General features: G+C 64.5%; 48 protein-coding genes, 3 pseudogenes and 1 riboswitch (1 of these 52 running past the window's edge). Of the genes and pseudogenes, 20 read left to right on the forward strand and 31 right to left on the reverse strand.

The window, feature by feature from the left end:
* The 4 genes from AB0313_RS16480 to AB0313_RS16495 form a co-directional block, all read right to left on the reverse strand.
* The coding region (locus AB0313_RS16480) for a serine dehydratase beta chain (RefSeq protein WP_366306917.1) at positions 1 to 128 on the reverse strand (128 nt) is incomplete at its 3' end.
* 352 nt (positions 129 to 480) lie between these two features.
* Entirely contained in the window at positions 481 to 1629 is a 1149-nt protein-coding gene (gene gcvT / locus AB0313_RS16485; protein ID WP_366306815.1) for a glycine cleavage system aminomethyltransferase GcvT, read from the reverse strand.
* Positions 1630 to 1641: 12 nt separating this feature from the next.
* Complete coding sequence (gene gcvP / locus AB0313_RS16490) at positions 1642 to 4491, reverse strand: aminomethyl-transferring glycine dehydrogenase (protein ID WP_366306817.1); 2850 nt, start codon at positions 4489 to 4491, stop codon at positions 1642 to 1644.
* A gap of 191 nt (positions 4492 to 4682) precedes the next feature.
* Positions 4683 to 4780: riboswitch (glycine riboswitch) on the reverse strand.
* 93 nt (positions 4781 to 4873) lie between these two features.
* A complete protein-coding gene (locus AB0313_RS16495; RefSeq protein ID WP_141943543.1) occupies positions 4874 to 5410 on the reverse strand; it encodes a TetR/AcrR family transcriptional regulator in 537 nt (178 codons plus the stop codon).
* A gap of 87 nt (positions 5411 to 5497) precedes the next feature.
* On the opposite strand from AB0313_RS16495, the gene AB0313_RS16500 reads away from it, so the two are divergent.
* Together AB0313_RS16500 and AB0313_RS16505 are read left to right on the forward strand one after the other, a co-directional pair.
* Positions 5498 to 7054 carry an MFS transporter gene (locus AB0313_RS16500; RefSeq protein ID WP_366306819.1) on the forward strand — a complete coding sequence of 519 codons (1557 nt, stop codon included), beginning with the start codon at positions 5498 to 5500 and terminating at the stop codon, positions 7052 to 7054.
* A gap of 162 nt (positions 7055 to 7216) precedes the next feature.
* On the forward strand, positions 7217 to 8773 hold the full coding sequence (locus AB0313_RS16505) for an APC family permease (RefSeq protein WP_307312591.1): 1557 nt from the start codon (positions 7217 to 7219) through the stop codon (positions 8771 to 8773).
* A gap of 55 nt (positions 8774 to 8828) precedes the next feature.
* Here AB0313_RS16505 and AB0313_RS16510 read toward each other — a convergent pair whose 3' ends face one another.
* The 10 genes from AB0313_RS16510 to AB0313_RS16555 form a co-directional block, all read right to left on the reverse strand.
* The gene (locus AB0313_RS16510) at positions 8829 to 9374 is read right to left on the reverse strand and encodes a hypothetical protein (protein WP_141943549.1); all 546 of its coding nucleotides are present in this window, start codon (positions 9372 to 9374) and stop codon (positions 8829 to 8831) included.
* 158 nt (positions 9375 to 9532) lie between these two features.
* Entirely contained in the window at positions 9533 to 9835 is a 303-nt protein-coding gene (locus AB0313_RS16515) for a DUF4193 domain-containing protein (protein ID WP_018762118.1), read from the reverse strand.
* A 92-nt stretch (positions 9836 to 9927) separates the two neighbouring features.
* Positions 9928 to 10131 (reverse strand): hypothetical protein, encoded by a 204-nt coding sequence (locus AB0313_RS16520; RefSeq protein WP_366306822.1) that lies wholly within the window; start codon positions 10129 to 10131, stop codon positions 9928 to 9930.
* Positions 10132 to 10210: 79 nt separating this feature from the next.
* Positions 10211 to 11221: a LacI family DNA-binding transcriptional regulator gene (locus AB0313_RS16525; RefSeq protein ID WP_307312595.1), complete on the reverse strand. Its 1011-nt coding sequence runs from the start codon at positions 11219 to 11221 to the stop codon at positions 10211 to 10213.
* A 4-nt stretch (positions 11222 to 11225) separates the two neighbouring features.
* On the reverse strand, positions 11226 to 12746 hold the full coding sequence (araA, locus tag AB0313_RS16530; protein ID WP_366306824.1) for an L-arabinose isomerase: 1521 nt from the start codon (positions 12744 to 12746) through the stop codon (positions 11226 to 11228).
* A gap of 19 nt (positions 12747 to 12765) precedes the next feature.
* Complete coding sequence (locus AB0313_RS16535; protein ID WP_141943555.1) at positions 12766 to 13494, reverse strand: L-ribulose-5-phosphate 4-epimerase; 729 nt, start codon at positions 13492 to 13494, stop codon at positions 12766 to 12768.
* The gene (gene araB, locus AB0313_RS16540) at positions 13491 to 15239 is read right to left on the reverse strand and encodes a ribulokinase (RefSeq protein WP_366306826.1); all 1749 of its coding nucleotides are present in this window, start codon (positions 15237 to 15239) and stop codon (positions 13491 to 13493) included. The genes AB0313_RS16535 and araB overlap by 4 nt, the downstream gene beginning before the upstream one ends.
* A gap of 156 nt (positions 15240 to 15395) precedes the next feature.
* Complete coding sequence (locus tag AB0313_RS16545; RefSeq protein WP_366306828.1) at positions 15396 to 16649, reverse strand: MFS transporter; 1254 nt, start codon at positions 16647 to 16649, stop codon at positions 15396 to 15398.
* A 33-nt stretch (positions 16650 to 16682) separates the two neighbouring features.
* Positions 16683 to 18851, reverse strand: a complete 2169-nt coding sequence (locus AB0313_RS16550) for an elongation factor G-like protein EF-G2 (protein ID WP_366306830.1) — start codon at positions 18849 to 18851, stop codon at positions 16683 to 16685.
* A gap of 84 nt (positions 18852 to 18935) precedes the next feature.
* Entirely contained in the window at positions 18936 to 19361 is a 426-nt protein-coding gene (locus tag AB0313_RS16555; protein ID WP_141943568.1) for a ChaB family protein, read from the reverse strand.
* A gap of 1083 nt (positions 19362 to 20444) precedes the next feature.
* On the opposite strand from AB0313_RS16555, the gene AB0313_RS16560 reads away from it, so the two are divergent.
* Positions 20445 to 20783 (forward strand): DUF1508 domain-containing protein, encoded by a 339-nt coding sequence (locus tag AB0313_RS16560; protein ID WP_366306832.1) that lies wholly within the window; start codon positions 20445 to 20447, stop codon positions 20781 to 20783.
* Between the two features lie 292 nt (positions 20784 to 21075).
* Positions 21076 to 21576, forward strand: coding sequence for an Hpt domain-containing protein (locus tag AB0313_RS16565; protein WP_366306834.1), 501 nt, complete (start codon positions 21076 to 21078; stop codon positions 21574 to 21576).
* Between the two features lie 503 nt (positions 21577 to 22079).
* Here AB0313_RS16565 and AB0313_RS16570 read toward each other — a convergent pair.
* Positions 22080 to 22494, reverse strand: a pseudogene (locus AB0313_RS16570) (substrate-binding domain-containing protein); the annotation flags it as partial.
* Between the two features lie 230 nt (positions 22495 to 22724).
* Entirely contained in the window at positions 22725 to 24455 is a 1731-nt protein-coding gene (locus tag AB0313_RS16575; RefSeq protein WP_366306836.1) for a BTAD domain-containing putative transcriptional regulator, read from the reverse strand.
* Between the two features lie 125 nt (positions 24456 to 24580).
* On the opposite strand from AB0313_RS16575, the gene AB0313_RS16580 reads away from it, so the two are divergent.
* On the forward strand, positions 24581 to 25240 hold the full coding sequence (locus AB0313_RS16580; RefSeq protein ID WP_366306838.1) for a hypothetical protein: 660 nt from the start codon (positions 24581 to 24583) through the stop codon (positions 25238 to 25240).
* 1 nt (position 25241) lies between these two features.
* Entirely contained in the window at positions 25242 to 25607 is a 366-nt protein-coding gene (locus AB0313_RS16585) for a DsrE family protein (RefSeq protein WP_366306840.1), read from the forward strand.
* A 350-nt stretch (positions 25608 to 25957) separates the two neighbouring features.
* Here AB0313_RS16585 and AB0313_RS16590 read toward each other — a convergent pair.
* Together AB0313_RS16590 and AB0313_RS16595 are read right to left on the reverse strand one after the other, a co-directional pair.
* Positions 25958 to 26147: pseudogene (locus tag AB0313_RS16590) on the reverse strand (recombinase family protein); the annotation flags it as partial.
* A 105-nt stretch (positions 26148 to 26252) separates the two neighbouring features.
* Entirely contained in the window at positions 26253 to 26384 is a 132-nt protein-coding gene (locus AB0313_RS16595) for a hypothetical protein (protein ID WP_366306842.1), read from the reverse strand.
* Between the two features lie 268 nt (positions 26385 to 26652).
* On the opposite strand from AB0313_RS16595, the gene AB0313_RS16600 reads away from it, so the two are divergent.
* From AB0313_RS16600 to AB0313_RS16610, 3 genes are all read left to right on the forward strand, one after another.
* The gene (locus AB0313_RS16600; protein WP_366306844.1) at positions 26653 to 27222 is read left to right on the forward strand and encodes a TetR/AcrR family transcriptional regulator; all 570 of its coding nucleotides are present in this window, start codon (positions 26653 to 26655) and stop codon (positions 27220 to 27222) included.
* A complete protein-coding gene (locus AB0313_RS16605) occupies positions 27219 to 28469 on the forward strand; it encodes a glycosyltransferase (RefSeq protein WP_366306846.1) in 1251 nt (416 codons plus the stop codon). The genes AB0313_RS16600 and AB0313_RS16605 overlap by 4 nt, the downstream gene beginning before the upstream one ends.
* A gap of 127 nt (positions 28470 to 28596) precedes the next feature.
* The gene (locus AB0313_RS16610; protein ID WP_366306848.1) at positions 28597 to 29229 is read left to right on the forward strand and encodes a YoaK family protein; all 633 of its coding nucleotides are present in this window, start codon (positions 28597 to 28599) and stop codon (positions 29227 to 29229) included.
* A gap of 2262 nt (positions 29230 to 31491) precedes the next feature.
* Here the strand turns inward: AB0313_RS16610 and AB0313_RS16615 are convergent.
* A complete protein-coding gene (locus tag AB0313_RS16615) occupies positions 31492 to 32562 on the reverse strand; it encodes an iron ABC transporter substrate-binding protein (protein WP_366306850.1) in 1071 nt (356 codons plus the stop codon).
* Positions 32563 to 33319: 757 nt separating this feature from the next.
* On the opposite strand from AB0313_RS16615, the gene AB0313_RS16620 reads away from it, so the two are divergent.
* Complete coding sequence (locus AB0313_RS16620; protein ID WP_366306852.1) at positions 33320 to 33919, forward strand: SGNH/GDSL hydrolase family protein; 600 nt, start codon at positions 33320 to 33322, stop codon at positions 33917 to 33919.
* A gap of 291 nt (positions 33920 to 34210) precedes the next feature.
* Here the strand turns inward: AB0313_RS16620 and AB0313_RS16625 are convergent, their stop codons facing one another.
* The 8 genes from AB0313_RS16625 to AB0313_RS16660 all read right to left on the reverse strand — a co-directional run bounded on the left by AB0313_RS16625 (position 34211) and on the right by AB0313_RS16660 (position 43892).
* Positions 34211 to 34549 (reverse strand): P-II family nitrogen regulator, encoded by a 339-nt coding sequence (locus AB0313_RS16625; RefSeq protein ID WP_366306854.1) that lies wholly within the window; start codon positions 34547 to 34549, stop codon positions 34211 to 34213.
* The gene (locus tag AB0313_RS16630) at positions 34546 to 35925 is read right to left on the reverse strand and encodes an ammonium transporter (RefSeq protein ID WP_366306856.1); all 1380 of its coding nucleotides are present in this window, start codon (positions 35923 to 35925) and stop codon (positions 34546 to 34548) included. The genes AB0313_RS16625 and AB0313_RS16630 overlap by 4 nt, the downstream gene beginning before the upstream one ends.
* 112 nt (positions 35926 to 36037) lie before the next feature.
* Positions 36038 to 36361: an ATP-binding protein gene (locus AB0313_RS16635; RefSeq protein WP_366306858.1), complete on the reverse strand. Its 324-nt coding sequence runs from the start codon at positions 36359 to 36361 to the stop codon at positions 36038 to 36040.
* A 499-nt stretch (positions 36362 to 36860) separates the two neighbouring features.
* Positions 36861 to 38375 carry a glycerol kinase GlpK gene (glpK, locus tag AB0313_RS16640; RefSeq protein ID WP_366306860.1) on the reverse strand — a complete coding sequence of 505 codons (1515 nt, stop codon included), beginning with the start codon at positions 38373 to 38375 and terminating at the stop codon, positions 36861 to 36863.
* A 42-nt stretch (positions 38376 to 38417) separates the two neighbouring features.
* Positions 38418 to 39167 carry an MIP/aquaporin family protein gene (locus AB0313_RS16645; RefSeq protein WP_366306862.1) on the reverse strand — a complete coding sequence of 250 codons (750 nt, stop codon included), beginning with the start codon at positions 39165 to 39167 and terminating at the stop codon, positions 38418 to 38420.
* Between the two features lie 91 nt (positions 39168 to 39258).
* On the reverse strand, positions 39259 to 41025 hold the full coding sequence (locus tag AB0313_RS16650) for a glycerol-3-phosphate dehydrogenase/oxidase (protein ID WP_366306864.1): 1767 nt from the start codon (positions 41023 to 41025) through the stop codon (positions 39259 to 39261).
* 703 nt (positions 41026 to 41728) lie between these two features.
* Positions 41729 to 42478, reverse strand: coding sequence for an MIP/aquaporin family protein (locus AB0313_RS16655; protein WP_366306866.1), 750 nt, complete (start codon positions 42476 to 42478; stop codon positions 41729 to 41731).
* A 262-nt stretch (positions 42479 to 42740) separates the two neighbouring features.
* Positions 42741 to 43892 carry a glycerol dehydrogenase gene (locus AB0313_RS16660; RefSeq protein WP_366306868.1) on the reverse strand — a complete coding sequence of 384 codons (1152 nt, stop codon included), beginning with the start codon at positions 43890 to 43892 and terminating at the stop codon, positions 42741 to 42743.
* A gap of 640 nt (positions 43893 to 44532) precedes the next feature.
* On the opposite strand from AB0313_RS16660, the gene AB0313_RS16665 reads away from it, so the two are divergent.
* The 3 genes and pseudogenes from AB0313_RS16665 to AB0313_RS16675 all read left to right on the forward strand — a co-directional run bounded on the left by AB0313_RS16665 (position 44533) and on the right by AB0313_RS16675 (position 46311).
* Entirely contained in the window at positions 44533 to 45312 is a 780-nt protein-coding gene (locus tag AB0313_RS16665; RefSeq protein ID WP_366306870.1) for an isocitrate lyase/phosphoenolpyruvate mutase family protein, read from the forward strand.
* A 247-nt stretch (positions 45313 to 45559) separates the two neighbouring features.
* A pseudogene (locus AB0313_RS16670) lies at positions 45560 to 45640 on the forward strand (hypothetical protein); the annotation flags it as partial.
* 92 nt (positions 45641 to 45732) lie between these two features.
* Positions 45733 to 46311: an SDR family NAD(P)-dependent oxidoreductase gene (locus AB0313_RS16675; RefSeq protein WP_366306872.1), complete on the forward strand. Its 579-nt coding sequence runs from the start codon at positions 45733 to 45735 to the stop codon at positions 46309 to 46311.
* 365 nt (positions 46312 to 46676) lie between these two features.
* On the opposite strand, the gene AB0313_RS16680 is transcribed toward AB0313_RS16675, so the two are convergent.
* Together AB0313_RS16680 and AB0313_RS16685 are read right to left on the reverse strand one after the other, a co-directional pair.
* On the reverse strand, positions 46677 to 47492 hold the full coding sequence (locus tag AB0313_RS16680; protein WP_366306874.1) for a nitrilase-related carbon-nitrogen hydrolase: 816 nt from the start codon (positions 47490 to 47492) through the stop codon (positions 46677 to 46679).
* 111 nt (positions 47493 to 47603) lie between these two features.
* Positions 47604 to 49085, reverse strand: coding sequence for a helix-turn-helix domain-containing protein (locus AB0313_RS16685; protein ID WP_366306876.1), 1482 nt, complete (start codon positions 49083 to 49085; stop codon positions 47604 to 47606).
* A gap of 162 nt (positions 49086 to 49247) precedes the next feature.
* Between AB0313_RS16685 and AB0313_RS16690 the strand changes: the two genes are divergently transcribed.
* From AB0313_RS16690 to AB0313_RS16710, 5 genes are read left to right on the forward strand one after another with little or no spacing between them, the layout of a single operon-like run.
* Positions 49248 to 50294, forward strand: coding sequence for an amidohydrolase family protein (locus tag AB0313_RS16690; RefSeq protein WP_366306878.1), 1047 nt, complete (start codon positions 49248 to 49250; stop codon positions 50292 to 50294).
* A complete protein-coding gene (locus AB0313_RS16695; RefSeq protein ID WP_366306880.1) occupies positions 50291 to 51145 on the forward strand; it encodes an iron-sulfur cluster assembly protein in 855 nt (284 codons plus the stop codon). The genes AB0313_RS16690 and AB0313_RS16695 overlap by 4 nt, the downstream gene beginning before the upstream one ends.
* A complete protein-coding gene (locus AB0313_RS16700; RefSeq protein ID WP_366306882.1) occupies positions 51142 to 52176 on the forward strand; it encodes an NAD(P)-dependent alcohol dehydrogenase in 1035 nt (344 codons plus the stop codon). Before AB0313_RS16695 ends, AB0313_RS16700 begins: the two co-directional genes overlap by 4 nt.
* A 31-nt stretch (positions 52177 to 52207) precedes the next feature.
* On the forward strand, positions 52208 to 52705 hold the full coding sequence (locus AB0313_RS16705) for a DUF1097 domain-containing protein (protein ID WP_366306884.1): 498 nt from the start codon (positions 52208 to 52210) through the stop codon (positions 52703 to 52705).
* Positions 52706 to 52753: 48 nt separating this feature from the next.
* Positions 52754 to 53071, forward strand: coding sequence for a putative quinol monooxygenase (locus AB0313_RS16710; protein ID WP_307312367.1), 318 nt, complete (start codon positions 52754 to 52756; stop codon positions 53069 to 53071).
* A gap of 116 nt (positions 53072 to 53187) precedes the next feature.
* Here AB0313_RS16710 and AB0313_RS16715 read toward each other — a convergent pair whose 3' ends face one another.
* Positions 53188 to 55053, reverse strand: coding sequence for a LuxR C-terminal-related transcriptional regulator (locus AB0313_RS16715; protein WP_366306886.1), 1866 nt, complete (start codon positions 55051 to 55053; stop codon positions 53188 to 53190).
* A 197-nt stretch (positions 55054 to 55250) separates the two neighbouring features.
* On the opposite strand from AB0313_RS16715, the gene AB0313_RS16720 reads away from it, so the two are divergent.
* A complete protein-coding gene (locus AB0313_RS16720; protein ID WP_366306888.1) occupies positions 55251 to 56279 on the forward strand; it encodes an ATP-dependent 6-phosphofructokinase in 1029 nt (342 codons plus the stop codon).
* 272 nt (positions 56280 to 56551) lie between these two features.
* Here AB0313_RS16720 and AB0313_RS16725 read toward each other — a convergent pair whose 3' ends face one another.
* Positions 56552 to 56971, reverse strand: coding sequence for a heme-binding protein (locus AB0313_RS16725; protein ID WP_307312375.1), 420 nt, complete (start codon positions 56969 to 56971; stop codon positions 56552 to 56554).
* A 166-nt stretch (positions 56972 to 57137) separates the two neighbouring features.
* Between AB0313_RS16725 and AB0313_RS16730 the strand changes: the two genes are divergently transcribed.
* Positions 57138 to 57671 carry the 5' portion of a class II fructose-bisphosphate aldolase gene (locus AB0313_RS16730; protein ID WP_307312378.1) on the forward strand. Its footprint extends 330 nt past the window's final position, so the window shows 534 of its 864 coding nt (coding positions 1-534); its start codon is at positions 57138 to 57140; its stop codon lies off the right edge, out of view.

Genomic DNA, 57671 nt, shown 5'->3' on the forward strand with positions numbered 1-57671 from the left:
ACCCCACCCAGGACGCCGAAACTCTTGAGCTCCTCCGCGAACACAGCAGCAGCCCGCATCGGCCCCACAGTATGAGAAGACGACGGACCAATACCAATCGAAAACAGATCAAAGACACCAACGGCCATAACAATTCCTTACTAAAACTCTGATTCGTTTCGTGTTGCCGGGGTGGGTGCGACTGGCCGAATTCCTCCGCGTGCTCGGTCGCGAAGACGCCCGCTAAGCGGACGTGATGCTCCCTTAGACGCACGTCTCCGGAATCCGCCCAGTCGCCAACGCACGTCACCAAAGCGACGCGGCAGGCAGGTAACGTCGTGCCCACGAGCGCCGGCGGAGCCGGACTTTTCGAAAGCGTGCTCCCCACCGTCTCCCTAACCTCGCAAGCTCGGCCAGGGAACCCTGACGGCGTGGGCCCAGGGCAGGCGGGAAAATGTCCGGTCCGCCGTCGCGAAGGTGACCACGGGGCGGAACAAGGGACTACTTGACCCGCTTGTAGAACGGGAGGTCGACGACTTCGAAGGGTTCTGCCTTGCCGCGGAGATCGATGTCCAGGGCCGTGCCGGGTGCCGAGTACTCGACGTCGACGTAGGCCATGGCGATCGGGTAGCCGAGGGTGGGCGATGGCTGGCCGGAGGTGACTTCACCGACCGTGGCGCCGTCCTTGAGCACGGGGTAGTGCGCACGGCCGGCGCGGCGGCCCCTGCCTTTGAGCCCCACGAGGCGGCGGCCGGACGTGCTGCCGGCCCCGGCTTCCTTCTTGGCCTCCAGGGCGGCTTTGCCAACAAAGTCGCCTTCCTTGGAAAGCGCGACGACGGGGCCCAGGCCGGCGGCGAAGGGGTCGCCCTGCAGCGACAATTCATTTCCATACAGCGGCATGCCCGCCTCGAGGCGAAGGGAGTCGCGGGAGGCGAGCCCGGCAGGAGTCAGTTCCCTTTCGTCGGCGACGGCCATGAGTGCCTGCCACAAGGCGGGCGCGTCGCCGTTGTCCACGAAGATCTCGAATCCGTCTTCGCCCGTGTAGCCGGTGCGCGCGACCAGCAGTTCGTTGCCCGCGCCCCCTGCCAGGACCGGAACCTCGACGGCTGCGTAATACTTCAACTCCGTCACCAGGGAGTGCTGCGCCGCAGGCACCAGGCGAAGCAAGAGTTCCTGGGCCTTGGGACCCTGGACCGCGATCAGCGAGGTCCAGGCAGAGGCATCCTCCACCACCGCGTCGAAGCCTGCAACCCGTTCCCGGAGGGCTGCGGCCACCACGTCGGCGTTGCCCGCGTTGGGTACCACAAGAAAGACGTCGGTTCCGTCTTCCGCGGCGGGGCGGCGGTAGGTGATGAGGTCGTCGATGATGCCGCCGTCCTCGTTGCAGATCAGCGAGTACTTGGCCTTGCCCACGGCCATGGCGGAAATCTTCCCCACCAGGGCGTAGTCGAGGAACGCGGCCGCGTCAGGCCCGGTCACCCAGACCTCGCCCATGTGGGAGAGGTCGAACAGCCCGGCAGCCTTGCGGACGGCGTGGTGTTCGGCCAGTTCGGAGCTGTACTTCAGCGGCATCTGCCAGCCGCCGAAGTCGGTGAAGGACGCGCCCAGCTTCTTGTGCTCGTCGTAAAGGGCAGTGTATTTCTCGGTCATGATGCCGGTCCTTTAGTTTTCAAACTCTTCGAGCGGCGGGCAGGAGCAGATCAGGTTCCGGTCGCCGGCCGCACCGTCGATCCGTCCCACCGGGGGGAAGTACTTGTCCTGTTTGTGGTGGGCGGGGAAGGCGGCCTGCTCGCGCGGGTAGGCGCGGTCCCAGTCGGAACTGACGACGGCGGCTGCCGTGTGGGGTGCGCGGCGCAGCGGTGAGTCTGCAACGGCAAAGTCGCCTTTGGCCACCTGGTCGATTTCCTTGCGGATAGTGATCATCGCTTCGATGAAGCGGTCGATCTCGGCCAGGTCCTCGGACTCGGTGGGTTCCACCATCAGGGTGCCGGCCACCGGGAACGCCAGAGTGGGGGCGTGGAAGCCGAAGTCGATCAGGCGCTTGGCCACATCCTCCGCGGTGACGCCGGTCCGTGCGGTCAGTTCGCGCAGGTCCAGGATGCACTCGTGCGCCACCAGCCCGCCTTCACCGGTGTAGAGAACGGGGAAGTACTCGTTCAGCCGGGCGGCCACGTAGTTGGCGGCCAGCAGCGCGGACTTGGTGGCCTCGGTCAGGCCTTCCCCGCCCATCAGCTTCACGTACGCCCAGGAGATGGGCAGGACGCCGGCCGAACCGAACCGCGACGCGGAAATCGGCACGTCGGTGGCGCCGGAGCCGGCGCTCCAGGCGGTGGCGTCGCCCGGCATGAACGGTGCCAGGTGCGCCTTGGCAGCGACCGGTCCGACGCCGGGCCCGCCGCCGCCGTGCGGGATGCAGAAGGTCTTGTGCAGGTTCAGGTGCGAGACGTCGCCGCCGAACTTGCCAGGCTGCGCCAGCCCAACCAGCGCATTCAGGTTGGCGCCGTCGATGTACACCTGGCCGCCGGCGGCGTGCACGGCGTCGCAGACCTCGCGGACGTCCCCGTCGTAGACGCCGTGGGTGGAGGGGTAGGTGATCATGATGCAGGACAGGACGTCCCTGTTTGCCTCGATCTTCGCTTCAAGATCGGCGTGGTCGATGGTGCCGTCGGAGGCGGTGGCCACGACGACGACCTTCATGCCTGCCAGCACGGCGGAGGCGGCGTTGGTGCCGTGGGCCGAGGCGGGGATCAGGCAGACGTTGCGCTGCTGGTCGCCGCGGGAGTGGTGGTAGCCGCGGATGGCCAGCAGCCCGGCGAGCTCACCCTGGGAGCCGGCGTTGGGCTGGATGGACACCTGGTCGTAGCCGGTGATGGTGGTCAGGTCCGCCTCGAGGTCGGCGATCAGTTCGCGCCAGCCTTCGGTCTGGGAGTCCGGGGCGAACGGGTGGATGGAGGCGAACTCCGGCCAGGAGATGGCTTCCATCTCGGCCGTGGCGTTCAGCTTCATGGTGCAGGAACCCAGCGGGATCATGGTCCGGTCCAGCGCCAGGTCACGGTCGGAAAGCTTCCGGATGTAGCGCAGCAGCTGGGTTTCGGACCGGTGCGTGTTGAACACCGGGTGCTGCAGGTAGTCAGAAGAACGCTCGACGGCGGCCTCCAGCGCAAAGCCTTCACCCTCACCTGCGGTGGCGCCAAAGATGCCGGCAACCTGGGCGACGATGGCCGCCGTCGTGGTTTCATCCAGGGAGATGCCCACGGTGTCAGCGTCAACGCTGCGCAGGTTGATCCCGCGCTCCTCCGCGTCGGCAACAATCGCGGCGGCGCGTCCCGGGACACGGACAGTGACGGTGTCGAAGAAGCTCTTGTGCACCACCTCGACGCCGGCAGCTTCCAGCGACGCGGCCAGGGTGCGGGCGTGCCGGTGGGCGGTTCCGGCGATGGCCTTCAGTCCGTCCGGGCCGTGGTACACGGCGTACATGGAGGCGACGATGGCCAGCAGCGCCTGGGCGGTACAGATGTTGGACGTGGCCTTCTCGCGGCGGATGTGCTGCTCACGGGTCTGCAAAGCCAGGCGGTAGGCGGGAACACCGGCGTCGTCCTTGGACACGCCCACCAGGCGGCCGGGCAGCGACCGCTCCAGGCCCTTGCGGACCGCCATGTAGGCGGCGTGCGGGCCGCCGAAGAACAACGGCACACCAAAACGCTGGGCTGAACCGACGGCGATGTCGGCGCCCTGCTCACCCGGAGGGGTGATGAGGGTCAGTGCCAGCAGGTCCGCGGCAACGGTCACCAGTGCACCGCGGTCCTTGGCAGCCGAAATAACGCCCGACTGGTCCCAGACCCGGCCGGAAGCGCCCGGCTGCTGCAGCACTATGCCGTTGATGTCACCCTCCGGCAGCCCTTGGGACAGGTCGGCGACCTCCACCTCGAAGCCCAGCGCCTCGGCGCGGCCCTGCACGATGGCGATGGTCTGCGGGAGCACGTCAACGTCCAGGACGGTCCGGCCGTCCTTGGCATCCTTGTCCTTGTTGGCCCGGCGCATCAGGAGTACGGCCTCGGCCACGGCGGTGGCCTCGTCCAGCAGCGACGCGTTGGCAATGGGAAGGCCCACCAGGTCCTGCACCATGGTCTGGAAGTTCAGCAGGGCTTCAAGCCGGCCCTGGGAGATCTCAGGCTGGTACGGGGTGTAGGCCGTGTACCAGGCCGGGGACTCCAGGATGTTGCGGCGGATCACCGGCGGGGTCACGGTGTCGTAGTAGCCCTGGCCGATCAGCTGCACGGCGGTCTTGTTCTTCGCGGCAAGCTTCCGGAGCTCCGTAAGGACCTCCACCTCGCTGAGGGCGTCCTGCAGGCGAAGGGCTGTCTCCTGGCGGATAACTTTGGGAACAGCGGTGTCCACGAGGGAGTCGACCGTGTCGTAGCCTACGGCTTTGAGCATGGTGTCGACGTCGGCCTGGCGGCGCGCGCCGATATGGCGGTCTACGAAGGTGGTGGAGGCTGGGGTAACCGACACGAAGGAACTCCATTTACTCAGGCGGCGCAGGGTACGCCACAGCTATTCGGGTTCCTCCCCGCTCTGTATTGGACCTGAGAGTTTCCGCGGGGCCTGCCTGGACAGGACCCGCTTGCACCGTCGGTGAGCACAACAGTCTTTTCGCTCCCCAAGAGGAGGCGGGAAAACTGCCTGCTGCTTTCCAGAGGCGCCTCGCCGCGGCGGTACAGGGGCCTGCGAGATTCCTGGGGAGGATTTGCTCCTACGGCGCCTGCCTGTACTTCCGGCAGAACTCTCCCGCCGCAGATCAAAGGCTATTCATTTATGGGCTGGTAATGGCCGGTGGCGGCCCTCACAACTCTCCATTGTCCTACGCCTCGACCCCTCGCGGCAAATGCCGGGGCTACCTCCGGAGACGCTCCAAAGCGGCAAGAAGTTCCTCCACGTCAGCGGCCGCTCCCCCCTCGGGGGCCGGACCAACGGACAGCATCGCGTTGAAGTACAAGCCGTCCCCCATATAGAGCACCGCCTTTGCCAGCCCGGGCCCCACATCCGCGGCAATCTCGTCCAGCCAGCGCTGCTGGATGGCCGCGAATCGCCGCCGCGTTTCTTCATGCGCCACTTCGGCAAGCCTGGTGGCTGCCACGATCACCCTGTCGAGTGGGGTGTCGGCCCATACGGAGGAACGGATGAAGTACGCTGCCGCGCCTTCGCTGGCTGACGCCATGGCGTCGGCGTCCGCCTTGGCGAGGCCTTCCAGGCGGTCAAGCAGCACAGCGATAAGCGCTTCCTTGTTGGGAAAGTGGTAGAGCAGGCCACCCTTTGAGACCCCGGCCTTCCGGGCCACGGCGTCAAGGGTGGCTGCGCGCTCCCCCACCTCGATCAGCAGGGACTCGAAGGCGTCAAGAACCGCGTCACGGGCTACAGGCTTTCGGGGCATGGTTTCCATCATGCCTCCCACGGGCTCCGGAACCTGCAAGGCAGCAGCGGGTTTCAAACTATACCGTCCAGACGGTACAGTTATCACATGACTACTTACACCAGCGCCGTGCCGGCACAACGGAAGGGCACTACGCACCGCTCCCCGAGGCGGGACTGGCTGGCCCTCGGGCTGCTGATGTTCCCAGTCCTGCTGGTCGCGGTGGACAACACCGCCCTGACGTTCGCCCTGCCCGCCATCACCCGCGCCCTGGAACCCACGGGCGTGCAGCTCCTATGGATTGTGGACACCTACCCCCTGGTACTGGCCGGGCTGCTGGTCTCAATGGGCAGCCTTGGGGACCGCATTGGCCGGCGCCGGTTGCTGGTTACCGGGGGCGTGGGCTTTGCGGTGCTGTCAGCAGCAACGGCCTTTGCACCTACGCCCGAATGGCTGATCGCCGGCCGCGCCGCCCTGGGATTCTTCGGGGCAATGCTGATGCCGTCCACCCTGTCACTGATCCGCAATATCTTCCCCCAGCCCAACCGGCGGAGGCTGGCGGTGGCCATCTGGGCCGCAGGGTTCTCCGGCGGCGCAGCCCTGGGGCCCATCTTCGGCGGGTGGCTGGTGGAGCGGTTCTGGTGGGGCGCGGTATTCCTCGTCGCCGTACCCCTCATGATCCCCCTGCTGGCGCTGGGGCCTGCACTCATCCCGGAATCAAGGGACCCCGCGCCGGGGAAAGTGGACATGCCGAGCATCCTGCTCTCCCTGCTGGCCATGGTGCCTGCGGTGTACGGGATCAAGGCCGTTGCCACCGAAGGGCCCGGCCTAACGGCGGTGGGCAGCATCCTTTTCGGCCTGGCAATGGGAACCGTGTTCGTCCGGCGCCAGCGCCGGCTGGAACACCCGCTGCTGGACATGTCCCTGTTCCGGAACAGGGTGTTCAGCATGGCCATCAGCGCCAACATCCTGGCCCTGTTTTCCTTCAACGGCTTTATCCTGTTCCTGGCCCAGCACCTCCAGCTCCTCGAAGGCATGACCCCGTCCGCCGCAGGCATTGCGATGATCCCGGCCCTGGTAGCCACGGTGGTGTCCGGCCTGGTGGTGGTGCCGCTGGTCCGGAGGGTCCGGCCCGGGTACGTTGTGGCGGCGGGGCTGACGTTCAGCGCAGTGGGCTACAGCATGGTGGCGCTGGGGAACCACGACGGCGGCCCCTCGCTGCTGCTGGCAGCCCTCCTGGTCCTGGCGCTGGGCGTCGGCACCGCGGAAACCATTTCCAACGACCTCATCCTCGGCTCCGCGCCCCCGGAAAAGTCGGGCGCTGCCGCCGCCATTTCCGAAACGGGTTACGAGGTGGGCGCATTGCTGGGGACCGCGGTGCTGGGCTCCATCCTGACCGCCTCCTACCAGCACAACCTCCGGCTGCCCGCAGGGCTGGATGGGACACTCGCGGCGCCCACGCTGCGTAACGCCGGGGAAACGCTCGCCGGCGCAATGGAGGCCGCAGCCAACCTGCCGGCTCCTGCGGCGGCAGCCGTGAAGGCGGCCGCCGAATCCGCCTTCGACTCAGGGGTCCACATCACGGCGGCGATTGCGTTGGTACTGATGGCGACGGCGGCAGTCCTCTCCGCCGTCGTCCTCCGGAAGGTGCCCAAAGCGTCTTAGCCGGGGGGCCCGGCAGCATCCCGGAAAGCCCAGCGATCACCCAAACTGTCATAAACGAACGCGATTCATATGCGTCTTGCATCACAGGGCCGGCACCCCCATACTAAATGAACGCCATTCATATAGTGACTCCCGTCTCACATCCTTCCAGAAAGTGGTGCCATGACAGAGACAATCCGCACCAGTACGGCCAAACCCGGTCCGCACGCCCACGCCCCCTCCTCGGACGGCGTCAGCGCCAAGGGACTCAAGGGTGGGCAGCTGGGTCTCCTGGCCGTCGTCGTCCTGGGCATTTCAACCATCGCCCCCGCCTACACGCTCACCAGCGCACTCGGACCCACGGTCAACGAAGCCGGACTCCAGCTGCCCGTCATCTTCCTGATCGGGTTCATCCCCATGATCCTGGTCTCGCTCGCCTACCGGGAGCTCAACGCCGACTCCCCGGACAGCGGCACCACCTTCACCTGGGTCACCAAGGCCTTCGGCCCCTGGGTGGGCTGGATGGGCGGGTGGGGCCTGCTGGCCGCCAACATCATCGTGCTGTCCAACCTGGCCGGCGTCGCCGTCGACTTCTTCTACCTCTTCCTGTCCCAGCTCACCGGCTCCGCCGAACTGGCTGACCTGGCGGACAACAAAGCCCTGAACGTCCTGACCTGCTTCGTCTTCGTGGCGCTGGCCGTCTGGGTCAGCTACCGCGGCCTGCACACCACCAAGCTGGTGCAGTACAGTCTGGTGGGCTTCCAGCTGCTGGTCCTGGGCCTTTTCGTCGCCATGGCCTTCGCCAACTGGTCCACCTCGGAGACGGCCATCCCGTTCAGCTGGGACTGGTTCGACGTGACCAAGATCGAGACGTTCGGCCAGATCGCGGCCGGCATCTCGCTGTCCATCTTCGTGTACTGGGGCTGGGACGTCTGCCTGACCGTCAACGAGGAAACGGCGAACGGCCAGAAAACTGCCGGACTCGCCGGCACCCTGACCGCCATCATTGTCCTGGCCATCTACCTCCTGGTCAGCATCGCCACCATGATGTTCGCCGGCGTCGGGGACACCGGCAACGGCCTGAACAACGCCGACAACCAAGAGAACATCTTCACGGCCCTGGCCTCCCCCATCATGGGCCCCTTTGCCATCCTGATGTCCCTCGCGGTGCTTTCCAGTTCGGCAGCGTCTTTGCAGTCCACCTTCATGTCGCCCTCACGGAGCCTGCTGGCCATGGCCCACTACGGCGCCCTGCCGGAACCCTTCAGCCGGGTCAGCAGGAAGTTCTCGACGCCGGGATTCGCCACCATTGCTGCCGGGGTGCTTTCCGCGGGGTTCTACGCTGTCATGCACGTGGTCAGCGAGAACGTCCTGAATGACACCATCCTGGCACTGGGCCTGATGATCTGCTTCTACTACGGCCTCACCGCCGTGGCCTGCACCTGGTACTTCCGGCACAGCCTGTTCAACAGCGTCCGCCACTTCTTCTTCCGCCTTGTGTGCCCGGTGGTGGGCGGCGTGGGCCTGTTCGTGGTGTTTGCCCAGACCGCCGTGGACAGTCTCTCCCCTGAGTTCGGCAGCGGTTCGGAGATCTTCGGCATGGGCCTGGTGTTCATCCTGGGCATCGGCATCCTGGCGCTGGGCGCCGTCGTCATGCTCATCATGTCCCGCACCCACCCCGGCTTCTTCCGCGGCGAAACCCTCAGGCAGGACACCCCTGCCCTGGTGGTTCCGGAATAAACCGCCAACACCAAAGGTGCCGTGCCCGCATCAGGGGCACGGCACCTTTGTGCTGTCACCAGAAGTGCGCCACATCGATCACCAGGCGTGACCCGGTGCCGGGACCATCGAGGGTAAAAACCCTGAACGGCAGGCGGCCACGGACTCCCAGTCCCAGGCTGGTATACCCTTCGAAGCTTCCGGCGGAGACCACTTGGCGGAAGGTCTGATAGCCGGAAACGTTGCTGAGCTCATTCCTGTCAGCTGGGTTATACGTGGGATTGCCGTTCTGGTCGTAGGAGGGCGCCTTGATGCTGACATGCAGCCGCGCGCCGCCCCGCACCGGGATGAACGCCCCCGAGCCCTCCTGCTCTATGCGCGGTACGTACTGCACGGTGTAGGAGACCGCAGGACCGTTGAGGTCAACCACCAGCCGGTCAAAACAGTAATGCTGCCCGGTCCGGACATTGGTGACGGATGCGGTGCCTGCGTCCTGGCCGGACTTCGCAAGCGAGCCCCAGGTGAGGCCGCAGTAGGGAGCCGCCCACGCAGGCGCCTGAACCGCGAAGCCCAGCACTGCAGCCAACACGACGGCTGCGAGCCAGGTAAAGAACTTTTTCATTGCAGTGCCGTCCAGGAATCAAAACCATTGGATGCTTCCAGCGTAGGAGGGGTGACGGCCGGATACGAGGGTCCATTTTGATAACGACGGCGGTTGGAGACAAAGCAGCGCCGGCCGCCTCAGGGAGGTGGCCGGCGCTGTGGAATCCAGGAAGTCAGTTAGCCTTCGCAGTCGCGGCAGTACTTCAGGCCGTCCTTTTCACGGGCAACCTGCGACCGGTGGCGGACCAGGAAGCACGACGAGCAGGTGAACTCGTCGGACTGCTCGGGAACCACAATGACGGTCAGTTCCTCGTTGGACAGGTCGGCGCCGGGGAGGTCGATACCTTCAGCAGTGTCGTTCTCGTCGACATCGATAACCGCGGTCTGCGCGTTGCCGCTCCGTGACGCCTGGAGGGCCTCGAGAGAGTCAGCGGGCGACTCTTCTTCCTGCTTGCGTGGAGCATCGTAATCGGTAGCCATAACGTATTCACTTTCGTTGCTGCGCAGCGCCATTTCAGGCACCTCAGTGAAGCAGTTTAGGGCATCATCCCGCTAGTGGCGCAATAGTGTGGCTAAGCAGACATTCCGCCGTTTCCGGACGTGGCTTCCACGTGCTCCGACCGGGCCAGGTCCGCGCCCACGGACACCCCGCTCAATGCCGGCAACCAGCCCCAGCGGCTGGCGTCGGCCATGGCCGCAGCGGCCTGGGAGCCGGACTCGTAGGTAAAGGTGTCCAGGAGCCAGTCGCGGAGCCGGAGGAGCAGGGTAACCGTCATGCCTGCAACGTACGCAGCAATTGTTGAGGCCACGTTTCGAAGGCGTCTCCCACGGATTAAATCCGCTCCCCCGAAGGTACTACGGGATCCGCTGGGGTGGGGCGGTGCTGCTGCGCAGGACCAGTTCAGGCTCCACCACCAGGGTGCGGGCTTCCTCCATCCCGGCCAGGGCCGCCAGCATCATGTCCACGCACCGCCTGCCCAGTTCCTCGAAGTCCTGCCGGACCACGGTCAAGGGTGGGCTGAAGTAGCCGGCCTCGGGCTGGTCGTCGAAGCCCACCACGGACATGTCCCTGGGCACCCTGAGGCCGGCCTCATTCAAGGCCCGCAGGACCCCGAGGGCCATCTGGTCGTTGGCCACGAAGAGGGCAGTGGCACCGCGGCCGGCCGCAATCGTCCGCCCGATCCGGTAACCGCTGCCGGCGCTCCAGTCGCCCTCGATCATCAGGTCCGCATCGAGCCCGGCCGTTGCCAGGGTGCACCGCCATCCCTCGGCGCGTGCCACCGCGTCGATCCAGTCCTGCGGTCCCGCGACATGGGCGATCCGGACGTGACCCTGCCTGATCAGGTGCTGCACCGCCAGCTCCGCCCCGCGGCGCTGGTCCACCTTCACACCGCCAACGGCATGGTTTCCGTCCGGGCCCACGGCCACCACCGGCACTCCGATGGGCAGTTCCGCCAGGGCGGCCGGTGTCTCCAGGTGCGGAACAATGACCACGATCCCATCGACGGACTGGTCCTGGAAGTGCCGGACGGCGTCCAGGATCGAGCCCCGGGTGACCTCCCTTAAGGCGGCGACGCTGACAAAGTAGCCTGCGTCCCGTGCAGCACACTCCACCCCCAAAAGGGTGTTGGCCGGACCAAACTGCGAGAGTTCGCCGGCCAGCACGCCGATGGTCTGCGAGCGCCGGGTGACCAGGCTCCGGGCGGCGGTGTTGCGGCGATAGCCGAGCCGGACTATGGCCGCCTCCACCTTCCGGCGGGTTTCCGGGCTCACGTTGGGGTGGTTGTTGACCACGCGGGACACGGTTTGGTGCGAGACCCCGGCCAGCTCCGCCACGTCCTCCAGCCGGGGCCTCAGCAAGGGCACCCGGTCAGATCCCGCCGGCCAGTTTGTAGTAGGCGGCGTTCCAGTTCAGGTCCTTCTTGAACTGGCGGATGGTGGTGCCTTCATCGATGGTGAGCAGTTCCGTTTTGGCAATGTCGGCGAAGTCCTCGAACACGTCCAGGCCCACCTGGGTGGAAAGCACGGTGTGGTGGGCCGCGCCGGCGGTGAGCCACGCCGCGGCGGAGGTGGCGAAGTCCGGCTTGGGCTCCCACAGGGCGCGCGCCACGGGGAGGTTGGGCAGGGGCTGGACCAGGGGAACGACGTCGACGGCGTTGGCCACCAGGCGGAAGCGGTCGCGCATGTCGGACAGGGCGACGACGACGCCAACCGAGGCGTCGGCGTCGAACACCAGGCGGACGGGGTCTTCCTTGCCGCCGATGCCCAGCGGGTGGATTTCCAGCCGCGGCTTTGCAGCGGTCAGCGAGGGGCACACCTCGAGCATGTGCGCTCCGAGGATCTTTTCCGAGCCGGGTTCCAGGTGGTAGGTGTAGTCCTCCATCAGGGAGGCGCCGCCGGGAAGGCCTGCACCCATCACCTTGGCGGCACGGACCAGGATGGCGGTCTTCCAGTCGCCCTCGGCACCGAACCCGTACCCGGCGGCCATGAGCCGCTGCACGGCCAGGCCGGGCAGCTGGCGGAGCGCGCCAAGGTCCTCGAAGGAGGTGGTGAAGGCGGCGGAGCCGTTGGCTTCCAGGAAGCTGCGCAGCCCCAGTTCGATCCGGGCGCCGTAGCGCAGCGATTCATGCCGTGCCGCGCCTGCGCGGAGTTCCGGCACCACGTCATACAGGTCCTCGTACTCCGCCACCAGGGCGTCGACGTCGGACTCCGCAGCACCGTGCACGGCGTCGGCGAGCTCGTTGACCGACCAGGTATTCACCGCGACGCCGAACCGCAGCTCAGCCTCGGTCTTGTCGCCTTCGGTGACCGCCACGTTGCGCATGTTGTCGCCAAAGCGGGTGAGCTTCAGGGTGCGTACGGCGGCCCAGCCGGCCGCGGCCCGCTGCCAGGTGCCCACCTGGCGGGCCACCTCGGGGTTGGAAACGTGGCCGACGACGGTCTTCCGGGCAATGCCCAGACGGGACTGGATGTACCCGAACTCGCGGTCGCCGTGCGCCGCCTGGTTCAGGTTCATGAAGTCGAAGTCGATGTCCGCCCAGGGCAGGTCGCGGTTGGCCTGGGTGTGCAGGTGCAGCAGGGGCTTGCGCAGCAGGTCCAGGCCGGAGATCCACATTTTGGCTGGACTGAAGGTGTGCATCCACGCCGTCACGCCGATCACGGAATCATCCGAGTTCGCCTCCAGCGCGGTGCGGCGGATGGCGTCAGAGTCGGTCAGCACAGGCTTCCACACGATCCGCACGGGGACGGCGGACGAGGCATTGAGCTGGTTGGCGATCTCCTGCGACTGGGCCGCCACCTGCTTGAGGACTTCCTCGCCGTAGAGGTGCTGGCTGCCGGTGAGGAACCAGACTTCGTAGCCGTCGAGGGAGGTGTTTGCTGCGGTATTCATGGGTTCTCCTGAAAAGTTTTCATTGGCCGTAGACGTTCTGATAGCGGGCGTAGAGGGAGTCAATGTGGCCCTGGTCGATGGGCAGCGGCTCACCGAGCTGCCGGGAGATATGGACGGTGCGGGCCACTTCCTCGCACATCACGGCCGCCTTCACGGCGGACCGGGCATCCTTGCCAATGGTGAACGGGCCGTGGTTCTGCATCAGCACCGCCGGCGAGCTGGAGTTCTTCAGCGTCTCCACGATGCCGTGGCCGATCGAGTCGTCGCCGATCAGAGCGAAGGGACCCACCGGAATGGAGCCGCCGAACTCATCACCCATCATGGTCAGCACGCACGGGATGGCCTCACCACGGGCGGCCCAGGCGGTGGCGTAGGTGGAGTGGGTATGCACCACACCGCCCACTTCGGGCATGTGACGGTAGACATAGGCGTGCGCAGCAGTGTCCGACGACGGCGACAACGGCGGGTTGCCCCAGTCGACGGTCCCGCCCCCACCAACATTGGTACCCCTCACCGGAGTGCCATGCAGGTCGGTGACAATCATTTGTTCCGGCGTCAGCTCCTGGTAGGAAACACCGGAGGGCTTGATCACCATGAGGTCGGTACCCGGCACGCGGGCGGAAACATTGCCCGCCGTCCACACCACCAATCCGTACCGGGTCAGCTCGGCGTGCAGGGCGCACACTTCCTCGCGGATCCGGGCAATAGTCTGCAGGATTCCGGTTTCGGTTCCCGTTCCGGCGGTCATGCGGAGACCTCCACGGCAGTTTCGGCCTGCGAACCCGACGTAGGGACAACCGTGCCGGCGGCCTTGCGCTGGATGGCCTTGAGCCGGTGCATCACGTCATTGCTGCCGCGGCCGAAGTAATCATGCAGCGTCTTGTACTCCTGGAACAGCTCGTTGTAGGCGGCCACGTTGTCCGGGATCGGGGTGTAGACCTCGCCGGGTTCGGCGCCCATGGCGGCGGCAGCTTCCCGGATGTCCGCGTACTGTCCTGCCGCGACGGCGGCGTGGATCGCCGATCCCAGGGCCGGGCCCTGCTCCGAGCCGATGGTGGACAGCTGCAGGCCGGTGGCGTCCGCGTAGATCTGCATGAGGAGTTTGTTCTTGAGCAAGCCGCCGGCCACGATGAATTCCTTGACCGGGACACCGGCGTCACGGAAGGCGTCCACAATGGTGCGGGTGCCGAACGCGGTGGCTTCCAGCAGCGCGCGGTAGGTGTCCTCCGGCCTGGTGGCCAGGGTCTGCCCCACCACGATGCCGGAGAGCTCGTGGTCCACCAGGACCGAGCGGTTGCCCGAGTGCCAGTCGAGTGCGATCAGGCCGTGCTCCCCGATGGCCTGCTGCGAGGCCAGTTCGGTGAGGTACTCGTGGATCCCCAGGCCGGCGTTTCCGGCAGCCTGGTGGTATTCGGGCGGGACGCCGTATTTGGTGAACCAGCCAAAAATGTCGCCCACGCCTGACTGGCCGGCCTCGTAGCCCCACAGACCGGGCACGATGCCTCCGTCCACGGCCCCGCACATGCCCGGCACCTCACGCAGTTCCGCGCCGTTCATCACGTGGCAGGTGGAGGTTCCCATGATGGCCACCAGCTGGCCGGAGTCCACCGCCTTGGCAGCCGGGGCCGTGACGTGCGCGTCAACGTTTCCCACGGCCACGGCGATCCCCTCCGGCAGGCCGGTCCATGCAGCAGCCTCCGCCGTCAGGGTGCCAGCGGCGTCGCCCAGCCTCCCGATGGTGTGCTCCAGCTTGGAGCTGACAAAGTCCTTGAAATCCGGATTCAGGGCAGCGAGGAAATCCTCCGACGGGTAGCGCCCGTCCTGGTAAATGCCTTTGTAGCCTGCCGTACACGCGTTCCGAACGTATCGGCCGCACAGCTGCCAGACAATCCAGTCGGCCGCCTCCACCCAGTGGTCCATCTCGGCGTAGGCCTCCGGATCCTCTTCCAGCAGCTGCAGCCCCTTGGCGAACTCCCATTCCGAGGAGATCAGGCCACCGTAGCGCGGGAGCCAGTCCTCTCCACGTTCGGCGGCAAGCTTGTTGATCCGGTCAGCCTGCCCCTGCGCTGCGTGGTGGCGCCATAGCTTCACGTAGGCATGCGGGCGGTTGGCGTAGCCCGGCAGTTCATTGAGCGGTGTTCCGTCCGCCTTCACCGGCACCATGGTGCAGGCGGTGAAGTCGGTGGCAATTCCGACGACGGCGGCCGGGTCGATCCCTGCGTCAGCCACCGCCCCGGGAACAGCCTTGCGCAGGACCTCCCGGTAGTCGTTGGGCACCTGAAGTGCCCATTCCCCCGGAAGACGCGCCCCGTCGTCGCCCGCTGTGTCACGCGGCAGGACGTCGGTGACTACGGCGTGCGGGTACTCGTGAACGGCGCTGCCCAATTCCATTCCATCCCGGACCCGCACCACCACGGCACGGCCCGAAAGGGTTCCGTAATCCACTCCGATGACGCAGGGGTCGGAGCTGGAAGTAAACAACGTCTCTGGCATGGTGCTGCCTCCATCCGGGAGGCGGGGCCTCATTACCGGGTTTGTAGGGGTCGTGATCAAGCTAGGTGCTGGAGATAGTGTGAACGCTAACATGACTGGATGTCAAGGATCGATGGCTTGCCGCGCAGACGGCGTGCGTTCGTGGGAGAGGCTTGGTCAGGGAGCGGCGGCCGCCCCCGTGGCGGCGTCTGCCGGCGAGTGCCGGCGCCGGCTCAACATGATGAAGGGCGCGGCCAGCAGCTGCACCACGCCGCCGATAGCCAGTGACGCGGGGTACCCGTAAATATCTGCCGAGCGGCCGAGCAGGGGCTGCACCACCACTCCCCCGCTTGAGCCCATGAGCGAGGCAAAGCTCAGGACCGTTGCCCGCTGTTTCGAGGCGATCATGTCATTCAGGTAGGCCTGGCGCACGGGCGTGCCCGCGGAGGCCACCACTGCCCACACCACCAGCAGCACCAGGGCCAGCCAAAAGCTGTGGGTGGCCAGGAGCACCATCAGGACCACCGAGCTGGAGACCGTGGACGCGATCAGGACCGTGGTCCGGCGGCGGACCTGTTTCCGGACCACCGGAGCCAGCCAGCCGCCCACGATTTCCGCTGCTGCAACAATGGCCGCCGCCAGCCCCGCGATGGCGTAGGCCCTGGGATCGCCGAAGAGCTGCAGGAGATACGGCTGCAGGGCATAGAAGACATAAAACCCCACCCCCTCAGTGAACGGGGCGGCCAGCATCATGAACCGTACCGGTGGGTTCCCCAGTCCGCCGTCCACGGACGCCTTCAGGACTGCCCGGGTGGCCTGCAGCGGGTGGGCCGAACGCTCAGGTGTGAAGCCGACGTCGTGCATGAGCACAAAGGCCACCACGAACATTGCCACGAGCACCGCGACGCGCAGCAGGAAGGGCACCCCCAGGTTGGTTGCCTGGGCTATCACGCCGCCCGCGACCGACCCGGCCAGCATGGCGATGCCAGACACGATCTGGCCGCGGCCAAGGACCGCTTCCAGGCCGCCCTCGTAACCGGAAAAGTGCAGCGCATCCACCAGCCATGCCTCCACGGCCCCGGAAAAGAAGGTGAAGCCCAGGCCCAGCAGTGCGGACACCGCAGCCCACCACCAGAACGGCGCAGACAATTGCCACAGCAGGTAATAGAGGTACGTGGACCCCGCCAGGGTCACGGTGCCCAACAGGAACGACACGCGCCGTCCCCAGCTGTCCGCCACGACGCCTGTGGGAACCTCGAAGAGCACCATCCCTGCGGTGAAGAAGGCGTTCGCGGCGAACGCCTCAAAGTTGTTCAGCCCGGCGTCCAGCAGGAACAGCGTGTTGATCCCCCAGATGAACGAAGCAGCAAGGGTGTTTCCCAGCGTCAGTATGAGGTAGGTGCTCTGGATCTTTCGCGCCGCGGCGTTCACAGGGTGCTCTTTGGCGGTTCCCGCGTGGCGGCGTCAGGACGGAGTGTGGTTGGAGGGGACGGGGTCATGGCGCAGGTACTGCCGCCGGAACCGCCCTGTACCGGCCGTCAGGGCGCGCAGTTCCACCGCGTACCGCAGGAGTTCCTGGTCCGGAACCTCCGCGCTGATCTCCGTCAGCCCCTGGCCTGAGGAGGTAGTGCCTGTCAGGCGCCCGCGGCGGCCGGACAGGTCACTCATCACCGTGCCCACATGTTCGTCCGAAACCGTGATGGACACTGAAGACACCGGCTCCAGCAACTGGATCTTCCCCGCCGCTGCAGCCTCCCGGAGGGCCAGCGCCCCGGCAGCCTGGAATGCCGCATCGGAGGAATCAACGCTGTGCGCCTTGCCGCCCACCAGGGTCACGCGAAAATCCACCATGGGAAAACCAGCTGAAACGCCCTTCTCCATCTGTGCGCGGATCCCCTTTTCGATGGACGGGATGAAGGTACCGGGGATGACTCCGCCCACGGTCTTGTCCACGAACTCGAACCCGCCTCCCCGCTCCAGCGGCTCCACTTCGATATCGCACACCGCGTACTGGCCGTGGCCACCGGACTGTTTGACGTGCCGGCCATGGCCGGACGCGGGAGCCGCAAAAGTTTCCCGCAGCGGGGTCACTACCTCCACGGTATGCAGTTTCACTCCCTGTTCCCGCAGCCGGTCCAGGACCACCTCGGCATGCGCCTCGCCCATGCACCACAGCACCAGCTGGTGCGTCTCCGCATTCCTGTCCACACGAAGCGTGGGGTCCCCTGCCGCGATCCGGCCAAGGCTGCGGGCCAGGGCGTCCTCGTCGCTGCGGGAATCGGCTTCCACGGCAACAGGCAGCAGCGGCTCCGGCATTTCCCAGGTTGCCAGCAGCAGCGGGTTCTCCCGGGCCGAGATGGTGTCGCCGGTTTCGGCGCTGCCCAGCTTTGCCAGGGCACACATGTCCCCCGCCACGCAGAAGGGAACAGGCCGCAGGGTGGCGCCCAGTGGCGAGTATAGATGCGTGATGCGTTCATCGGTGTCGTGGTCCTGGTGGCCGCGGTCAGCCAGGCCGTGGCCGCCGACGTGAACCGGCGAATCCTCGCTCAGCGTCCCGGAGAAGACCCGCACCAGGCAGATGCGGCCCAGGAAGGGATCGTTGGAGGTGCGGACCACCTCGGCAGCGAGCGGACCGGACGGATCGCATTCCAGGGTCCCGCCCGGCTCCCCCGCAAGGTCCGTCGTGTCGGGGAGGCTGCGTTCAACGGGCGCCGGGAAGGCCCGCACCAGCAGGTCCAGCAGTTCCGCGGTGCCCAGCCCAGTGACGGCGGACGTGGGCAGCACCGGAAAGAAGGACCCGCGGGCGACGGCGGTTTCCAGGTCGGTTGCCAGCGCTTCGGTGTCGATGTCCCCGCCTTCGAGGTAGCGGTCCATCAGCGTCTCGTCTTCGCTTTCGGCGATGATTCCCTCGATCAGGGCACCCCTGGCAGTCTCCGCGTCCGAAAGCTCGTCCGGCGCTGCTGCCCGGATCCCGGGTGTTCCCTCCCCCGGGGAGTACTCCCTGACTTCCTGCGACAGCAGGCCCAGCAGGCCTGTGACCTCACCCCCGGTCCGGACCGGGACGCACAGCGGCAGCACGCCGTCGCCGAACGCTTTCCGGCAGGCGGCCAGGGCGGCGTCGTAGTTTGCCCGCGGATGGTCCAGCCGGGTGATGACGACGGCGCGTGGCAGCCTCATGTGCCCGCACTCGCCCCAGAGCGCGGTGGTGGTGGCGTCGATCCCCTCGACGGCGGACACGACGAAAAGTGCCCCATCGGAAGCCCGGAGTCCCGCGCGTAGCTCACCGATGAAATCGGGATAGCCCGGCGTATCCAGGAGATTAACCTTGGTGTCATCCAGCATGAGCGGAACCAGGGACACCGTGACGGACCGTTGCTGGTGCACGGCAGCGGGGTCGGAGTCGCTGACCGTGGTGCCGTCCGCGATGGAACCCTTGCGGGTAATCATGCCGTTGGCGGCGAGCAGGGCCTCGATCAGCAGCGTCTTCCCGGCACCGGAGTGCCCCACCAGGGCCACGTTCCGAATCCGGGCCGGGTCCTGGGCCGCGATGGCGCCGGCCTGGTCCGCCCGCTTGGAATCAGGCCCGTTCCTGCCGGCCGCCCGCGCTGACTCCCTGGTGCTCTTGACCGACATTGGAACCTCCTGGCATCGTTGCCGACCGGACCGGACGTGTCCTCTGATTCGACACCTTGGCGGACGGGACGGCAAGAGCGGAGGCTATTTACTGCGGGCTTTGCGGGTGGCGGCGTCGTTGGCCTTTTGCAGTGCCCGGACCAGTTGTTCCTTGTCCATCCTGGACCGGCCTTTGACGTCCAGTTCCTTGGCCAGCTTGTAGAGGTGTTCCTTGGAGGCGTTGGCATCGACGCCGCCGGCGGTGTGTTCTGACGAGCGGACTCCCTGCTCTGCGCGCTTGTCGGAGGGGCCGCGTTGTTCCTTGGGTTCCCAGTGGTCGCCCACCTTCTCGTAGCTGTGCTTCAAGGAAGCGTACGCCGCGCGGGCGGCCCGTTGTTCGTCCTGGCCGTAGGACTCCAGGGCGGAGTCGTAGGTCTTCGCGAACGTATCCTGCGCCTTCTGGTCAGAACGCTGCAGGGTCGAGGGAATTTCGTCCTTGCGGGCATGGTGGTTCTTGCCGGTCTTGGGCATGGCACCCATCCTCCTTTAGTCAGCACGCTGATCATTCGGATGGATCCAGCTTAGACCCGGAGGTGGTATGGAGCCCCCTGTCGGATTCGAACCGACGACCCCCGCTTTCGATCCGACTGCCCAATACGAGTGCGAAAGTAGTCCAAAAAGCCCGGAATCTAGAGGTTTTTGCAGCTTACGACAAGCGGTGAATAGCGGTCGTTTGTCGTTGATTATGGTGAGTTAATGGTGAGTCGGTGGCATCGTGCTCGACTATCGGCGGCTGCCGTGCTCGGCAGAGGCAGCGGCCCCCGGCGAAGCTGGGTCCTTTCCACGAAGAGCCCCTTTCGTCGGGCTTGGCGCCATCCGCTGCGATACCCTCATCAGAAATGCTGTCAGGCTCACTCCTAGCGTGCCGCCATGCAGCCACTTGACCGTGAGCAAGTGAAAGAATGGCCGTTGCTTGTCATTCGGATAGTTCATCGTCGCTGGGCGGGCCCTCCATGCAACCAGGGCGCTTCGCGCCGCTCGCAGTCCAAAACTTCGTTCGGCGCTCCGTCGTCGCTTATTTCCTCACGGATTTTTGGACCGCTCACGGTTCCCCAAGTTGCACTCCTGCCCCTAAACCCAGCGGTGGATCCCCTATCAGAACGACGCCGAAATCCTATGACGAGCGGCTGTCACTTAGGCCTTCTTGAAACCTGTTGCTTATGCCGAGGCATAGTGCGGTTGCTTTCCTGGAGAGGCCGGATTGCGGGCGCTCCTGGCCAGGGAGGATTGTTATCCGTTCCACCTCCACGCGTCAGCCTTGACTGACCACGAGGGAGGGAGGACACGTCTGTTGCCGACCATGAACGATCAAGGCCCCTTGCGTACTCCGCGGGCACGGTTCGCCCGGGCGGGGACCGAGAGCGCGGGATCACTTCCGCTGGATGCCAAGTGAAGCCTTGCGCCGGCAGCTGCCCCTGCGAAAGACTCGGGGAACGCATGCTGAATTGATGGAAATTTGGAGCGGGATACCACTATAAAGCGCCGGCAACGATGCCGACGCGTAGTGGCGGCAATGACGCAGCCTCGGATATCCCGCATACCGGAAGGATCGCAATGGCAGGAATGTTCGAACTGTTTGTGGACGCAAAATCAGCCTTCAGGTTCCGGCTGACAGCCCCGGACGGCACCGTGATGGCAGTATCCAAACCCTTTGAAACCAAAACCGAGGCCGTGGCAGGTATCGCTGCCGTTCGCGAGTATGCAGGAATGGGTCTGATCACCGACTCCTGCATGACCCTCAATGAAATCGATCGACGGGCCCACGATGACCCGGCCGCGCCTGCCGCGGACTCACTGAAGGTCCCCAAGATTGACTTCCACACCCGCGCGAGGGCGGTCCGCCGCCCCGTCTCCGGTCCGCGCTGGGCCGGGGCAGTTCACAACCTTTCCTGAACAACTGGGAAGGACCTCTTCCACCCTCGCCAGCACATTGACCTGTATCAACTGTCGGCTCTTTACGATGCTTGGGAGGTAGTCGTCAAGGTTACCGGGAGAGGCAACGCTGGCTTCGCCGGCGGCAGTGGAGCCGCCCCATATTGCTGGCTATTAATCTTGAGGGAATCTTGATTGGGTGCGAGCACCCGCTTGATCCTCATCTGGGAGAGTGTCACGGGTCAGGTCAAGCAGAGCGCCTGGTCCTTAGGCTGTCGTCGGTTCCGCGCGCTCATGATTCATGAGGATCCGTTTGGAAACCACCGTCAACATATATGGTGAACAACGACTGGGGGCCGCTGAGACGCTGGGAACAGCGGGGGCTGAAGCGGGCCGTTCTGCGGCGGCCGCCTGTGGCGACAACCCGATTCTCGACCTGCAGAGTCTGTGGGACATCGCCGACGATACTGGCGGCCCTGCTCTGGCCCTTCGATTTCTCAGCGACTTCTTCAGTTTGCAGCCGGTTCGACTGTCGCGGCTCCTTGCCGCTCTGACTGCCGAGGAGCCCGCGGCATCCGTTGATTCCGTACTGAGCCTGCAGACTGCTTCGTCCATGGCAGGGGCAACGGAAATCGCCGAGCACTGCGCGCGTATCTTGCCACTTGTCGTGGCCCGTGACTTCCCGCGTGCGCGGGAGCAGGTAGCGGCTCTGGAACGCAGTGTCGACGTTTTGGTGGCTGCGTCTCCCATGCTGCTGGCGCACGCCGAGGCCCGGCTTGGCGCCATGGGTGCCGTGGCTGCGATTTCTCCCTAGGTTGACGGAACATCGGTTATCGGCTCTCGGTGGTGGTCGTTCGACAGGAGGCCCGGTCGTGAAATTGGTGACGATCTAACAGGGACCCAGGCGAGTGTGAAGGTCCGTCTTTGGGGTCCTTCGGGAATCGGCAGCTTGACGCCGAGATTACTTAGGGGCCGACAATGCGCCAGAGCTGGGCGGCAAAACTATCGGCGCCCACATCGGCTGTTACAACAGTAGCGAGGGCAACAACAAGGGAAGCAATGGAGACCCGGAGGGCAAGCCGGCTTACCTTGTAACTATCGGCTGAGGCCAGGGTTTCTGCGAGGGCCGAATTGGGAGCAAAAGACCCCCACGTCTGTTTGCTCAATCGCGGGGGTCGTTCTACAACTAGTCCGAGGATTACGGAAAGCGGATTGTTGCTTCTGCAAAAGTAGTACCGCAGATGTTAGTTTCCAAATTGGCTCGCTCACGCACTTTCCTGTTGGCCGGTGAGCTCAGCATGGCGCGTTTGGGGTTATCTAGCCTGGCATGGTGGGAATTTCCGCACGCGAGCATCTGCCTTTCCCGTGATCACGGGGCCGACTGGTGCTGCTGCGCTGAATAAGTTCTGGTTCCACCACCAGCGTCCGGGGACCTTCCCCTCCCCCGAGTACCGTGAGCATCATGTCCATGCAGCGCTTGCCCAGTTCTTCGAAGCCTTGCCGGACCGTGGTCAGCGGCGGCCTGAAGTAGGCGGATTCCGGCTGGTCGTCGAAGCCCACCAGGGAAACGTCGTTCGGTACGTCCAGACCTGCTTCCTTCAGTGCGCGCAGGACCCCGAGGGCCATCTGGTCGTTGGCGACGAAGAGGGCAGTGGTACCGCGGCCGGCCGCAATTGTCCGCCAGATCCGGTAACCGCTGCCCAGCACTCCAGTCTCCTTCGAAAAGGAGACTGGAGTGCGGGGAGCCCGGCGGCCTGAAGGGTGAACTGCCTTAGGCGGGCAACGGGCAGACGTGCACGATTTAGTAATTGGCCTCAACGCTTTCCCCAAGCCGCCGAGTGACCTGGTGCGAACACACTCTGCCTCCCTTAAGGGACCCGCTATCACCCTGCAATCACAGGCCACCCATGCCCGCCACCGGTCCAAGAAGTACGCAAGTCCGGCTCGGAGGAGCGTGAGCACCTACCCGAAAGGGGTGCTCCTGCGGTGGGGGCTCGCCGCGGCTTCGAGACAGCGGTCGGCATCGGGCTGACTGCCGGCCCGGATGTACTCGTGGGCCGCCTCGCGGAACATCGCCCACGATTGCTCATCCGCGCCCTCGGCCTGGCGAAGGATGCCTCGGGCTTCCCACACTGCGCCGCTCCACAGGCCTCCTTGCCACATACCTGCGATTCCTTCGGCTCTGCTGAGGAAGGAGTGCGCTTGATCAAGTTCGCCGGCCCGTGCGCAAGCCGCCGCCGCACTGGTCAGGTAGCCCATCGAGCAGGGCTCGCAGGAACGCATCGCGCTCAGGTCCCGATCGGCGAGCCGCACGACGGCGAGGGCCTTCTTCGAATCGGCAGCTGCCTGAATCATGGTTCCAAAGACACGCACCAACAGGTGGGTGGCAAGTTCTGATCGGACAGCGAAAGAGCGCGCCCGGCTGAGCAGCCGGTTCGCGTCGAACTTCCGGCCGCCGATGAGCGCGACTTCGGCCAGTCTCTGCCGCGAGAGGGCGGATCCGGAAAGACACCCTTCGCGGTCATTCGCCTCCGCCGCCTGGGAGAGATCCTTCTGAGCCTCGGTAAGGTGTCCGGCAAGCAACTCGGCCTCGCCAAGCATGAGTTGCCCCAGGGCGGCACCGCTTCCCGAGCCTGCCTCCGCAGCGATCCTCATCATTTGACGGGCGAAGTCAGCAGCGATGGCGTAACCATCAGGCCCTGCGAGGTGGTACTCGGCGAGACAGAGGTGCGCGTCGTAAACGATGGGCTCCATGTTGGCCCGCATGCGCATGGACTCGCCGAGTTCCTCGGCGAAACGCTCGCGCCAGCGGCCTTGGGCCGTAGCGACCTTGGCGAGGATCACAGCGGCTTCTCCGAGCTCTCGGCCTAAGCTGGAGTCAAGGGCGATGGAACGCGCTTCCTCCGCTGCGCGCTCCGCCTCCTTGAGGTCGTTACGGTTCAGATGCACCAAGGCCCACGCGAGCAGGGCGTGGGCACGTTCGGCCTGGGTCGGCTGGAGCGCTCCTTCGGCGCTCAGGACATCCTCGTAGAGAGCGATCGTCGACCGGTCCGGCCCGACGCCCAAGTGGTCACGGAGTGCCCCGCGCAGCCGCTCGAACCGCCGGATCGCCTCTCTGCGTTCGCCCGCGTTCAGATGGGCGCGCATGAGTGCACGGGCCGCCTGCTCGTCGGTAGGGTCTTCGTCGAAGAGCCGCTGCCACATTTCCCCCACGCGCAGAAGATCCAGATACAGCTGGCGCAGACGCTGCCGTGGCTCCCCCAGCCAGGACTCGTAGCGGTCGTCGGGAAGGAGTTCGCCGTAGTAAAGATTCGCGGCGGCCCGGCAGGCCGAAAGATTACCCGCAGCCAGCGCTTGGCGTGCTGCACCCTCGAAGCCCTCGACGTCGCTGTGGACCTGGGCGCCAGGCCAGAGAACGAGCACCCCCTGATGGCTCACCACGGCCTGCGCGTCTGCTGTGGCGCGCCGGACGAAATACAGGGCCTTGCGGAGGTTTGTGCCCGAGGCTTGGGGACTACTCTCGGGCCAGAGAGCCTCCATGACCTGCGACCGGTGCAGCCGTACGTCAGGGGAAAGCACGAGCAGCTTCAGAACATCTGCTGCCCGACGACTTCGCCAAGCATCCCCGGGAACCAGCTTGCCGTCGACGGCTACGGCAAACTTCCCCAGGACCTGGAAATCCACTTCCTTCACTACTGCGATAGTAATCGACAGCCCCGGCTCCCGACAGCGTTCACAGCGGAACGTTTGCGGAACGGTGCCCACCGTAGCGTGAGCAGAAAGAAGCCGAATCGAGAACGAACCCAAGAGGAGGGGCCATGCTCTCCCAAGATACGAACAACAGCCTGCCGGGAGGCCCTCCCGCGGCTGGGCCGCGCGAGGTCGCGGCCGCTTTTCTGAACGCCCTGGGCGCCCGCGAATTCACGAAAGCCCAATCGCTGCTCGCCGCGGACATCCAGTTCAGGATGCTGGTCCCGGGCAGACTCATGACAGATCAGGGTGCACACGCCACCATCCGCCGGTTTAGTGGCTGGTTCGCGGGGGCCGACCAGTTCCAGATGCAGGTCTCCAGCGCCCAAGAGATCGAAGGCCGTGCGGTGGTGACGTACCGCTTCCGGCTCCACGATGTGAGGGGATGGCTGCTGCTCGAGCAGCACCTGATGCTCGACGTCGGCATCGACGGTCGCATCGAAGCGATTGATCTGCTCTGCTCGGGCTTCCGTCCAAGCACCGTGGACGAGCCGGATCACGTGCACCCGTACGACGCCGGTAACCTCGGGTGCGCCGACGGTCTCGCCCGAAAGTTCCGCGAACAGATCCAACACATCCCAATCGGCGACGTGCTCTTGATCAGCACCCGCGATCCGGCTGCCAAAGAGGATCTGCCTTCCATGGCCCGTCTGATGGGCCACGTTGTTCATTCGATCAAAGCACCAGGAGACGGACGCCTGCTGGTGAGTGTGGAAAGGGGACGATGAGATGAGCGAGAAGCTGATCTTCAACTGCACCGACGGAAAGGAAGAACCCGAGCGCGCCACGCTTCCGTTTGTCGCCGCGAACGTGGCCGCGGCCGCAGGCCAGGATGCCATCGTGCTGTGCACGATCGAAGCCGTGTGGCTCGGGACCAAAGGCGGAACCGATGGAGTGGCCCAGCCCGGGCTGCCGGAGCTCGGCGACTTGTACACCGAGTTCATCGATAACGGCGGACAAGTATGGCTGTGCGGGGCGTGCGCCAAACCCCGAGGCATCACCGAGAAGCAACTCGAGAAGGGGTCAATCATCGTCGGAGCCGCCAAGGTCGTGGAGGAAGTCCTGGCCGGAGCCAAAACGATCGCGTTCGCCTGACCCTCCACGCCAGCTCCGGATGATGCCTGAGAGCCGCCGGCACGGCCGGATTCACATTGACCTTGATTGTGTAAATGGCATAGCACGGGTTTAGGAACACGGGTTGTTCTGCTGAACTGAAAGCAACCCCATTTGCGGATATCCTCCGTATCTCACACCCTCACGTTTTACCTCGGTTCACCCCTGGTGCTGGCGTGTGGTGGCCTGGGCAGGCTTAGGCTTGTTGGCGGGCTGGCGGTGTCAGGCGACCCGTCCGTGTTCGCGCATCGGGCACCGTACTTCTGTTTTGACTGATGGTCAGCCGGCCCGCATTCAGCCGTTTGCTGCCGACTTCTGATGGCCGCGCCACCAACAACGGCGTCGCCCTCCTCGGCGTACTCGAGGAGCCTTTCCATTCCCGGCCGCTCGATCGCCGCCTCGCTACCGCAGGCAGCACCGGCGAAGACGCCCGTTTCTGCACGCCAGCGGCAACCAGCGCGTCCAGCCGGTGCTGACGTCCGGGCCTGAAGCACTCACGCGGGTATAACCCAGTAGCCTCACAAGGAAATTCTGGCTCCAAAAGCCAGCAAGCTGCCACCAGTGAAACGGCTACGAACGCTGGACGAAAGTAGCGACCGCCCGCGGGGTGGTTCCTACTTGGAGATCTCAAGAGCCGAACTGATGCAGGTTGTTCTTGTAGGCAAGTTCCTTGGAGAACGAGTCCTTGACCCGGTCAAATAGCTTCTCCATAGCCCGATCAGCCTGCTCAGGAGAGAGCGAGATGTCGTCACTGACCATAGAGCCTCCGCCGAGGTCAATGCGGATGTCGGTATCCGCACGGCCTGGAAGGGGGACGCGCCCGAAGCTTTTGGCTCAAGGGGCCAACCGGCTCCGGGCCGGGCTGGGGGGATGGTCGGGGTACGGCCCCACAGGGACAGGGCCGCGAGCCGAGGAGGTAGCCCGCCCGCGGGACGGGCAAACGGCAAAAGACGAAGTCTGGCAAACCCGCGATATTGAGGTTACCCTGATTTACATGAAATCTGGTGCGTCCGTCCGGAGTTACGTGATGACGAAGCGGGCCGAGTCCGCGGCGGCTACCGCGGAGCGGATCCTTGACGCGGCGGCGGCTGAGTTTGAGGCGGGCACGCCTATTGCGGGGATCACGCTCGATGCCGTTGCCGCCCGCGCGGGGGTAAGTGTCCAGACGGTGTTGCGGCGCTTTGGGGACAAGGAGAAGCTCTTCTCCGCGGCAGCCGAGCGCCAGGCGGCAAGAGTCGCCACGGAGCGGGATGCAGCGGTGCCGGGCGACCTCGCTGGCGCCGTCGCCAACCTCGCCGCGCATTATGAACGGGACGGGAACCTCGCCCTGCGGCTCCTCGCGGAGGAGGCCTCGTCACCGTTCATGGCGGCTGTTACGGCCGGCGGCCGCGCGTACCACCGGTCCTGGTGCGCGCAGGTGTTCGGGCCGTTCCTTGACGGGCTCGGCGACGACGCACGAGAGCGCCGCCTGGCCCAGTTCGTCACAGTGTGCGACGTCTACGTCTGGAAGCTCCTCCGGCACGACGCCGGGCTGGACCCCAAGGCGTACATCCAAGCAATCCTCGAGCTCCTCAAACCCCTCACCCGGAGGACATGATGTCCCGCATCCTCGCCTACACCTCCCCCGCCATCGGCCACCTTTTCCCCATGACCCCGCTGCTCCTTGAACTCACCCGGCGCGGGCACCAGGTGCATGTGCGCACCCTCACCGACCAGGTCGACCTCCTGCGCGGTCTCGGACTCGCAGCGGAGCCCATCGACGAACGGATCGCCGCGATCGAGCACCGCGACTTCGGTACCAGGAGCACCCTCGAAGCTCTCTCGGCCTCTGTGGAAGTGTTTGTCCGGCGGGCAGCCCTCGACGGCGCCGACCTCGCCGCGGCAATCGCCTCAACATCCCCCGATGCTGTGATCGTCGACTTCAACTCCTGGGGAGCCCGCGCGGCCGCCCAGGCCTGGGGCGGCCCCTGGGCCGCGTTCTGCCCCTACACCCCGCCGGTCACCTCACGGGGAGTGCCTCCATTCGGTCCCGGACTCCCACCGCTTGAAGGCCCTCTCGGACGTGTCCGGGACGGCCTGCTGCGTCCCCTGGTCATGGGACAGCTCGAAAAGCGGTTCCGCCCGGGCATCAACGGGATTCTCGCCGCCTATGGCATCCCACCGGTCGTAAGCGCGGACGGGTTCTTCCGCTCCGCACCCCTGACCCTGGTGACGACCTCGGAACCCTTCGAGTACCCACACCCCGACTGGGCACCCGACATCCGCCTCATCGGCGCCCTCCCATGGGAACCCCCAGCTGAGGCGCCGGCATGGATCCAGGAGCCGGGCGACCCGTTCGTCCTCGTCACCACCTCCTCCGAATACCAGGCCGATGAAGCCCTCGCCCGTGCCGCTGTCCAGGGGCTCGGCGCGGAGCCCTACCGTGTTGTCGTAACCATGCCCGCCGGTCCCGCTGACCTCGGGCCGCTGCCGGCCAACGTGCGCGTCGAGCGGTTCATCCCGCACGGGCCAGTCCTCTCACACGCAACCGTGGCCGTGACCCACGGCGGGATGGGTGCCACCCAGAAAGCGCTCAGCGCCGGCGTCCCCTGTGTCGTCGTACCATTCGGACGGGACCAACTCGAGGTAGCCGCCCGGGTCAAACACGCAAACGCCGGAGTCCGACTCCCCAAAAACAAACTCACCCCCGAACGGCTACGCAACGCCGTCCGCCGCGCCGCACGAATGACCGACGGCGCCCACAGGATCGCCGCCGGCTACCGGGCCGCGGGCGGAGCACCCGCCGGAGCCACGGCGCTCGAGGCACTCACCACTCAGAAAGTCCCAAGCCAAAAGGAACCCTGAAATATCCACTCGCCTCCCTTGCTTTCCATACCCCTGAACACGGACCTGCAAAGAACGCTCCCCCACCCACTCATCGCCCCTGCCCACCCCACAACAAAGTGAAGCCTCTCCGGAAAAGTTCCGACTGATGCTCATGATTGCCCTCACGCTCGTTACAGGTGTGGTTGACGCGGTCGGATACCTTGGACTTGATCACGTCTTCACCGGAAACATGACCGGCAACGTGGTGATTCTTGCGATGTCGTTGGCCGGGGCGGCGAACCTGCCAACTTTGGGCCCACTGGTAGCACTCGGCGCCTTTCTCCTCGGCGCGGCGGTCGCCGGATCTACGCTCCAGTCAAGCCCGAAAGGCTGGAACCGCAGGGTCACCCTCCTTCTCACAGCGGGTTGTATCGCATTGACGGGAACCGCCACCATCTCTCTCATCCTGGAAGACGTCAGCCGGCATTCCATTGGTGTCATTATTGCCGCCGTTATCGCCATGCACATGGGCTCCCAGGCCCTGATTGCGCGGCATTTGGGCGTACAAGACATGACCACAGTGGTCATTACTTCCACCATGACTTCCCTCGCCGGAGAGTCACTTGTGGGCAAGCAACGGCCCCGGATACTCAACCGACGGCTGGGCGCTGTCCTCGCTATGTTCGCCGGGGCCGCCATCGGAGTACTCCTGCTCCAGATCCATTTCAGCGTCCCGATCAGCCTCGGCATCGCCGTCACCGCCGCTGTGACGGTCCTGGGGAGCCGCCGCTGGCATTGATGCGGCACATCCCACCGGCCATACCGTTCCGCGGAGCACGGACGATGGGGGAATCGATCGCAGCTTCACCGACATGTGTCCAGGCGGCCTGGCGCCGAACGCTCGTTGTCAAAAAGCGCTGTTCTTCGGTCAGGTCCCGCCCTGATCCGACGCAACCAAAGCGGCCTTTTGGGCTGGTTAAGCCGGACTCAACAGCGAAGCCGGGCGGTCTTAGGTGTTGGCGAATCTACATCAATACCGGCGAACTCATGCCTCAGTCCCCACTGCCGCCGGAACGTGAGCCTTGCGTGGAATTCCGCGTTGGCCCCATGAGAGCGCGGCGCGCCTTCAACGTGCAGGAGGATGCAGGGCCGGCGTACCGCGAAGTCACGCGTGGGACCTTCGTGTACTTCTGCGAACCCCGCAAACCCGCGGCAACGCGGATCAAACGAGAACACCAATGCCATGCTGGAGTGGTCCACTCCCTTGGGGGTTGCCGAAGTAGGGGCCAGGTTTCAAAAAAGTCTCTTGCGGTGGCCATCCTGATCGCTTGTGGCCGCGAACAACTGTGCGTAGGACCGTCTCTGTCGCGTGCGCGGCACGGGATGTTTGCCGCTGTAGCCAAACGGCGGCGTCTGACGCACGCAGCGAAAAGAGCCGCCATGGCCACCCCGCACTACGATCAGTTCCTCTTGGATGCGACAATCAGGGATCCGGAGTCCGGATCCAATCTCTGTCCCGACACCCTCTACGGCCTGTACACGAGCTGGTGCCACCTCAACCGCCGGGAACCACAGACAGAAAAGGTGTTCTGGTCAGCAATGCACACCCGTATTGACCCACAGCCAAACGGACTACGAATGAGAGGCGAAGCTGCGGCGGACTACCTCCTCAGCAGTTATCCCGCTCTGGTCTGACCCGACAGTGCCGCGATCCGCTGAATCCTTGGACGGTTCCCGGTTCAGCAGGACCGGCCGGCTGGCTAAAGTCCCGCCGCTGAAAGGTCAGGGGGCAGCGGCGGGACTTTGAAGCTAGCCCAACCACGGAAACCATAGGACAAGCACGGAAACGCTTGTTGTCTGGGAGTCCGTGAACCGCGCGCTGCTACACGCCCGATCCAGTGTCCCTTACGCTCCTCAATACGTGATCAAGATCAGCTGCGGATTTCCCAAGTCAGTCGTGAGACCCACCCCTTCCATTCGAGGGCCCGGGAGTGGATGTGTAGCGTCGTGCAACCGATCGTGTCAGCCTTCGTGACCGCCTCATTCTTGGGCCGATTAATGTCAGCACTGCCTGCCGCGTCGTATCCGATAACTTTGAATCTCTTGCCCGGGTTGGAGTGCCATGTGCATCATTGACCAATGACCAGGAAGTACCGGTGGCGAATCGTCGTTTCTAACGGCCTTGGCCTCACCGCAGTCTGGGTCGGTATGGCCACCAGCAAGGCCGAAGCGCAGTCGCTCGCCCTAGCAGATCACCCTGGATGGTTCATTCAGGAATCCGGGCCTGCTGCGGCGCCCCATTAACGAAACCCGACCGGTGTCAGAGGCCGGGAAGGCGAGCTTCTCCGCGACGGAGTCCCCATTATTGGCGTTTGGTTTGTCTAGGGTAGGCCGACAATGCCCTTCAGTGCGGGCTGCTGCTCGAGCTGGGGGTGCCAACCAAACCCTGAGATTCGCAATGTAGCTTTTGGATACGGAACTCCGGCCTACCGCTCTTTACCGCGGTTTCGCTACACAGTTCATGGGACACCGAGAACCGCAGCCGGCGCCTACTCGCAGTTAGCTCTTGCATCTCATGTGTCACAATGTAGCGTTTACTCACGGAACCCCGGCTTTACCGCTCTTTTGCCGGGGTTCCGCTACCACATGCTTGGAGCTACCGCGAGCCATAGCTGGCGGCCCTACTAGCAGTTGGCTTTGGCAGGAATCATCAACTTGACAGAATCTTCATTGTCGGCTTAAAAACGACGGAAGTAGAAGTCGCTTCAGTCAACGCCCGTCCTGATACGAAGCCAGCCGTTCTGCCGCTGCCTGGCCGGACTGCCGGAGCAATCACAGTGGATCCATGGGCATCTGCCCGACTCTGATGTCGGCACGTCCCGTTGCAGGATTGTTCTACATAATGGGCGGTCAGGTCGGATTTGGTGAGCGTTGAAGGTAGCTCTGGCATCCCAGGCGCTCCCGAAACAGCCGTTGGAGCAAATGGAACGGGTTAGCCAACTTGCCGGCGTCAACGGGTCGCTGAAGGCCTTCGCCTCGCCGACCAGGCGTGGCGGAAGGTTTAGAGGAGCCCGGCTTCTGTCATCAGGTCCGTGACCTTCTCGCTGTTGAGTTTGGCTGGGTCTATCGAAGGTGCCTGAAGGTCCTTGAGGGGTACGAGTTTGGGATTGGCTGGCACGTCGGAGCCAACGGTGTATTCAAAGGAGTCACCGGTCTGGAGGACCTGCTGGCCCTCTTTGCCCGTGATGAACTTCAGGAACTGCTGGGCCTGGGCTTGCTTTTTGCTGGAGGCCAGGACGGCGCCTCCGGAGACGCTGACGAACGCGCCGGGGTCCTGGTTCTTGAAGTAGTGGAGATCAACGTTCTTGCTGTTTTCTCCGGTCTGGGCCTGGTCCACGAAGGAGTAGTAGTGGTAGAGGACACCTGCCTCCACCTCGCCGGCGTTCACAGCAGCGAGCACCGGGGTGTCGTCCTTGTAGGACTGGAAGTTGCTTTTCGCCGCCTCAAGCCAACTCCGGGTCGCGTCCTCTCCCTTGAGCGCAAGCATGGCGCTGACGATGGCCTGGAAATCGGCTCCTTCGGTGGAGGCGCCGATGCGTCCTTTCCAGGCCGGGTCCGCGAGGTCCATCAAGGACTTGGGCAGCTGGTCGGGAGTGAGCTTGTTCTTGTTGTAAGCCAGAACGGTCGAGCGTGCCGCGATGCCCGTCCAGTCTCCCGTGGAGGGCCGGTACTGTGCCGGCACCTGGGCCAGGGTTGCCTGGTCCACCGGGGCGAGCAAGCCTGCCCCTTCGACGCGGACCATCGCAGGGGAATTTTCCGTCAGGAAGACATCCGCCGGTGAGTTCTTCCCCTCCTCGGTGAGCTGGTTGCTCATTTCCAGGTCGTCACCATTCCGCAGCGTGACCTTGATTCCCGTTTCCTTGGTGAAGGCCTCCACCCATGCACCGGTCAGGTTCTCGTGCTGCGCGTTGTAAACGACAATGCTGTCACCCCCGGACCCCGCGCCAGCGGTGGAACCCTCGGTGGCGGACCCGGCGCTTCCGGACCCAGTGGGGGCGCCCCCGCAAGCCGAAAGAGCCAGCAGGGCGGCGGCGGCGGCCAAGGCCGCTGCGGGTTTGATGAGGAAGTTCATGGTGGCCTTTCGAGGACTCCGGTTCCGTACCGGAGCTACTGGGAGGGGACAGGTTGTTCACGGACACGACACACCGGTCTTGGAACCGGGAAGACTGGCGAGGTCGCCCCCGCCGAAGGGTTTGAAGGTGCTCCGCCGTACTCTTTGAATCCTCCCGCCGGAATAAATTGCAAAGGTAAGGCAAACCTAAGAATAATAACATCAGGCCGATGTTGCGTAATTCGGGAGCACTCGAAGACGGACTGTTACAGCGTCCATGGTCAGCACGCCTCATACGGAAGCTTGAATCGATGCTCCTCCCCCGGGACGGCTGCATCAGATGAACACTCCAGGCCCCGCGCCCTGCACCTGCGCTCCTGCGGAATTCCTTGACGCCATCACTCCGGCAACTTGTGGAAACCGCGCCTGGGGCGTTGCCTGCTCCAGCCGGCAAAAGTCGGTACGGGCGCGGCGGTCCACGTGGCCGTTCGTCAGCCGGGAGCGGCCAGCCCATCCCCCGTGACCCCGCGTACACCACCACGAATGGACTGCATTCCCGCCGTGTCTTGGTGAAGTCTTCGAACCTCCGAGCGTTCGAAACAGTCCCGAAACACTCATAGTGGAACATGGAAGATCGACCAGAAGTAATCCAGGACGGGACGGGAGCGGCAAAATGGGCATCAGGCGACGTCAGTTGGGCGCCGGGGGCCTTTGTGTTCTCGCGCTGACAGCAGGTGCATCGGTGCCGACACACCCGGCCAGCGCGGGTGCTCGGCCGATGCGTGTCGTCGTCATCGGTGACTCTCTGAGCACCGGTTGCGGGACCTCTCCGCAGCTCGCCTGGCCGGCGCTGTTCGGCGCCGACTCCCGCTTCAAGGGCAACGTCAATATCATCAACGCGGCGGAAAACGGCAGCGGCTACCTCAGCCAGGGAGACTTCCAAGGGACGTTCGGCACACAGGTCAACAGCTTCGTGACGGCCGACACCGATACCGTAATTTTGTTTGGCTCCGAAAATGACATCGGCTACGCCCCGGACGCAGTGCGCGACGCGGCCACCACCACGATCAACACTGCCAAGACCACTGCCCCCTACGCCCGTGTCATCGTCATCGGACCGCCGTCCTATACGCCCGAACCCGAGCCCGAAAGGCTTCAAGTACGCCACGCAATAAAGGCGGCCGCAGTCGACGCGAAGGCCCAGTTCGTAGACCCCATCTCCGAATCCTGGATATCCGGTCAGGTAGACGAACTCATCGGTCCCGACGGCGATCACCCAACCGAAGCCGGACAGCACTACCTGCTCGAACACATGCAACGGCTGATCGGCGACCCCGGCGCGCAACTTGCCAAGGCGAACGAGGCCAGCAGGACATAGGCTGCTGCTTCTGCGTGGATTTCCCCCGCAGGCCCGTTCCGCCCGCTACAGGACAGCGGTCCGGGCACTTTCCAAAGAAGACCGCTGGGCGGAAAGCCTGTATCTCGTCAACAGATCCCGTGATCCCACCGGGGGGCAGGGGGCACACTGACTGATGAGGTGCAACCCGGCGCTAAAGCCGATCGCCAGTATCCTCGCAGGCCGGCCCGAATGAACCAACCACGAGTGAAACCCGGCCAGAGCTTACCTATCGCGCTTATCAGACAGCCCCGTTACCCGCTGTGTTGGGGTTTAGATGGCTGTTGGTCCGCGTTCTCCGGTGCGCACCCTGATGACGTCGTGGATGTCTGTGATCCAGACTTTGCCGTCGCCGGGGCGCCCTGTGTTTGAGCCGGCGAGGATCAGGGCCAGGATCTGCTCGTACTGTTCATTCGTCGTGAGGACTTCGATGCGGACCTTGGCCAGCAGGTCGGAGGTGTATTCGGCTCCCCGGTAGACCTCGGTGTGCCCGCGTTGCCTGCCGTAGCCGCTTGCCGCGCTGAGCGTCAGTCCTTGGACTCCGTGGTCTTCCAGGGCGCTTCGGATGTCATCGAGTTTTTCCGGGCGGACAATGGCGGTGATCAGCTTCATGACTGGATCCTAGCCGTGCTCCCGGCGTCGCCAGGGCGGTGGGTGTCTTTTTTATTAAACGAGTGCTGGATCTGGTCGTGAAGCGGCTGGAAGCTACCGGCAACGCCGACGCCGCCGTACTCGTACGCGGACTCTGCATGCTGGCTGACATCGATGCCCTCAATCTCGTCCTGGACCGGGACGCGGAAGCCCATGGTCCTCTTAATGGCCCAGCCGATGACGAAGGACAACACGAAGGAGTAGATCAGAACTGACCCGGCGCCGATGGTTTGCTTGCCCAGCAGCTCCAAGCCCCCGCCGTAGAACAGGCCTTGTCCGGCCGCGGGGGACCCCGGGTCAGCGGCGAGGCCGATGAAAAGGGTCCCTGCGACTCCCCCGACCAGGTGAACGCCGACGACGTCCAGTGAGTCATCGTAATTGAGCCTGTACTTCAGGCCAACGGCCAGCGCACAGAGTCCTCCGGCCAGCAGGCCCAGCACGAGCGACCAGGACGGAGTCAGCGCAGTACAGGCCGGGGTAATCGCGACCAGGCCCGCGACGGCCCCGGAGGCCGCACCCAGTGAGGTGGCATGCCCGTCCCGTATCCTCTCAACGACCAGCCAGCCCAGGACCGCGGCGCAAGGAGCAGCGAGGGTGTTGATCCAGGCATAACCGGCGATACCGTTCGCGCCCAACGCCGAACCGGCGTTAAAGCCGAACCAACCGAACCACAGCAGCCCGGCACCGAGCATGACGAACGGCAGGTTGTGTGGACGGTGTCCCGGGTCCTTGCCGAAGCCCTTGCGTTTCCCAAGCAGAAGCGCCAATGCAAGGCCCGCCGCGCCGGCGTTGATATGCACAGCCGTACCACCCGCAAAGTCGATCACCCCCAGACCCTGCCCCAGCCACCCGCCCGTGCCGTTGCCCGAGGCGTCCTTATTCACATCGAAAACCCAGTGTGCGACGGGGAAATACACGATCGTCGCGAACAACCCGGCGAAGACCAACCAGGAACTGAATTTTGTGCGGTCTGCAATGGCTCCGGAGATGAGAGCGACCGTAATGATAGCGAAAACAGCCTGGAAACCGACGAAAACTATCTCCGGAATCGTTCCAGCCAGCGGCATATCATCACCCGTGGACAGGATCCCGGCGAGGCCAAACTTTTCACCAGGGCTGCCGACCAGACCGGCGAAAACGTCGGTCCCGAAAGACATGGAGTAGCCATAAAGGACCCACAGGACACCGACCACAGCGATCGCGCCGAAACTCATCATCATCATGTTCAACACGGCCTTCGCACGGGTCATGCCGCCATAAAAAAACGCCAGGCCCGGCGTCATCAACAGCACCAACGCTGCCGAAACCAGAACCCACGCCGTGTCCCCGGTATTCATCGAATCTAGACCTTCCTCATAAGGATCCACATCGCTGCGCCCACTCCGATGTACGGGCGTGGCCCCGCAAAAGAACCTAGCCTCCGCTTGTTTCCACAACCGCTCCCACGCGTTACCACCGTGTTACAAACACCACACCGAGCCCCAGTCCTGGCACCAGTCTCAGCGATTGTCGAAAAGTTCGCCGTTGGAGGTGGTAACTGGAGCTTTTCAGGATCATGACTTCGGCGTGGCAGACGAGGCGGTCGATCATGGCTGACGCGACGACCTGATCGCCCAGGACGTCTCCCCAGCGGGCGAACGGGAGACTCGAGGTCAGGATCAGCGGGGCATGTTCGTAGCGGGACGAGACCAGTTGGAAGAACAGGTCAGCCGCGTCCTGCTCGAACGGGCTGTAGCCAACTTCATCGATAACAAGGATCGCACCTGCCGGCACCGTGCCACACTCGACGCCCTGGTTGACTTGGGCGATTACCTAATCGCGGGTGGTTCCACGGCCATGCGGGACCAGGCCGAGCCGAACAGAGTGTGCACGCTCGGCTGCTTTCGCCACCGGGCCCGGGTTCAGCTTCCGTTTCTTTGCTACCGCCATCGCAACTCCTGAAAGTCTCAAGTGTGGCAGTGATCGTTAGAATCCACCCGGTTAGGTCTGGCCCCACTTCATCGGCTCAGTTCGCTGTTTGTCCTGTCCAGCCACGGGCAATCACATCGAAGTTACTGCGTGGTTGGGATTGAATGGGGATCATTACTGGGATAGCCATAGCCCGCTGCGACGTGCAGGGAACTCCTGGCGGCTCCAAGAGCCGGGCCGTGGGTACCCTTTCACCGCGCATGCCGAGCCTGTGCTGCAGGAGAACTTGCGGCCTGGCAGGGGTTCGCGGCCACTGACAGGGCCGCCCTGCGTGGGAAGCAGGGCGGCCCTCAGGGGTGAAGGATTACCGCACGTCTTCGTCGACCCAGTCCATGGATTTGGTGACGGCCTTCTTCCAGAGCCGCAGCTGGCGGTCCTGTTCGGCCTGGTCCATCTGCGGTTCCCAGCGCTTGTCCTCGGACCAGTTGGCCGAGCACTCGCCGAGGTCCTTCCAGAAGCCAACGGCAAGGCCAGCGGCGTAGGCGGCGCCCAGCGCGGTGGTTTCAATGACCTTGGGACGGATGACCGGGACGCCGAGGATGTCCGCCTGGAACTGCATGAGCGCATCGTTGGCGACCATGCCGCCGTCGACCTTCAGTTCGGTGAGCGGAACGCCCGAGTCGGCGTTGACGGCGTCGAGGACCTCGCGGGTCAGGAAGGCGGTGGCCTCCAGGGCGGCGCGGGCGATGTGGTTCTTGTTGACGAACCGGGTCAGGCCCACAATCGCGCCGCGGGCGTCGGAGCGCCAGTACGGAGCGAAGAGGCCGGAGAAGGCGGGGACGATGTAGACGCCGCCGTTGTCCTTGACTGAAGCGGCAAGGGTTTCCACCTCGGGGGCGCTGCTGATCATGCCAAGGTTGTCGCGCAGCCACTGGACCAGCGAGCCGGTGACGGCGATGGAGCCTTCCAGGGCGTAGTGCGGCTTGGCGTCGCCCAGCTTGTAGCCCACGGTAGTGAGGAGCCCGTTCTTCGAGTGGACGATTTCCTCGCCGGTGTTGAAGATCAGGAAGCAGCCGGTGCCGTACGTGTTCTTGGCTTCACCGGCGTCGAATGCGGCCTGGCCGAACGTGGCGGCCTGCTGGTCGCCCAGGATGCCCGCCACCGGTGTCTCGCGGAGCAGCTGCGAGCCGTGGACTTCGCCGTAGACCTCGGAGGAGGACTTGATCTCCGGCATCATGCTGCGGGGAACACCGAAGATACCGAGGATTTCGTCGTCCCACTGTAGGGTTTCGAGGTCCATGAACAGGGTCCGGGAGGCATTGGTGACGTCGGTGACGTGGACGCCGCCGTCCACACCGCCGGTCAGGTTCCACAGGACCCAGGCGTCGGTGTTGCCGAAGACCAGGTCCCCGGCCTCGGCCTTTTCGCGGGCGCCGTCGACGTTGTCCAGGATCCACTTGATCTTGGTGCCGGAGAAGTACGTGGCCAGCGGCAGGCCCACCTTCTGTTTGAAGCGGTCCGCCCCGCCGTCCCTGGCCAGTTCGTCCACGATGTCCTGGGTGCGGGTGTCCTGCCACACGATCGCGTTGTATACCGGCTTCCCCGTGGTTTTGTCCCACACAACTGCCGTTTCGCGCTGGTTGGTGATGCCGACGGCGGCAATATCGTGCCGCGTCAGGTTCGCCTTTGACAGGGCTGAACCGATCACCTCGCGGGTGTTGTTCCAGATCTCCGAAGCATCGTGCTCTACCCATCCTGCCTGCGGAAAGATCTGTTCGTGTTCCATTTGGCCGGAGGACACGATGGCGCCGCTGTGGTCGAAAATGATGGCGCGGGTGCTGGTGGTGCCTTGGTCAATTGCGATTACGTACTGGTTCATGATGACGTCCTTGTCTTGGTTGTTGATCTGGTTGCCAGGGATTCAGGAAGCGGCGGTGACGATGATCGGTGCAATGCGTGCAACTATTCCGCCCAGGGCGCCGCCCACCAGCGGACCCACCACGGGGATCCAGGAGTAGCTCCAGTCGCTGGAGCCCTTGCCCTTGATGGGAAGCACTGCGTGTGCAATGCGCGGCCCGAGGTCACGGGCCGGGTTGATGGCGTAGCCGGTGGGGCCGCCGAGGGACACGCCGATGCCCACAACCAGCAGGGCTACGGCCAGCGGGCCGAGTCCTGACGGAGTGCCGCCGAACGTGAGGATGACGAAGACCAGGACGAATGTTCCGATGATCTCGGTCATCAGGTTCCAGGGGGTGGAACGGATGGCGGGGCCTGTGGAAAAGGTCCCGAGCTTGCCTGCGGGTTCCGGTTCGTCGTCGAAGTGCTGCTTGTACGCCAGCCAGCAGAACACGGCGCCGAGGAAGGCGCCCAGCAGTTCCCCGCCGAAGTAGGTCAGCGTGGAGGCGAAGTCCACGCTCACGCCGGGAGCGTACTCGGCCTTGCCGTTGAGCAGCAGGCCAAGGGTGACGGCCGGGTTCAGGTGCGCGCCCGACTTGGCGGCGACGAAGACGCCGCAGAACACGGCGATACCCCACCCCCAGGTGACCATCAAGAACCCGCCGTTGTTGCCTTTTGTCCCCCTCAGAGCCACGTTGGCAACGACGCCGCAACCCAACAGGGTCAGCATGCCCGTGCCAAAAACTTCGGAGAGGAAGACTATTCCTAGAGACATCTTTGACTCCTTCTTTGTTTAGTTGTCGGTCCTCCGCGGGCGAAGGGCCGTTGGGCCGGGACACTGGGGTGCCCCGGCCGGCCGCCTGGCCTTAGGAAACCAGGCTGTGCGTCTCCACGCGGTGGAAACGCTGCAGCACGTCCTGGGCGTGCTTGATCTCAGCGGCGCGGGCTGCGGCGTCCCATTTCAGGGGGACGGACAGCACCTCCGCCACTTCATTGAGAAGTTCACCGGTCACCAGCCCCCGGAATGCCAGGGAGGTACGCCGGATGAAGACATCCACCAGGTGTCCCACCTGCTCGTTTGCCGCCATGAACTCCAGCTCCCGGACGCTGAGCTCCCGGGTGGACCGCAGCGGCTGGTCGGGTTCTGCGTCGAGGTATTCGATGACCGCTTCGGCCCGGGTACCGTAGCGGGTCAGCAGACCTGCGGTACGGTCCGCGTCCCGGCCGGAAGACATATGCGCCTTGATCCACTTCTGCTCTCCCGCTTCATCCGCAGGGAAGCCGGCACCGCCGCCGATGGGGAGCTGGGCTGTTGACACCTTGCGCTGTACGCCGAGTTCGTTGAGGACGTCATTGGTCAGGTGCTCTGCGAGGGCACGGAACGTGGTCCATTTGCCGCCCACCAGGCTGAGGACGACGGCGCCACTCCCCTTGTCCCCTGAGGCGCGACGTTCGATGCGGTAGTCGCGGGAGACGAAGCCCGGCTGGGTGGCATCATGGCTGGGGAGGGGGCGTACACCGGAGAACGTGTACACGATGTCGTCGGCGGTGACGTCGATCGAGGGAAAAACGTGCCCGATCAGGTCAAAGAAGTACTGGATTTCCGCGTCCGTGCAGACGGCGTCCTCTGACATGTCCGCGTCAACGTCGGTGGTGCCCACCAGGACCCGGTCCCCCATGGGGTAGATGAGGACAATCCGGCCGTCCGTGTGCTCGAAGAAGATTTCGCGTCCGCGGCAGGCGGCGAGCAGGCCGGGGTGGTCAAGCACTATGTGCGATCCCTTGGTGCCGCCCATGAAGGACGATGCAGCACCCATCGCTTCGTTGGTGAGGTCCACCCACGCCCCGGTGGTGTTCACGATGATGTCTGCCGTGAAGTCGAATTCTTCCCCGGTAAGTTCGTCGCGGAGGCGGACGGTGCCTCCCTTGCCGGTCCCCGGGTTGGGGGCTGATGACATCGACTGCAGGGAGAGGTAGTTGCTGGCCCGGGCGGTGTCCCCCTGTCCGCTGGTACCGGCAATGCCTGCGCGGCCGGCCTTCTCACCGTCCTGCAGGACGTCCAGGGTCAGACGCTCCGGGTTATGGACGGAGGCATCAAAGTAGGTGGCCGTGTATTTCACGTCCGGACGAAGGGCGGGCAGCTCTTCAAGGGCTGCCTTGTGCGTGCGGAACTGGTGCCGCGGCACCGTTCCGCCATCGCGGGAAAAAGAGTCATAAAGGCTGAGGCCGGCCTTGATAAGGAAGGCTCCGCGCTCCTTGGGCTTGCCCTGCTGCTTGTGGGTCAGGAAGCGCAGCGGTGCTGACAGGATCCCGGAAAAGGTACTGAAGATGGGAATGGTTGTCTGCAGGGGCTTGACGTAGTGCGGTGCGATCTTCAGCAGCCGGTTCCGTTCGACGACCGATTCGCGGACCAGGCGGAATTCACCGTTTTCGAGGTACCGGATACCGCCATGGATCATGTGCGAGGACGCGCCGCTTGCACCCTGGCAGTAGTCACCTCGCTCCACGAGGGCGACATCCACGCCCTGCAGCGCAAGGTCGCGGAACGTTCCCACACCGTTAATACCGCCACCGACCACCAGAACTTTGGCGTGCGGACGGCGGCGCAGGTTGTGGACTGAGGGGCGTTCCACCCCATGCCGGGGCGCGGCAGCAGAAGGTTGAACAGATGGATCCTTGGGTCCCAAAACGACTCCCTTGGGGCTTTGAGTGACGCGGCCACCGCTGGATGGCGCCGCCGTTCTGATCTATTCTTCGGAGAAATGGAAAATGGAGTCAAGCACTATGCACGAATGTGCAGAACGGAAGCCACGCCGGGGCCGGCCACCGTCAATGTGGCCTAATTCCTGGGCCCTGGAGGACGCACTGCGACGACCTCCAGGCTGAAACCCCCCAGCCCACCCAACAACACCAGGCCATGGATCCGAGGAGGCCACGGGCGTTCTGGACCGGCCGCACCCTCCCTCGCCCAGACGTCGAGGCGATGAATTCGTTTGGCTGTGCAGAGTTCAGCAACAACTTCATGAATCACAGCCGGCCCTTCACTGGGGAGGGCGGGCTGTGACAGGCCCGGCGCGATCCTAACTGGACGGGACTCCCCAGGTCGGCAAAACAAGGCCTGCTACGAGGAAATTGCATAATTGGGATACACGCCAACCATCCATCCGTCCCATCCACCAACTTGAAGCCTTGGCTGTACCGTCACGCTTCAACCACGCCCAGCACCCTGAAAGCAGGCCACGGCGGCCTTATTCTGGGTCCCCATACCAGCCAGACTTGAATATGGCAGGCACGCGCACTTGGCAAGAAGTACCTTGTCCTGGTGGTGACTGGCCGTTACTTTACGGCCGTGAAAACTATTGGCATGAAGGAGGCCACGATTCCGGCCAGGCTCCCGCCGATCAGGGGGCCGATGATGGGAATCCATGAGTAGGACCAGTCACTTGTTCCCTTGCCCTTGATGGGAAGGATCGCGTGCGCGATGCGTGGGCCTACGTCACGTGCGGGGTTGATAGCGTAGCCCGTGGGTCCGCCGAGGGAAAGACCAATGCCGACGACTAGAAGTGCCACTGCCAGCGGACCGAGTCCGGACGGGGTTCCCCCGAAGGTGAGAATGACAAAAACCAGCACGAAGGTTCCGATGGTCTCTGTAAGGAGATTCCAACCGGTCGAGCGAATGGCTGGGCCTGTCGAGAAAACTGCCAGTTTGGTGGCGGCTATTGGCTCTGCATCGAAGTGGGGTTTGTAGGCCAGCCAGCAAACTACGGCCCCCAGGAAAGCGCCGATGAGCTCGCCTCCGAAATAGGTGGTCGCCGAAAGGAAATCCACTGGAATTCCGGGAACGAACTCCTTCTTCCCGTTCATAATAAGGCCCAGTGTGACAGCCGGATTCAGGTGGGCACCGGACTTTGCGGCGATGAAAACGGCCGCGAAAACGGCGATACCCCATCCCCACGTGACCATCAAAAACCCGCCGTTGTTACCCTTTGTTCCCTTTAAGGCAACGTTGGCGACCACACCGCACCCGAGCAATGTCAGCATCCCTGTGCCGAATATTTCGGACAGGAAGATAATTCCGAGAGACATTTTGATTCCTTCATTTTCTGATTTCAGCCGACCTCGAGTGATGAGCGGCCAGTGGCCAAGGGCGAGTTATGCCCGCGACGTTCTCCCCTCCCGGCCGGCGGCGTAATTCCGGGTCCCGGTTTCCCGGCAGTAAGACCGGGATTCTCGCGGTCCGCCCTGCGCCTCCCGCAAGGCAATTAACGTGAGCACCTCCCGCCGTGGGACACCAGGAAGTTGGGAGGTAATAATAATGGGATAGGGATTGGAGAAGTCGCTGTGCACGTCAGTGGGCGGCTACGTATGGCTTCGGCTCAGGGAGGCTGGCTTCCTCGCGGACCCGGCGAGAGAAGCGTTCGATTGACTTGAGTGCGGAGACAACGTCGGCAGGCCGGACCTCGAAAGGCATTGCATGAATGGTCTCGCCTGCTACAGTCGCGGCATTGGCGACCAGTTCGAGCTCATGGGTGTTTTCCGCCGCTAGTCCAACTTCGGTCAGGGTAGTGGGAAGGCCCACCTTTGTAGTGAACTCGATGAAGTCACGGATATCGCCGGTGGGTGCACCTTCGAGTACGAGCTGGGTGAGCGAACCGATGTTGACTTTCTGCCCGTGGGCAAGACCGTGTGTTTGCGGTACTGCCGTTAGTCCGTTGTGGATGGCGTGGGCTGCGGCCAGGCCACCGGACTCGAATCCCAGGCCCGAGAGCAGGGTGTTGGCTTCGATAACCTTCTCTACTGCTGGGGTGACGAGATGATCGCGTACGGCATCCAGAGCTGGCAGGGCGTTGTCCCAGAGGACATCCCAGCTAAGGCGGGCCAGGGCCGTGCCTGTGAGGGTGGGAAGACCCCCGGCCATTGTTAACGAGTTGGACGCCGCTGTTGCCCGCGCCTCCAGCCATGTGGCCAAGGCGTCTCCCACGCCAGCTGCGAGGAAGGCTGCCGGAGCATTCGCAATAATCTGTGAATCCACGAGAACGAGGTCCGGGTTGCGGGGAAAGAAGCGGTATTCCTCGAATGCACCATCGTCTGTGTAGACCACGGCCAAAGCCGAGGTCGGTGCGTCCGTTGAGGCGACCGTCGGTACCGTGACCCACCGGATTCCTGCGAGAAACCCTGATGCTTTGACCGCATCAATCGTACTTCCGCCGCCGACGGCGACAACGACGTCCGCGTTTGCGCTCTTGATCACGTCCACGAGGCGATTGATTTCTTTTGCTGAGGGGATTCCGCGGAAGGCTTCCCTGGTGACGGGCAGCCCCGCCGTCTTCAGGGAGAAGGTCACATCATGTCCCACGAAACCCCAGACGGCGTCATCGGCCACGATTAAAGGTGTGCCTCCGATGGGTGTGAGGAATTCGCCCAACCGGGCTATGGCTCCCGATCCCTGCGCGTAGCGACCGGGGCTGATGACTGAACGGATTGGGCTGTTTGCAGGCAAGAGGAGCTCCTTGACATCATTGTCGATGCGGCCGGATGGCCGTCGCTGCCCCGAGAGTAACGCGCAAGTGGCGGCCACGACGAGGGCAGAGCGTCTCAAATTGAGACGCTCACGATAACTTGCCTGCTGCTGCGTGAGCATCGCCTCTACGCAAAGAGGGACGACGAAGATACACCAAAGGTGGAGAGGTTTACATCTGCCGGTTGTCGAGCCCATGTCAGCGGTCGTGATTTAGCTCGCCGACCTCCCCTAGCATTGGGTGGCCCTCGACTTTTGGGTGAAAATCACTCGAAGATTATGCGCACGGAGATCTCCGGCAGACCCTCCGGACCGTATATTTGGTGTCAGCCCCGTGGGTGCTGATGCCGGATGAGAACCAGGGGCGAGATGATTCCGAGCTGCGCCTTTCGATGCTGGATAATGGGCGCGCCGCGGCTCCGGCCCATTGGGCGGCTGTGGCCCGGCGCCGATGCTGATGCCGGGGAAGCCGTCCGGAACATCACAGGGTCCGGGAACCCTTGTTTAGTGGGGAATGCGGAAATACCGGCTGTCGCACGGCATACACTGAGCCCCTGCGGGGAGGATGAACAGCGTTCCCTCGAAACCTTGCCAATTTATTGACGGAAAACGGAGAAGAGCAATGACCGGAACGAACACCTCGGAGCGCGCGCAGCAATTGAAAGCGCTGCATGAGTCGTCGGAGATCCTGCGGGTTGTCAACGTCTGGGATGCCATCAGCGCAGCAACGGTTGCGGCGCTCCCGGAGACGAAAGCGATCGCCACCGCTGGCCACTCCGTTGCCGCCACCTACGGCTACGCCGACGGCAGTATGCCTCTGGACATCGCGCTGGCCGGGATCAAAACCATTGTGGGCGCCGTCGATCTTCCCGTCACGGCCGACCTCGATGACGGGTACGACAACCCCGCCGAAACGATCCGCAGGGCCATCGCCCTGGGCGTCGTGGGCGCCAACGTCGAAGACCGTCTTCGTCCCTTCGACGAAGCTGTGGCCCGGGTGGAGGCCATCATGGCCGCCGCCAACGATGAAGGCATCGCGTTCCAGCTCAACGCCCGGACGGATGCGATCGCGCGGGCTGGGGACCGTCCCATCAGGGACAGCATCGATGACGCCATCGCCCGGGGCCGGGCATTCCTCGACGCCGGTGCTGCGCTGGTCTTCGTCCCGGGAGCACTCACCCGCGACATCATTGAGCAGCTTGTTGACGGACTCGGGCACCGAAAGCTTTCAGTGATCGGCGCGCCCGGGGCTCTGCCGGCTGCAGACCTGCAGGAACTCGGGGTAGCCCGGGTCTCCTTTGGCCCCTTCACCCAGCGAGTCGCCCTGCGGGCACTCCGCGATCTCGCCACCGATCTTTACGGGACCGGCGTCCTGCCCGTAGACACCCCGCCAATGAACTGACTTGCCGTCGCCGGAGGTTTTGATGTCCCTGTACACCATCGAAAGGAACCTACCCAGGAAGTAAGACCCGGTTCATCACTGGCGCATCCAAAGACTTTGGCCGCGAGTGGACCGAAGCTGGTCTGGAGCGCGGGGACAACGTACCAGGCACCGCACGTAAGCTAGACACTCTTCGTGCCCTTCTGCTGAAAAGTATGCTGTTACGTTCCTGCCCATCGAGCTTAACGTCACGGACCGGGATGCTGATATCGCGGCCGCGCGGAAGGCGGCAGAGCACCTTCGGCGGCTCGACGTCGTGGTCGATAACGTCGGCTACGGACATTTCGGCATGATCGGGGAACTCACCGAAGCTGAGGTCCGGGCACAGCTGGAGACGAACCTGCTCGGGCGCTGTGGGTCACGCAGGCGGCCGTTCCCGTCATGCGTAAACAGGGTTCGGGCCACATCATTCAGGTACCGAGCATGGGTGGAATCAGCGCCTTCCCAACGGTGGGCGCGTACCACGCGTCGACGGTGGAGGGCTTCTCCCAGTCACTTGCACAGGAGGTCCAGGGATGCAGTATCCACGTGACGCTGGTAGAACCCGGCGGCTTCTCGACCGACTGGTCCGGCCCGTCCGCCACCCACAGCGGGCGAATGGACATATGCGACGAGGTCCGCGAAGCCGCGGCAGGCCGCCCTACCGCGAACAACCCCGGCGACCCCACGGCCACCCGAGGAGCTATCCTCCGAAATGTCGTCGACGCGGAGAACCCGCCCCTGTGCGTCTTCTTCGGCAAAACACCCCTGGACATCGCCACCAAGGACTGCGAATCACGCCTGGCAACCTGGACCGAATGGCAATCGGTCTCAATCGAAGCCCACGGCAACCAACTCCCTAAAATCACAGCCCCCTACAAATCGATAAACGGCCGCTGCGCACTACACGCGCACCGGGTAAGCCCGACATCCTGCGGGAGGGCCAGGACGCCAACGATGCGCTGGTTGCCGACGCCTTGACCTCGCTGGCCGCCGTCGAAGCGGAGGCCCTGGACGGCAGGGCTGCTGGTGCGTAGCTGCTGCTGGCCCCTGGGCGCCGGCAGAACGTGGAATAGCCCAGAAAGGAGTAACCGGTCCCGAATTCGTCGATGTCAATTCCTGTCGCCTATCCCATGCGGCAAAAAGCGGCCCGGGGCTATGGGGCCGCAGCTTCGTGCGGAAGTTTCGTTACTGGTGATGAATCAGCCATTGGTCAATTTTGGATACCAGATTGATGCTGCGTTTTTCCTTGGTACCGTGAGGCCTTACCGGTAGTCCGGGTTCATCCGGTACGTCCGCCAGAGCTGAGAGCCTGTTACGGTGTTCGTGCCAGATGCCGGTCCTGGTCAGCGGTGGTCGAGGACCTGGTAATCTGCAAGCCGGTCGGCGAGGACGGGGAATTCACTGCGTGTGGTCTGGACAAGGCCGGGGTCGATACTGGCGCAGAGCACCTCTTCGCCCCGTCCTGCTTCCGCCACAAGGTGACCTGCAGGGTCCACAATGCGGCTGGTCCCGGCCAGTTCAATGCCTTCCTGAATGCCTGCGGCGTTGCAGGCAAGGATGAAGACTTGGTGCTCAACGGCCCGGGCAGACGTCAGGAGCTTCCAGTGTTCCCGGCGTGCGGCCGGCCACGCGGCGGGGACGATGACTATTTCGGCCCCGCGGACGCTCAGCTCGGACCATAGGCCCGGAAAGCGCAGGTCGTAACAGGTAGTTCCCGCCACTGATCCGAATGGCGTGTGCACGACAGGCAGCGACGTTCCCGGTGAGAGCAACTCGGTTTCGAGGGACTGGTAGCCGAAGACGTGTATCTTGGAATATCTGTGGGCGACATTGCCCTGCGGGTCGATCAGCATCGAGGTATTCCGCAGGGCCGGTGCACTCCCGTGGGCGGCTCCCTGGACCTGTTCGATCATGCTTCCAATGTGTACGTAGGTCCGGAGTTCCTTTGCCACTGCTGTGCACATGCGAACCGTCAACCCGTGCCCTGTTTCTGAGAGTTCCCGATACTGTTTGAAATGGAAGTAGCCTGCACTCCATATCTCAGGGAGGACGAGAAGGTCCGCTCCGCGCTGCTGGCGCAGAAGCGCCTCGGCACGATCGATGCGTTGGCTTTGGGTTTCGTTGTCGGGGCTGGATAACTGGACCAGTGCGATTTCCATTGGTGCTTTCCTTGTATATCCGGGAACCTCAGCCTGGACGCAACTTGACGTTCGGCCACTGCGCGTTGAAATTATGCAACAGCACGGTTCGCTTTTGGTGTACCTCATGTCTTACCTTGGGGCAGCCATTCCAAGCCGGGCCATGCGCCGGTAGATCGTGGCGCGGCTGATGCCCAGTTCGGCGGCGGCAGCGGCAACGGTGGTTCCGGGCCGGGACAGGCACCTGGCGATCTCGTCCCGCTCGACGGCCTCGATCCGCGTCAGGCGGGGGCCGGAGCGGCCGAGCAGCGCAGCCGGCAGGTGCCGCACATCGATGGTTTCCGTGCGCTGCGCCGCGTCCTGGACCATGCCAAAGAGTTCGTCCACGTTGCCGGGCCACCCGTACGCGGTCAGCGCGTGCTCCGCGGCAGGTGTGAAGTCGACCTCCCGCATCCGGGACTGCCGGGCGGCGTACCGGGCAAGGGGCATCACGTCGTCACCGCGGTCCCGCAGTGCGGGCACCGGCACCACCGACTCCACCAGCGCCGCCAGCGGGGCCGGGATGGCGGTGAGGTCATCCGCGGTCACGGCCCAGGTCACGGCTGCGGGAAGGCCTTCGGATTCCGAGCCCCGCGAGCTGACAGCCCGGGCAGCGAGTTCCTGCGCAGCCCAGGCCGGGAGCAGATCAATGTTCTCCACGATCACAGCGGTGTGGGGCTTGGACAGCTCCGGCGTCCACAGGGACAGCCAGGCCTCCACGTCCTGGGGCGCGGGAACGGCAGCGCAGAGGATGCGGCTTCCCGGGTGCGCCTGGCGGATGGCCTGGCCCAGCAGGGTGGCGCGTCCCGTCCCCGGTTCTCCGACAGCGGCCGCCACCTTACCGGAGATCAGGGCCATTGCTGCGGCGTCCAGGGCCGCGGTCCAGGGGCGGGACATGGCGCGAAGGGTGCCGGAGCCGGGCTCCAGCCGGGCCCGCTGTACCCGGAACACCCCGCCCTTGGGGCCGGATTTCGGGTGCCGGCCTCCGGACTTGGCCAGCATCAATGCGGCGGTGGTGCCCGCGGCGGACTGGGCCAGCGCCAGCAGCAGCTCCGGGGAGGACTTGGACCAGGTGGTGATGTTGACGCTCCCCTCGAGCCGTCCGCTGAGAGGGTCAAGCACCGGCACGGCGGCGCAGGTGTAGGTGCGGAGGCTGGCACTGTAGTGTTCCTCGGCGCGGACCAGGCTCGGGGTGCGGTCGGCCAGGGCCAGGCCCAGACCGTTGGTTCCCGCCTCCCGCTCGGAAAACGCGAAGCCGGGGGCCAGATGCACCTTGTCCAGCGCCTGCAGCAGGGAGGTGTCACCGCTGAAGCGGTTGAGCACCAGCCCGTCGGCGTCCGTGAGCATCAGGCTCAGCGGCTCGTTGGCCAAGGTCTGGTGGAGGCCGGTCAGCACCTCCTGCCCGCACTGGAAGAACAGGGAGTCGCCGTTCACGGACCCGGCCCAGACCGGGTCAACCTCCTCCGCTGAGACGCCGTATTCCTCACTCCGCTGCCACGACGCGAGAAGGCGCCGCGAGGCAACCGCGAGCTCAGCGCCCGGCCCGTTCCCGTTCCCGTTCCCGTTCGGCATCATTGCCGTCCTCCTTGTCCTGCCTCCTCCGAGACTACGTGCCGGCGTCCGGAAGGGCGAGACCCCGGCGTCTCAAAATGAGACACCGGTCACATGTTGACGCGCGTGGAACCGCCCTAGCCTCGATGGTGTCGCGACTACGGCAGTCGCGGGGAGGAGAACACCATGTACAGCAAAGACGGCGAGAACTATTTCATCGTCGACGCCCACATCGCTCTGTGGGACGCCCGGCCGGAGAACCAGCGCAACGTGCACGGCAAGCAGTTCATCGACTGCTTCTACGACTACCACCGCAACCTCTCCCCCGAGTCGGAGCTGTGGACGTACGAGGAGTACCTGTACCAGGGCGGTGAGCGCCTGATGAAGGACCTGTTCGAGGACGGCTACGTGGATCACGCCATCTTCCAGCCCGCGTACCTGGGCGAGTTCTATAAGAACGGCTTCGGGCAGACGAAGGAAGCCTTCGAGCTGGCGGCCGCGCACCCGGGCAAGCTCACCTACAACCACTGCTTTGACCCGCGCGACGGCGAACGCGGCCTGGACCGGCTGCGCGCGGACCACGAGAAGATGAAGTTCACGGGGGTTAAGCTCTACACCGCCGAATGGCACGGTGAATCCCGCGGGTACAAGCTCTCCGATCCCTGGGCCTACCGCTACTTCGAGGAGTGCCGCAAGCTCGGCATCAAGAACATCCACGTCCACAAGGGCCCCACCATCCGGCCGCTGGACCGTGATTCGTTCGACGTCTCGGACGTGGACCACGTCGCCTCTGACTTCACGGACCTGAACTTCATTGTGGAACATGTTGGCCTGCCCCGGCTGGAGGATTTCTGCTGGATCGCCACGCAGGAGCCGAACGTGTACGGCGGCCTGGCCGTGGCCATGCCGTTTATCCACACCCGGCCGCGCTACTTCGCCCAGATCATCGGCGAGCTGATCTATTGGATCGGCGAGGACCGCATCTTTTTCTCCAGCGACTACGCGCTGTGGACCCCGCGCTGGCTGGTTGAACGCTTCGTGGACTTCCAGATCCCGGAGGACATGACGGAGTACGCGCCCATCACCACCGACCAGAAAAAGAAGATCCTGGGCCTGAACGCCGCGAAGATGTACAACATCCCGGTACCGGACGAGCTCCAGCTGCCGGACGCCGGCGAAACGGCCACGGGCCCCCGCCAGCCGGAACGGGCAGACCTGGCAGGCGCGGTATGACAACGGCGCTGACGGACCACCCCGTCCGGGATGCGGGTGCCAGGGACGCTCGTGTCCTGGATGCGGAGGTGCAGCACGTGGCGGTGCAGGAAGTGCGGCGGGCTCTGGGCGCCGTGCTGGATCCCGAGCTGGATGAGCCGATCACAGACCTGGGCTTCGTGCGTTCCATAGACGTCACCGGGGCAGCGGACGGCGCCGAGGTGACCGTGCACCTGCGCCTGCCCACCTCGTTCTGCTCCCCCAACTTCGCCTACCTGATGGCGTCGGACAGCAAGGACGCCATCGCGGCGCTGCCCTGGGTGGAAAAGGTGGCGGTGGAACTCGATGACCACCACGATTCCGCCCTGATCAATGCCGGCCTGGCCGCGGACGCCGGCTACCGGGGCACCTTCGGCCACGAGGCCGAGGACAGCCTGGACGGGCTGCGGGCGCTGTTCCGCCGCAAGGCGCACACCGCCGCCATGGAACGGTGCCTGACCGAGCAGCTGCGCGCCGATCCCGCGCTCACCGAGGCGGCCGTGGGGGCCGTGCGGCTGGGTGAGCTGCCGGCGGGGCGCATCAAGGATGCTTTAGTACGACGGCGGATGGCGCTGGGCCTGCCCACGGAACCTGCCGCCGTCGTACTTGTGGACCATGACGGCCGCCCCTACCCTGCCGAGCAGGTCCCGATGGCGCTGCGGCGGGCGCGGTCCACGCGCATTTCCATCGACGGGAACGCGCACTTCTGCCGCGGCCTGCTGCGCACCCGGTACGAGGGCTCGGGCGCCGACCAGACGGACCGGCCTGAAGGGGCCGAGCCCGCCGACCACCACCATTTACTTCCGTTCACCGTCAAGGAGATCCACCCATGAACACCATGCGAGCCGTCCAGGTGGTCGGCTACCACGAAGGCCTGAAGATGACCGAGGCGCCCATCCCGGAAGTGGCCGGGGCGTGGGACGTTGTGGTCAAAATCGGCGGGGCCGGTGTGTGCCGGACCGACCTGCACATCCTGGAGGGCCAATGGGCCGAGAAGTCCCAGGTGGAGCTGCCATACACCATCGGCCACGAGAACGCGGGCTGGGTGCACGCCGTGGGCAGCGCGGTAACCAACGTGAAAGAGGGCGACAAGGTGATCCTGCATCCGCTGATCACCTGCGGCCTGTGCCGGGCGTGCCGTTCCGGGGATGACGTGCACTGCGAGAACAGCCGGTTCCCGGGCATCAACACGCACGGCGGGTACGCCGAATACCTCCTGACCTCCGCCCGATCGGTGGTGAAGATCGACGATTCGCTGGAGCCGGCGGATGTGGCGGCCCTGGCGGACGCGGGGCTGACGGCGTACCACGCGGCGGCGAAGGCGGCGAAGCGGCTGACGCCGCGGGACAACTGCGTGGTGATCGGCGCCGGGGGCCTGGGGCATATTGGCATCCAGGTGCTGAAGGCGCTTACGCCCAGCCGGATCATTGTGGTGGACCGCAACCCGGCGGCGCTGGAGCTGGCCAAATCGATCGGCGCCGATGAAGGCGTGGTGGCGGACGGCTCACAGGTGGAGAAGGTGCGTGAGCTCACCGGCGGGAACGGCGCGGAGGTGCTGATCGACTTCGTGGGCGAGGGCGGCGCGACGTCCGAGGGCATTGCAATGCTGCGGGAGGCCGGCGACTACTTTGTGGTGGGCTACGGCGAGGACATCACGGTGCCCACCATCGACATCATCTCCTCGGAGATCAACATCATCGGCAACCTGGTGGGCTCCTACAACGACCTGCAGGACCTGATGGCGTTAGCCGCCCGCGGGGCGGTCACGCTGCACACCCAGAAGTACAAGCTGGACGATTTCCAGCAGGCCATCAGCGACCTGGACGCCGGCAAGGTCCGCGGCCGGGCCATCCTGGTCCCGTAATGACCGGACTTCAAGAACAAAGGGGCATGGCATGAAGCAGTACGTAGGCGTAGGACTGTCCGTCGGCGTGCTCGCCGGCATCTGGACCCAGGTGAGCATCGACCTCGGGCTGGTCACGTGGGTTGCCTTCATAGCATGGGCCTGCTTCTTCGCCGCCGGCGGCGGAGCAACCGGCTTTAGCAAGGGACTTGCCGCGAACCTCTCAGGCGTTGTGTACGGGTGGCTGGTAGGTACGGTGGCCGGAGCCGTCCCGCTCCCTGGGGTACTGGCAGTAGCCATTGCCGTCGCCGCCCTGGGAATGTGCCTTCAGGCCGGCTGGGCGCCGCTGTCCTTCATTCCGGGAGCTTTTGCCGGCACCGCCGCTTACTTTGGCACTGCCTTGAACTTCTGGGGGACCTTGGCCGCCCTCATCATCGGCGCAGCACTCGGATGGCTCTCCGCGGTACTGGGCAGCCGGATCCAGTCCGTCGTGTCAAGGCGTGCCGTGACCAAAGCGGCCGGCGAGGAGACCCGGCCTGCGGCCGCCTGAGCTGACAACTCCACCCATTCACCCTTTTCACTTCCCCAAAGGAGACCCATGATTTTCATCACCGCCAAATTCCCGGTCAAGCCGGAGCACGCCGATGCGTGGCCGGAAATCTCCCGGGAATTCACCGATAAAACCAACGCCGAGGAAGGCTGCCTCTTCTTCGAATGGGCCCGCTCCCTGGCCGACCCCAACACCTACGTCCTCATCGAGGCATTCCGCGATGACGAAGCCGGCGGCGAACACGTAAAAACAGAGCACTTCAAGAAGGCCACCGCTGAACTGCCTGCCTACCTGGCCCGGACCCCCGACATCGTCAACGTCAAAGTGGACGGCTGGTCCGAACTCGGGGAACTGGCCGTCAAGTAAGCCCCACGCCAGTCAGCTGTCCTGAACCGAAGGGACAGCCCAGTGGTCCGGATTGCAGCAAAGCCGCCATCCGGACCACTGGTGTCCGCAGGACTTTCGTGGGATGCACGCAGCCCTCACCACGTCTGCAGAGGTACTGCCTCCTGAGCATTCATGCTCACCAGCATCGTCCGGTTGCGTGCCCCGGTCTTGCGGAGGATAGAGCCGACGTGCTTTTCAACCGTTTTGACGGATATCTGCAGCTCCCGCGCAATCTGTTTGTCCGCCATCCCCCGGATCACCATGTCATGGACCTCCCGCTCCCGGGTGGTGAACAGGCCACTTCCGGTACCGCGGCTGCTATCACCCATGAGGTGGTCAAACATCTCGCCTTCCATCAAGGCCTCGCCCTGGGCCGCCGCCACAATCGTGCGGCCAATGGTGTCGCCGTCCGCCCGCCGATTGATGAACCCACGGACGCCTGACTGCTTGGCCGAGCGCACCTGGTCCACCGTCGGGTTGTCCGTCAGGACCACCGCCGCAACGCCGGGATCGATTGTTCGGAGATGGGAGAAGATCCCGGAGGTGTCCCGGTGGAGCAGGTCCAGGTCCAGCAGGACCACGGCCGGGCGCAGCAACGCGCAGGCATCAATAAGCTGGGACGCTGTGGAGACCTCTGCAACGACCTGGATCCCGGGCTCCGCCCGGGCCAAAAGTTTCACCAGCCCGGCGCTGACCAGCAGGTAGGGGGTGGCGATCACCACCTTCCACCGCGGCTGCAGGTAAGCGTCCTGCTCCGGAACCTGCACCGGGAGCGTGGCCCTGACGCGGGTCCCCCAGCCGCGGGTCGTATCGATCTGCAGATCGCCGCCCAAGTGGATGGCCCGGGAACTCATACCGTGCAGCCCCAGGCAACCAGGGTGAACGGCGGAGTGGTCACCGTGCGCGGCGGCCAGATCAAATCCACGGCCGTTGTCCTCCACAACCACCGAAACACTGTCCCGTTCAAAGATAACCCCGGCGCGCACCGAGGTGGCGTGGGCGTGGCTGACCACGTTGTTGAGTGCCTCCTGGACGATCCTGAAGGCCTGGTGCATAACTTCCGGGGCAGGTGTCCACGGTTCTCCGAGCACTTTCAGCTGCGTTGCGGCGCCGGTCATCGAATCCACCCACGTCAGTTCCCCGGCGATGGCTTCCTGAAGGGTGCGGCCGGCCAGCGCAGCCGGACCAATACCCAAAACCGTGCGCCGCGTCTCGGCCAGCGCGTCGTGCGCTATGGTCCGGGCCTTGCGTATGTGCCGGGCTGCTTCGGCCTCCCCCGCCGGGTTCGCCTTTTCCGCCTGGTCAAGGGACAGGAGCAGTGTGGCAAGGGAGCGGCCCACTGTTTCGTGCACGTCACGTACGGCGCGTTCCCGCTCTGCGGCAACGGCGGCTTCACGCTCTCGGTCTGCTGCTTTCGAATGCAGGTCAGCGTTGGCCAGGGCAATGGCGGCCTGGCTCGCGAAGAGCTCGGCCAGGCGTGCTTCGTCCTGGGTGAAGGGCCGTCCCGGCAGGGCACTGAAGACCATGAAGGCGCCCACGATCTGTTCGCCCCACTGGATGGGCACTCCGATGACGGCGCAGTTCCAGCGGGGATCGGTGGGCGCTATGTGACCGCGCTCAACGGTGCGGTAGGCCTCCAGGATGACCGTGGAACGGCTGGCGACAACCTGGCCCGTGAATCCCTCGGACAAGGGAAAGGTTTGGCCTTCCTGGCAGCCGACACCGATGTCCACCTTCTTGGTGTAGGTACCGGCAGGCTCGTCAACCAGTGCAATCGACCCTGACTCGCAGTGGAGCAGGGACGCAGCGTTGGTCAGGATGCGGGCCAGCAGGGGCTGCAACTCAAAGCGGCCGGCCAGGTCGCGCGCGAGGTCCGTCACGGACTCAATCTTGTTAAGGACGCCGTACGGATCAGCCAGGCTCCGGACCAAGGCCTCGAACTCAGGCTCTGATGCAGTCATTTTCGTCCTCCTCGACGAAAGGCAGCCCGCAAGGTAGCGGGCGTCCTACCACGATAGCCTGCCGTCCCCCGGGCGCGCGTGCTGGTTTCCCAGTACAGGGGCAGGCGGGAAACTCCTCATACCCCAGCACCCGTTTTGCTGGTTTCTTGGAATGAACACCACACCCGGTGTCATCGGAACGGCGGAGGGAAGCTCACATGGCGCGCATCGGACTCCTGACCAGCGGAGGCGACTGCCCCGGGCTCAACGCCGTAATCCGCGCCTGCGTGCTGCGCGGCATCCGAATCCACGGCGACCAGTTCGTCGGCTTCGCTGACGGCTGGAGGGGCCTCATTGAGGGCAGCACGCTGGAACTGGACTGGAAGAGCGTCCGCGGCATCGGCGGCCTCGGCGGGACGATCCTGGGCACCTCACGGACCAATCCGCTAGGCGACCGCGGAGGAGTGGAGCGCATCGCATCGAACTTGCGCGTGCTGGGAGTGGACGCCCTCATCGTCATCGGCGGCGAGGGAACGTTGGCCGTTGCCAACATTCTGAGCAACAGCGGCGTCCCGATTGTCGGGGTTCCCAAAACCATCGACAACGACCTCTTCGCCACTGATTTTTCCTTCGGGTTCCACACCGCTGTGGAAATCGCCACCGAGGCCATCGACCGGCTAAAGACAACCGGCGAGTCCCATCACCGGTGCATGATCGCGGAGGTAATGGGACGCCATGCGGGATGGATTGCCTTGTACGCCGGCATGGCCACCAGCGCCCATGCCATCCTCATTCCGGAGCAAAAGGCCAGCATCGAGGATATCTGCGAGTGGGTGGAAGGCCCAGTGCGCCGGGGACGCCCGCCCTTGGTGGTAGTGGCCGAAGGATTCCTCGCCAAGGGCATGTCCGAGCCGCACTCGGAGCGCGGCTTGGACGCTTTCGACCGGCCGCGGCTCGGTGGTATCGGCGAACATCTGGCCCCGATCATTGAGGAGCGGACCGGGATTGAGACCCGCAGCACCACGCTGGGCCACATCCAGCGCGGAGGTGCCCCGTGCGCCACCGACCGCGTGCTGTGTACCCGCCTTGGGCTGGCAGCAGTTGACGCAGTGCACGACGGCGCCTGGGGTCAGATGGTCGCCACCCGTGGTGACGAAATCGTCCGGGTGAGCCTGGCGGACTCGGTGGGACGCCTGAAGACGGTGCCGCAGTCGCGCTACGACGAAGCGACGTATCTGTTTGGCTGAACCTTAGAGGGAAAGGAAGGACGCCGGCGGCCATCCCGCGGCGTCCTTCCTATGCAGTGCTGCTGCCGCGCCTGGTTCTAGCGTTTCCTGGGGGTCAGACACCTTTGATGTTTGTCTTGAGTTTTAGGCAGACTTTTAGATTCGGGCATCGTCGATGCAGGTGTTGACGGTCAAGGACCGCAAAGTGGCGTTACACCACTATGCGGGGCCCAACTTTATTGACGTGGCAGTCAATGGTGGCCCACGTCAAAGTTCCGAACCCTAAGGAACCACTAGTACGCGGCGACCCCTGCTTCGGCCACTTCCTGGTCTTGTTCGATGGTGCCGGTAGAGACGCCAACCGCGCCCATGATCTTGCCGTCGCGGACCAGCGGGATGCCGCCGGGAAAGACCACCAGGCGTCCGCCGTGGGCGTCGTTGAGTCCATAGATAGGGCCGTCGGGACGGGTGTTCTCCTGCAGCTCGCCCGTTTCACATTGGAATGCGATGGCGGTGTATGCCTTGTTGATGGAGATGGGGATGCTGCCGATGTTCGCGCCGTCCATGCGGAGGTGCGCTTTGAGATTGCCGCCGGCGTCAACGACGGCGATGTCCATGGGCTGGCCGATCTCTGCTGCTTTCGCCGCGGCCGCATCAAGGACGCGCCGTGCTTCATCGGCACTGACGGTTTCGAGCACTTTTCCGGTTGCCATACTGGATCCTGTTCATTCGAAGTTGCCTGTGCGCATCACCTAACCACGGATCACCCGCTCGAGACAGGTGGTGAATACCCCCACGGGGCTGTGCGGGTTATCCCCAATTTCGACTGGCAGGCCGCTGCCCTAGCGTGGGAGCGAGCCTATCTAGGAGGTAGCTGTTATGGGCGTTGCGCCCCTGAATGAGATTCTCGGCCCCGCATTTCAAGCACGCTATGGGGTACCGGCCATCAACATCTTCAATGACCTGACCATCGAAGCGGTCCTCGCCGGCGCTGTGGAAGCAAACTCTCCGGTCATCCTGCAGACCTCAGTGAAGACGGTCCGCAGCATCGGCACCAGAGTGCTGTTCGATATGTGGAGCTCCTTGACCCGCGGAATCGAAGTTCCGGTGACCCTGCACCTGGACCACTGCCCGGACCGTGGCGTGATAACCGAATGCCTGAAAGCCGGCTGGAACTCAGTACTGTTTGATGCGTCCAGCCTTCCCGTTGAAGAAAACCAGCGACAGACGATCGAAGTGGTCGCCGAGGCCCGCAGCTACGGCGCGCAGGTCGAGGGCGAGATCGAGGCGATCACCGGCGTTGAGGATGACCACGGTTCAGACGAAGTGTCCCAACAGCAAAGCCTGGAGACCGTGCTCGGCTACCTCGACGCCACCGGAATCGACGTCTTCGCCCCGTCCATCGGCAACGCC

It is taken from the genome of Pseudarthrobacter sp. NPDC080039 (assembly GCF_040702335.1).
GTDB classification, from domain to species: domain Bacteria; phylum Actinomycetota; class Actinomycetes; order Actinomycetales; family Micrococcaceae; genus Arthrobacter; species Arthrobacter enclensis_A.

Bases quoted from the DNA above. Each gene is read 5' to 3' on its own strand.
- gcvT (WP_366306815.1), bottom strand. From the start codon at position 1,629: ATGACCGAGAAATACACTGCCCTTTACGACGAGCACAAGAAGCTGGGC.
- AB0313_RS16495 (WP_141943543.1), bottom strand. From the start codon at position 5,410: ATGCCCCGAAAGCCTGTAGCCCGTGACGCGGTTCTTGACGCCTTCGAG.
- AB0313_RS16500 (WP_366306819.1), top strand. From the start codon at position 5,498: ATGACTACTTACACCAGCGCCGTGCCGGCACAACGGAAGGGCACTACG.
- AB0313_RS16505 (WP_307312591.1), top strand. From the start codon at position 7,217: ATGACAGAGACAATCCGCACCAGTACGGCCAAACCCGGTCCGCACGCC.
- AB0313_RS16510 (WP_141943549.1), bottom strand. From the start codon at position 9,374: ATGAAAAAGTTCTTTACCTGGCTCGCAGCCGTCGTGTTGGCTGCAGTG.
- AB0313_RS16515 (WP_018762118.1), bottom strand. From the start codon at position 9,835: ATGGCTACCGATTACGATGCTCCACGCAAGCAGGAAGAAGAGTCGCCC.
- AB0313_RS16520 (WP_366306822.1), bottom strand. From the start codon at position 10,131: ATGACGGTTACCCTGCTCCTCCGGCTCCGCGACTGGCTCCTGGACACC.
- araA (WP_366306824.1), bottom strand. From the start codon at position 12,746: ATGAATACCGCAGCAAACACCTCCCTCGACGGCTACGAAGTCTGGTTC.
- AB0313_RS16535 (WP_141943555.1), bottom strand. From the start codon at position 13,494: ATGACCGCCGGAACGGGAACCGAAACCGGAATCCTGCAGACTATTGCC.
- araB (WP_366306826.1), bottom strand. From the start codon at position 15,239: ATGCCAGAGACGTTGTTTACTTCCAGCTCCGACCCCTGCGTCATCGGA.
- AB0313_RS16550 (WP_366306830.1), bottom strand. From the start codon at position 18,851: ATGTCGGTCAAGAGCACCAGGGAGTCAGCGCGGGCGGCCGGCAGGAAC.
- AB0313_RS16555 (WP_141943568.1), bottom strand. From the start codon at position 19,361: ATGCCCAAGACCGGCAAGAACCACCATGCCCGCAAGGACGAAATTCCC.
- AB0313_RS16560 (WP_366306832.1), top strand. From the start codon at position 20,445: ATGGCAGGAATGTTCGAACTGTTTGTGGACGCAAAATCAGCCTTCAGG.
- AB0313_RS16580 (WP_366306838.1), top strand. From the start codon at position 24,581: ATGCTCTCCCAAGATACGAACAACAGCCTGCCGGGAGGCCCTCCCGCG.
- AB0313_RS16585 (WP_366306840.1), top strand. From the start codon at position 25,242: ATGAGCGAGAAGCTGATCTTCAACTGCACCGACGGAAAGGAAGAACCC.
- AB0313_RS16595 (WP_366306842.1), bottom strand. From the start codon at position 26,384: ATGGTCAGTGACGACATCTCGCTCTCTCCTGAGCAGGCTGATCGGGCT.
- AB0313_RS16600 (WP_366306844.1), top strand. From the start codon at position 26,653: ATGACGAAGCGGGCCGAGTCCGCGGCGGCTACCGCGGAGCGGATCCTT.
- AB0313_RS16605 (WP_366306846.1), top strand. From the start codon at position 27,219: ATGATGTCCCGCATCCTCGCCTACACCTCCCCCGCCATCGGCCACCTT.
- AB0313_RS16610 (WP_366306848.1), top strand. From the start codon at position 28,597: ATGCTCATGATTGCCCTCACGCTCGTTACAGGTGTGGTTGACGCGGTC.
- AB0313_RS16615 (WP_366306850.1), bottom strand. From the start codon at position 32,562: ATGAACTTCCTCATCAAACCCGCAGCGGCCTTGGCCGCCGCCGCCGCC.
- AB0313_RS16620 (WP_366306852.1), top strand. From the start codon at position 33,320: ATGCGTGTCGTCGTCATCGGTGACTCTCTGAGCACCGGTTGCGGGACC.
- AB0313_RS16625 (WP_366306854.1), bottom strand. From the start codon at position 34,549: ATGAAGCTGATCACCGCCATTGTCCGCCCGGAAAAACTCGATGACATC.
- AB0313_RS16630 (WP_366306856.1), bottom strand. From the start codon at position 35,925: ATGAATACCGGGGACACGGCGTGGGTTCTGGTTTCGGCAGCGTTGGTG.
- glpK (WP_366306860.1), bottom strand. From the start codon at position 38,375: ATGAACCAGTACGTAATCGCAATTGACCAAGGCACCACCAGCACCCGC.
- AB0313_RS16645 (WP_366306862.1), bottom strand. From the start codon at position 39,167: ATGTCTCTAGGAATAGTCTTCCTCTCCGAAGTTTTTGGCACGGGCATG.
- AB0313_RS16655 (WP_366306866.1), bottom strand. From the start codon at position 42,478: ATGTCTCTCGGAATTATCTTCCTGTCCGAAATATTCGGCACAGGGATG.
- AB0313_RS16665 (WP_366306870.1), top strand. From the start codon at position 44,533: ATGACCGGAACGAACACCTCGGAGCGCGCGCAGCAATTGAAAGCGCTG.
- AB0313_RS16675 (WP_366306872.1), top strand. From the start codon at position 45,733: ATGCGTAAACAGGGTTCGGGCCACATCATTCAGGTACCGAGCATGGGT.
- AB0313_RS16680 (WP_366306874.1), bottom strand. From the start codon at position 47,492: ATGGAAATCGCACTGGTCCAGTTATCCAGCCCCGACAACGAAACCCAA.
- AB0313_RS16685 (WP_366306876.1), bottom strand. From the start codon at position 49,085: ATGATGCCGAACGGGAACGGGAACGGGAACGGGCCGGGCGCTGAGCTC.
- AB0313_RS16690 (WP_366306878.1), top strand. From the start codon at position 49,248: ATGTACAGCAAAGACGGCGAGAACTATTTCATCGTCGACGCCCACATC.
- AB0313_RS16695 (WP_366306880.1), top strand. From the start codon at position 50,291: ATGACAACGGCGCTGACGGACCACCCCGTCCGGGATGCGGGTGCCAGG.
- AB0313_RS16700 (WP_366306882.1), top strand. From the start codon at position 51,142: ATGAACACCATGCGAGCCGTCCAGGTGGTCGGCTACCACGAAGGCCTG.
- AB0313_RS16705 (WP_366306884.1), top strand. From the start codon at position 52,208: ATGAAGCAGTACGTAGGCGTAGGACTGTCCGTCGGCGTGCTCGCCGGC.
- AB0313_RS16710 (WP_307312367.1), top strand. From the start codon at position 52,754: ATGATTTTCATCACCGCCAAATTCCCGGTCAAGCCGGAGCACGCCGAT.
- AB0313_RS16715 (WP_366306886.1), bottom strand. From the start codon at position 55,053: ATGACTGCATCAGAGCCTGAGTTCGAGGCCTTGGTCCGGAGCCTGGCT.
- AB0313_RS16720 (WP_366306888.1), top strand. From the start codon at position 55,251: ATGGCGCGCATCGGACTCCTGACCAGCGGAGGCGACTGCCCCGGGCTC.
- AB0313_RS16725 (WP_307312375.1), bottom strand. From the start codon at position 56,971: ATGGCAACCGGAAAAGTGCTCGAAACCGTCAGTGCCGATGAAGCACGG.